This is a genomic window from Streptomyces blastmyceticus (assembly GCF_039521185.1).
GTDB lineage: Bacteria > Actinomycetota > Actinomycetes > Streptomycetales > Streptomycetaceae > Streptomyces > Streptomyces blastmyceticus.
In genome coordinates, this window is sequence record NZ_BAAABW010000002.1 from 33,963 (window position 1) to 90,840 (window position 56,878).

Annotated in this window: 48 protein-coding genes, 1 tRNA gene and 1 pseudogene (1 of these 50 running past the window's edge); 16 read left to right on the plus strand and 34 right to left on the minus strand. The window is 72.4% G+C overall.

The genetic code is table 11. From position 1 onward, the window contains the following. Nucleotides 1–40: 40 nt before the first annotated feature. From ABD269_RS02245 to ABD269_RS02255, 3 genes are all read right to left on the minus strand, one after another. Nucleotides 41–1,264, minus strand: coding sequence for an NADP-dependent isocitrate dehydrogenase (locus ABD269_RS02245; RefSeq protein WP_344115490.1), 1,224 nt, complete (start codon nt 1,262–1,264; stop codon nt 41–43). A gap of 240 nt (nt 1,265–1,504) precedes the next feature. Next, nucleotides 1,505–1,912 (minus strand): DUF3017 domain-containing protein, encoded by a 408-nt coding sequence (locus tag ABD269_RS02250; protein WP_344115492.1) that lies wholly within the window; start codon nt 1,910–1,912, stop codon nt 1,505–1,507. Then, on the minus strand, nt 1,902–2,771 hold the full coding sequence (locus tag ABD269_RS02255) for a bifunctional methylenetetrahydrofolate dehydrogenase/methenyltetrahydrofolate cyclohydrolase (RefSeq protein WP_344115494.1): 870 nt from the start codon (nt 2,769–2,771) through the stop codon (nt 1,902–1,904). The genes ABD269_RS02250 and ABD269_RS02255 overlap by 11 nt, the downstream gene beginning before the upstream one ends. 161 nt (nt 2,772–2,932) lie before the next feature. Here ABD269_RS02255 and ABD269_RS02260 point away from each other — a divergent pair, with 161 nt between their 5' ends. Then, nucleotides 2,933–3,628, plus strand: a complete 696-nt coding sequence (locus ABD269_RS02260; protein WP_344115496.1) for an RDD family protein — start codon at nt 2,933–2,935, stop codon at nt 3,626–3,628. A gap of 76 nt (nt 3,629–3,704) precedes the next feature. Here ABD269_RS02260 and purH read toward each other — a convergent pair whose 3' ends face one another. Next, a complete protein-coding gene (gene purH, locus ABD269_RS02265; protein ID WP_301892962.1) occupies nt 3,705–5,285 on the minus strand; it encodes a bifunctional phosphoribosylaminoimidazolecarboxamide formyltransferase/IMP cyclohydrolase in 1,581 nt (526 codons plus the stop codon). Continuing rightward, nucleotides 5,282–5,914, minus strand: coding sequence for a phosphoribosylglycinamide formyltransferase (gene purN, locus ABD269_RS02270; protein ID WP_301892964.1), 633 nt, complete (start codon nt 5,912–5,914; stop codon nt 5,282–5,284). The genes purH and purN overlap by 4 nt, the downstream gene beginning before the upstream one ends. Nucleotides 5,915–6,305: 391 nt before the next feature. Between purN and ABD269_RS02275 the strand changes: the two genes are divergently transcribed. After that, nucleotides 6,306–7,034, plus strand: a complete 729-nt coding sequence (locus ABD269_RS02275) for a hypothetical protein (RefSeq protein WP_344115499.1) — start codon at nt 6,306–6,308, stop codon at nt 7,032–7,034. Nucleotides 7,035–7,193: 159 nt separating this feature from the next. On the opposite strand, the gene ABD269_RS02280 is transcribed toward ABD269_RS02275, so the two are convergent. From ABD269_RS02280 to ABD269_RS02305, 6 genes and pseudogenes are all read right to left on the minus strand, one after another. Then, nucleotides 7,194–9,437, minus strand: a complete 2,244-nt coding sequence (locus ABD269_RS02280; RefSeq protein WP_344115501.1) for a cell division protein PerM — start codon at nt 9,435–9,437, stop codon at nt 7,194–7,196. Between the two features lie 197 nt (nt 9,438–9,634). Further along, entirely contained in the window at nt 9,635–10,519 is an 885-nt protein-coding gene (gene sucD / locus ABD269_RS02285) for a succinate--CoA ligase subunit alpha (protein ID WP_116213476.1), read from the minus strand. Nucleotides 10,520–10,539: 20 nt separating this feature from the next. Beyond that, nucleotides 10,540–11,715 (minus strand): ADP-forming succinate--CoA ligase subunit beta, encoded by a 1,176-nt coding sequence (gene sucC / locus ABD269_RS02290; protein ID WP_301892969.1) that lies wholly within the window; start codon nt 11,713–11,715, stop codon nt 10,540–10,542. A gap of 252 nt (nt 11,716–11,967) precedes the next feature. Then, the gene (locus ABD269_RS02295; RefSeq protein ID WP_344116017.1) at nt 11,968–12,993 is read right to left on the minus strand and encodes a VWA domain-containing protein; all 1,026 of its coding nucleotides are present in this window, start codon (nt 12,991–12,993) and stop codon (nt 11,968–11,970) included. Between the two features lie 231 nt (nt 12,994–13,224). Next, a pseudogene (locus tag ABD269_RS02300) lies at nt 13,225–15,465 on the minus strand (DUF5682 family protein); the annotation flags it as partial. Further along, on the minus strand, nt 15,462–16,562 hold the full coding sequence (locus ABD269_RS02305) for an ATP-binding protein (RefSeq protein ID WP_344115505.1): 1,101 nt from the start codon (nt 16,560–16,562) through the stop codon (nt 15,462–15,464). The pseudogene ABD269_RS02300 and the gene ABD269_RS02305, both read right to left, overlap by 4 nt. Nucleotides 16,563–16,690: 128 nt before the next feature. On the opposite strand from ABD269_RS02305, the gene ABD269_RS02310 reads away from it, so the two are divergent. Both ABD269_RS02310 and ABD269_RS02315 read left to right on the plus strand, forming a co-directional pair. After that, nucleotides 16,691–18,070, plus strand: a complete 1,380-nt coding sequence (locus ABD269_RS02310; RefSeq protein ID WP_344115507.1) for an SWIM zinc finger family protein — start codon at nt 16,691–16,693, stop codon at nt 18,068–18,070. 53 nt (nt 18,071–18,123) lie between these two features. Next, nucleotides 18,124–19,737: a DUF5691 domain-containing protein gene (locus ABD269_RS02315; RefSeq protein WP_344115509.1), complete on the plus strand. Its 1,614-nt coding sequence runs from the start codon at nt 18,124–18,126 to the stop codon at nt 19,735–19,737. On the opposite strand, the gene icmB is transcribed toward ABD269_RS02315, so the two are convergent. Next, nucleotides 19,727–20,128 (minus strand): coenzyme B12-dependent isobutyryl CoA mutase small subunit, encoded by a 402-nt coding sequence (icmB, locus tag ABD269_RS02320; protein ID WP_301892977.1) that lies wholly within the window; start codon nt 20,126–20,128, stop codon nt 19,727–19,729. The two genes, ABD269_RS02315 and icmB, sit on opposite strands and share 11 nt — an antisense overlap. A gap of 384 nt (nt 20,129–20,512) precedes the next feature. Between icmB and ABD269_RS02325 the strand changes: the two genes are divergently transcribed. Together ABD269_RS02325 and ABD269_RS02330 are read left to right on the plus strand one after the other, a co-directional pair. Beyond that, nucleotides 20,513–21,391: an esterase/lipase family protein gene (locus tag ABD269_RS02325; RefSeq protein WP_301892979.1), complete on the plus strand. Its 879-nt coding sequence runs from the start codon at nt 20,513–20,515 to the stop codon at nt 21,389–21,391. Nucleotides 21,392–21,642: 251 nt separating this feature from the next. Next, nucleotides 21,643–23,151, plus strand: coding sequence for a M23 family metallopeptidase (locus tag ABD269_RS02330; RefSeq protein WP_344115514.1), 1,509 nt, complete (start codon nt 21,643–21,645; stop codon nt 23,149–23,151). Nucleotides 23,152–23,210: 59 nt separating this feature from the next. Here the strand turns inward: ABD269_RS02330 and pcrA are convergent, their stop codons facing one another. Together pcrA and ABD269_RS02340 are read right to left on the minus strand one after the other, a co-directional pair. After that, entirely contained in the window at nt 23,211–25,667 is a 2,457-nt protein-coding gene (gene pcrA / locus ABD269_RS02335; protein WP_344115516.1) for a DNA helicase PcrA, read from the minus strand. A gap of 101 nt (nt 25,668–25,768) precedes the next feature. Continuing rightward, nucleotides 25,769–26,122 carry a hypothetical protein gene (locus ABD269_RS02340; protein WP_344115518.1) on the minus strand — a complete coding sequence of 118 codons (354 nt, stop codon included), beginning with the start codon at nt 26,120–26,122 and terminating at the stop codon, nt 25,769–25,771. 356 nt (nt 26,123–26,478) lie between these two features. Between ABD269_RS02340 and ABD269_RS02345 the strand changes: the two genes are divergently transcribed. Further along, nucleotides 26,479–27,540 (plus strand): C40 family peptidase, encoded by a 1,062-nt coding sequence (locus ABD269_RS02345; protein ID WP_301892984.1) that lies wholly within the window; start codon nt 26,479–26,481, stop codon nt 27,538–27,540. A gap of 241 nt (nt 27,541–27,781) precedes the next feature. On the opposite strand, the gene ABD269_RS02350 is transcribed toward ABD269_RS02345, so the two are convergent. The 4 genes from ABD269_RS02350 to ABD269_RS02365 form a co-directional block, all read right to left on the minus strand. After that, nucleotides 27,782–28,897, minus strand: coding sequence for an alpha/beta hydrolase (locus ABD269_RS02350; RefSeq protein ID WP_344115522.1), 1,116 nt, complete (start codon nt 28,895–28,897; stop codon nt 27,782–27,784). A gap of 147 nt (nt 28,898–29,044) precedes the next feature. Next, nucleotides 29,045–29,728, minus strand: coding sequence for a LuxR C-terminal-related transcriptional regulator (locus ABD269_RS02355; protein ID WP_116213465.1), 684 nt, complete (start codon nt 29,726–29,728; stop codon nt 29,045–29,047). Further along, a complete protein-coding gene (locus ABD269_RS02360) occupies nt 29,725–30,990 on the minus strand; it encodes an ATP-binding protein (RefSeq protein WP_301892988.1) in 1,266 nt (421 codons plus the stop codon). Before ABD269_RS02360 ends, ABD269_RS02355 begins: the two co-directional genes overlap by 4 nt. 68 nt (nt 30,991–31,058) lie before the next feature. Then, a complete protein-coding gene (locus ABD269_RS02365) occupies nt 31,059–32,663 on the minus strand; it encodes a protein kinase domain-containing protein (protein WP_425572818.1) in 1,605 nt (534 codons plus the stop codon). Between the two features lie 238 nt (nt 32,664–32,901). On the opposite strand from ABD269_RS02365, the gene ABD269_RS02370 reads away from it, so the two are divergent. Together ABD269_RS02370 and ABD269_RS02375 are read left to right on the plus strand one after the other, a co-directional pair. Continuing rightward, on the plus strand, nt 32,902–34,230 hold the full coding sequence (locus ABD269_RS02370; RefSeq protein WP_344115527.1) for a PspC domain-containing protein: 1,329 nt from the start codon (nt 32,902–32,904) through the stop codon (nt 34,228–34,230). Further along, a complete protein-coding gene (locus ABD269_RS02375) occupies nt 34,217–34,456 on the plus strand; it encodes a hypothetical protein (protein ID WP_344115529.1) in 240 nt (79 codons plus the stop codon). The genes ABD269_RS02370 and ABD269_RS02375 overlap by 14 nt, the downstream gene beginning before the upstream one ends. Nucleotides 34,457–34,501: 45 nt before the next feature. Here the strand turns inward: ABD269_RS02375 and ABD269_RS02380 are convergent, their stop codons facing one another. The 5 genes from ABD269_RS02380 to guaA all read right to left on the minus strand — a co-directional run bounded on the left by ABD269_RS02380 (nt 34,502) and on the right by guaA (nt 39,611). After that, nucleotides 34,502–35,032, minus strand: a complete 531-nt coding sequence (locus tag ABD269_RS02380; protein ID WP_344115531.1) for a DoxX family protein — start codon at nt 35,030–35,032, stop codon at nt 34,502–34,504. 127 nt (nt 35,033–35,159) lie between these two features. Then, the gene (locus tag ABD269_RS02385; protein ID WP_344115533.1) at nt 35,160–36,185 is read right to left on the minus strand and encodes a L,D-transpeptidase; all 1,026 of its coding nucleotides are present in this window, start codon (nt 36,183–36,185) and stop codon (nt 35,160–35,162) included. A gap of 164 nt (nt 36,186–36,349) precedes the next feature. Further along, entirely contained in the window at nt 36,350–37,138 is a 789-nt protein-coding gene (locus ABD269_RS02390; protein ID WP_344115534.1) for a class II aldolase/adducin family protein, read from the minus strand. A 123-nt stretch (nt 37,139–37,261) separates the two neighbouring features. Continuing rightward, complete coding sequence (locus ABD269_RS02395; RefSeq protein WP_344115535.1) at nt 37,262–37,882, minus strand: Uma2 family endonuclease; 621 nt, start codon at nt 37,880–37,882, stop codon at nt 37,262–37,264. A 124-nt stretch (nt 37,883–38,006) separates the two neighbouring features. Next, nucleotides 38,007–39,611, minus strand: a complete 1,605-nt coding sequence (guaA, locus tag ABD269_RS02400) for a glutamine-hydrolyzing GMP synthase (protein WP_344115537.1) — start codon at nt 39,609–39,611, stop codon at nt 38,007–38,009. Nucleotides 39,612–39,927: 316 nt separating this feature from the next. Here guaA and ABD269_RS02405 point away from each other — a divergent pair, with 316 nt between their 5' ends. Next, the gene (locus ABD269_RS02405) at nt 39,928–40,215 is read left to right on the plus strand and encodes a chorismate mutase (RefSeq protein WP_116213456.1); all 288 of its coding nucleotides are present in this window, start codon (nt 39,928–39,930) and stop codon (nt 40,213–40,215) included. 622 nt (nt 40,216–40,837) lie between these two features. Here ABD269_RS02405 and ABD269_RS02410 read toward each other — a convergent pair. From ABD269_RS02410 to ABD269_RS02430, 6 genes are all read right to left on the minus strand, one after another. After that, nucleotides 40,838–42,607, minus strand: a complete 1,770-nt coding sequence (locus ABD269_RS02410; protein ID WP_344115541.1) for an FAD-dependent oxidoreductase — start codon at nt 42,605–42,607, stop codon at nt 40,838–40,840. A gap of 25 nt (nt 42,608–42,632) precedes the next feature. Continuing rightward, on the minus strand, nt 42,633–44,273 hold the full coding sequence (locus tag ABD269_RS02415) for a succinic semialdehyde dehydrogenase (RefSeq protein ID WP_344115543.1): 1,641 nt from the start codon (nt 44,271–44,273) through the stop codon (nt 42,633–42,635). Nucleotides 44,274–44,428: 155 nt separating this feature from the next. After that, nucleotides 44,429–46,108, minus strand: coding sequence for a serine/threonine-protein kinase (locus ABD269_RS02420; RefSeq protein WP_344115545.1), 1,680 nt, complete (start codon nt 46,106–46,108; stop codon nt 44,429–44,431). Nucleotides 46,109–46,195: 87 nt separating this feature from the next. Further along, nucleotides 46,196–46,498, minus strand: coding sequence for a cupin domain-containing protein (locus ABD269_RS02425; protein WP_301893006.1), 303 nt, complete (start codon nt 46,496–46,498; stop codon nt 46,196–46,198). Nucleotides 46,499–46,508: 10 nt separating this feature from the next. Continuing rightward, entirely contained in the window at nt 46,509–46,748 is a 240-nt protein-coding gene (locus ABD269_RS35290) for a DUF6255 family natural product biosynthesis protein (RefSeq protein WP_425572810.1), read from the minus strand. Next, nucleotides 46,745–47,083: a hypothetical protein gene (locus tag ABD269_RS02430; RefSeq protein ID WP_301893008.1), complete on the minus strand. Its 339-nt coding sequence runs from the start codon at nt 47,081–47,083 to the stop codon at nt 46,745–46,747. The genes ABD269_RS35290 and ABD269_RS02430 overlap by 4 nt, the downstream gene beginning before the upstream one ends. A gap of 133 nt (nt 47,084–47,216) precedes the next feature. Here ABD269_RS02430 and ABD269_RS02435 point away from each other — a divergent pair, with 133 nt between their 5' ends. The 3 genes from ABD269_RS02435 to ABD269_RS02445 all read left to right on the plus strand — a co-directional run bounded on the left by ABD269_RS02435 (nt 47,217) and on the right by ABD269_RS02445 (nt 48,719). Further along, nucleotides 47,217–47,756 (plus strand): GntR family transcriptional regulator, encoded by a 540-nt coding sequence (locus tag ABD269_RS02435; protein WP_344116019.1) that lies wholly within the window; start codon nt 47,217–47,219, stop codon nt 47,754–47,756. Between the two features lie 8 nt (nt 47,757–47,764). Continuing rightward, nucleotides 47,765–48,532, plus strand: coding sequence for a GntR family transcriptional regulator (locus ABD269_RS02440; protein WP_344115548.1), 768 nt, complete (start codon nt 47,765–47,767; stop codon nt 48,530–48,532). 114 nt (nt 48,533–48,646) lie between these two features. Then, a tRNA-Arg gene (locus ABD269_RS02445) sits at nt 48,647–48,719 on the plus strand. Nucleotides 48,720–48,739: 20 nt separating this feature from the next. Here the strand turns inward: ABD269_RS02445 and ABD269_RS02450 are convergent. Together ABD269_RS02450 and ABD269_RS02455 are read right to left on the minus strand one after the other, a co-directional pair. Further along, the gene (locus ABD269_RS02450) at nt 48,740–49,240 is read right to left on the minus strand and encodes a GNAT family N-acetyltransferase (RefSeq protein WP_344115550.1); all 501 of its coding nucleotides are present in this window, start codon (nt 49,238–49,240) and stop codon (nt 48,740–48,742) included. Nucleotides 49,241–49,325: 85 nt separating this feature from the next. Then, complete coding sequence (locus ABD269_RS02455; RefSeq protein ID WP_344115552.1) at nt 49,326–50,036, minus strand: TetR/AcrR family transcriptional regulator; 711 nt, start codon at nt 50,034–50,036, stop codon at nt 49,326–49,328. Nucleotides 50,037–50,138: 102 nt separating this feature from the next. Here ABD269_RS02455 and ABD269_RS02460 point away from each other — a divergent pair, with 102 nt between their 5' ends. Beyond that, nucleotides 50,139–51,650 (plus strand): MFS transporter, encoded by a 1,512-nt coding sequence (locus ABD269_RS02460; protein WP_344115554.1) that lies wholly within the window; start codon nt 50,139–50,141, stop codon nt 51,648–51,650. A gap of 14 nt (nt 51,651–51,664) precedes the next feature. Next, nucleotides 51,665–52,090, plus strand: coding sequence for a VOC family protein (locus tag ABD269_RS02465; RefSeq protein WP_301893015.1), 426 nt, complete (start codon nt 51,665–51,667; stop codon nt 52,088–52,090). Between the two features lie 31 nt (nt 52,091–52,121). Here ABD269_RS02465 and ABD269_RS02470 read toward each other — a convergent pair whose 3' ends face one another. The 3 genes from ABD269_RS02470 to ABD269_RS02480 all read right to left on the minus strand — a co-directional run bounded on the left by ABD269_RS02470 (nt 52,122) and on the right by ABD269_RS02480 (nt 56,237). Continuing rightward, complete coding sequence (locus ABD269_RS02470; protein ID WP_344115557.1) at nt 52,122–53,297, minus strand: winged helix DNA-binding domain-containing protein; 1,176 nt, start codon at nt 53,295–53,297, stop codon at nt 52,122–52,124. 72 nt (nt 53,298–53,369) lie between these two features. Then, nucleotides 53,370–54,662, minus strand: a complete 1,293-nt coding sequence (locus ABD269_RS02475) for a M64 family metallopeptidase (protein WP_344115559.1) — start codon at nt 54,660–54,662, stop codon at nt 53,370–53,372. A 234-nt stretch (nt 54,663–54,896) separates the two neighbouring features. After that, the gene (locus ABD269_RS02480; RefSeq protein WP_344115561.1) at nt 54,897–56,237 is read right to left on the minus strand and encodes an alpha/beta fold hydrolase; all 1,341 of its coding nucleotides are present in this window, start codon (nt 56,235–56,237) and stop codon (nt 54,897–54,899) included. A 146-nt stretch (nt 56,238–56,383) separates the two neighbouring features. Here ABD269_RS02480 and ABD269_RS02485 point away from each other — a divergent pair, with 146 nt between their 5' ends. Continuing rightward, nucleotides 56,384–56,878, plus strand: partial view of a helix-turn-helix domain-containing protein gene (locus tag ABD269_RS02485; RefSeq protein ID WP_344115563.1) — the beginning only. Its footprint extends 891 nt past the window's final position; the window shows 495 of its 1,386 coding nt (coding positions 1–495); its start codon is at nt 56,384–56,386; the stop codon falls past the right edge of the window.

Sequence of the window (56,878 nt, forward strand, 5' to 3'; positions counted from 1 at the left end):
CGGCCAGGGACGGGCGGACCGCCTCCGCTTGCGGCAAGGGTCAGCGGGCGGCGGCCACCCGCTTCTTGAGCTTCTCGTCCAGCGCGTCCAGGAACTGCTCCGTGGTCAGCCACGGGGCGTCCTTGGAGATCAGCAGCGCCAGGTCCTTGGTCATCTGACCGCCCTCGACGGTCTCGACGCACACCCGCTCCAGCGTCTGCGCGAACCCGGTGACCTCGGGCGTGCCGTCCAGCCTCCCCCGGTGGGCGAGGGCCCGGGTCCAGGCGAAGATCGACGCGATCGGGTTGGTCGAGGTCGGCCTGCCCTGCTGGTGGTGGCGGTAGTGGCGGGTGACCGTGCCGTGCGCGGCCTCGGCCTCCAGGGTGCGGCCGTCGGGCGACATCAGGACCGAGGTCATCAGGCCCAGCGAGCCGAAGCCCTGCGCGACGATGTCGGACTGCACGTCGCCGTCGTAGTTCTTGCAGGCCCAGACGTAGCCGCCCGGCCACTTCAGCGCCGAGGCGACCATGTCGTCGATCAGCCGGTGCTCGTAGGCCAGCCCCGCCCGCTCGAAGTCCGCCCGGAACTCGGCGTCGAAGACCTCCTGGAAGAGGTCCTTGAACCGACCGTCGTACTTCTTCAGGATCGTGTTCTTCGTGGAGAGGTAGACGGGGTAGTTCCGGTCCAGGCCGTAGCGGAACGAGGCGCGCGCGAAGTCGCGGATCGAGTCGTCGTGGTTGTACATCCCGAGCGCCACCCCCGGCCCCGGGAACTCGTGCACCTCCAGCTCGGTCGGCTCCGAGCCGTCCTTCGGGGTGAAGGTCATGGTGAGGGTGCCGGGGCCGGGGACCTTGAAGTCGGTCGCGCGGTACTGGTCGCCGAAGGCGTGACGGCCGACGACGATCGGCTCGGTCCAGCCCGGCACCAGCCGCGGCACGTTGGCCATGAGGATCGGCTCGCGGAAGATCACCCCGCCGAGGATGTTGCGGATCGTGCCGTTGGGCGAGCGGTACATCGCCTTCAGGCCGAACTCCTCGACCCGCGCCTCGTCCGGCGTGATCGTCGCGCACTTCACCCCGACGCCGTACTCCTCGATGGCCCTGGCGGCGTCGACCGTCACCTGGTCGCTGGTGGCGTCGCGGTGCTCGATCCCCAGGTCGAAGTACTTCAGCTCGACGTCGAGGTACGGAAGGATCAGCTTGTCCTTGATGAAGGACCAGATGATGCGGGTCATCTCGTCGCCGTCGAGCTCGACGACGGGGTTGGCAACCTTGATCTTGGCCATGGGGAGATCTTCGTCCCGCACGCCCGCCCAGTCACGTCTCCCACGCGCGCGCTTTCCGCTGTGTGCGGCCGTCCCTGCACCGTACGGGCTCGGTGGGGCGGTGGCTTTCGGCCTGTGCGGGGATCGCGGCCGCATCAGCCGCCTCAAGCCCGTCCGGCGATTGAGGACACCGCCGCGCAGCGGTGGTGCGGAACAGTGCGGCCCGCAGACGACGACGCGGCCCGGACACCGACCGCCGACTCACACCGTGAAGTGCAGTACGTCCTCCAGGAGCGGGATCTTCACCCAGGCGTGCGGCTGCGCCATCAGCGTCAGCAGGACGATCGCCAGGCCGAGACCGCCGTACGTGAGCATGTCGGTGAACCGCGAGCGCACGGCCAGCATGCCCACCGACGGCAGCGCCCAGCGCAGCGCAGCGCCGCCGAGCATCGCCAAGCCGACCAGCAGCGTCCCGACCCGGAAGACGTCGAACGCGACGAGCAGCAGGCCCAGGCCCGTCACCCCCAGCACGGCCAGCAGCGGCCACTGGCGCGCGGGCGCCGGGGCGTCACCGGGGGCCGCGCGCCCGCCCCCCTCGGGGCGGGCGGTGTCCCGGGTGAGCTGGAAGCGGCGCGACTTGCCGGGGCCCGGGCCCGTCTCAGCCCGCATTGCCGATCCCGGCGGCGCGCTCCGCGGCCTCCACGACGTTGACCAGCAGCAGCGCGCGGGTCATCGGGCCGACGCCGCCGGGGTTCGGGGAGATCCAGCCGGCCACCTCGGAGACGCCCGGGTCCACATCGCCCATGATCTTGCCCTCGCCGTCCCGGCTGACGCCCACGTCGAGCACCGCGGCGCCCGGCTTGACGTCCTCCGGCTTGATCAGGTGCCCGACGCCCGCCGCGGCGACGATGATGTCCGCCTGGCGCAGCTGGGCCGGCAGGTCACGGGTGCCGGTGTGGCAGAGGGTGACGGTGGCGTTCTCGGAACGGCGGGTCAGCAGCAGCCCGATGGAGCGGCCGACGGTGATGCCGCGGCCGACGACCACGACGTGCGCGCCGTTGATCTCCACCTTGTGGTGGCGGAGCAGCTCGATGATGCCGTTGGGGGTGCAGGGCAGCGGTCCGGGCACGCCCAGGACGAGACGGCCCAGGCTCATCGGGTGCAGGCCGTCCGCGTCCTTGGCCGGGTCCATCAGCTCCAGCACGCGGTTGGTGTCGATGCCCTTGGGGAGCGGGAGTTGGACGATGTAACCCGTGCACTCCGGGTTGTCGTTGAGCTCGCGTACGACCGCCTCGATCTCCTCCTGCGTGGCGGTGTCGGGAAGTTCGCGCTGGATCGACGCGATGCCGACCTGGGCGCAGTCACGGTGCTTGCCGGCCACGTACCACTTGCTGCCGGGGTCGTCGCCGACGAGGAGCGTGCCGAGACCGGGCGTGACGCCCTCGGCCTTCAGCGCTTCCACGCGGGTGATGAGTTCGGACTTGATCGCGGCTGCGGTGGCCTTGCCATCGAGAATCTGGGCGGTCATGCCACCCATACTCCCGGATGGACCGGCGCTCGTTCCAATCAGGTCACGTCCTTACGCGCGCCGTATATCACGCGTTCCCTGTGCCTACGATGATCCGCGCCGTGGCGGATGCCACGGCCGTCCCCAGTTCAGCCCGGCACCGACCGCTCGAAGGACCCCAGGTGACCCACCCGAACCCGCCCGGCCAGTACCCGTCCTACCCCCAGCAGCAGCCGGGCCAGCCGTATGGGCAGGTCCCGCAGCAGCCGCACCCGGGACAGCCGTATCCGGGGCAGCCCTACCCCGGCCAGCCCTACCCGGGGCAGCAGTACCCCGGCGCCGGCTACGGCTACCCCGGCCAGGACCCGTACGCCATGCAGCGCCCGCCGCTCGCCGGCTGGGGTTCGCGCGTGGGCGCCTCCCTGCTCGACGGCCTGATCGGCGGCCTGATCCCGATGGTCCTGTTCGTCGTCGGCCTCGTCATGATGGTCTCGGCCGCGAAGGACACCACCTGCGACAGCTACTCCAGCTCCTCCGCGTACCAGAGAACCTGCACGGTCGACTCGGTCGACACGGGTGCGATGACGACCGGCGTGATCATGTTCCTCATCGGCACCGTCGCCGCGCTCGTGATCGGCCTCGTGATGCTCTACAAGCAGGGCAAGACCGGCCAGACGTGGGGCAAGAAGATCGTGGGCATCAGCGTCCTGCGTGAGCGCGACGGCATGCCGACCGGCTTCGGCATGGCCTTCGTCCGCAACCTCTGCCACATCGCCGACGGCTTCTTCTACCTCGGCTACCTGTGGCCGCTGTGGGACGAGAAGAAGCAGACCTTCGCCGACAAGATCGTCAGCACGGTGGTCGTCCGCACCAAGTGACCGGCCGCTCACGGCAGGACGAGGCCGCGCCCCGGGATTCCGGGGCGCGGCCTCGTCCGTTTTCCGTCAGTTGCCGTCAGTGGAAGAAGTGGCGCGTGCCCGTGAAGTACATCGTCGCGCCCGCCGCCTTCGCGGCCTCCACGACCTGCTCGTCACGGACCGAACCGCCCGGCTGGACCACGGCCTTGACGCCCGCCGCCAGGAGGACCTCCAGGCCGTCCGGGAAGGGGAAGAAGGCGTCGGAGGCCGCGTACGAACCGGCCGCGCGCTCCTCGCCCGCGCGCTGCACCGCGAGCTTCGCCGAGTCGACGCGGTTGACCTGGCCCATGCCGACGCCGACCGTGGCACCGCCCTTGGCCAGCAGGATCGCGTTGGACTTCACGGCGCGGCACGCGCGCCAGGCGAAGGCCAGCTCGGCGAGCTCGTCGGCGGAGAGCGCCTCGCCCGTGGCGAGCGTCCAGTTGGCGGGGTCGTCGCCCTCCGCCTGGAGGCGGTCCTTGGCCTGGACGAGCGCGCCGCCCTCGATCGGGCGGTACTCGCCGACCGCGCCCGGGGCGTCGGGGCAGCTCAGCACGCGGATGTTCTTCTTGCGGGCCAGCACCTCGACCGCGCCGTCCTCGTAACCGGGCGCGACGATGACCTCGGTGAAGATCTCCGCGACCTGCTCGGCCATCGCCACCGACACCGGGCGGTTGACGGCGATGACGCCGCCGAACGCCGACAGCGAGTCGCAGGCGTGCGCCTTGCGGTGCGCCTCGGCGACGTCCGAACCGACCGCGATGCCACAGGGGTTGGCGTGCTTGATGATCGCGACGCAGGGCGCCTCGTGGTCGTACGCCGCCCGGCGCGCGGCCTCGGTGTCGACGTAGTTGTTGTACGACATCTCCTTGCCGTGCAGCTGCTCGGCGACCGCCAGACCGGTGCCCGTGCCGTCGGTGTAGAGCGCGGCGGGCTGGTGCGGGTTCTCGCCGTAGCGCAGGACCTGCTTGCGGCTGAGGACGACACCGGCGAAGTCGGGCCACGGGCCCTCGTCGGCCGCGTAGCCGTCGGCGAACCAGCTGGCCACCGCCACGTCGTACGCGGCCGTGTGCTGGAACGCCTCGGCCGCGAGCCGCTTGCGCGCCGTCAGATCGAACCCGCCGTCCGCGGCGGCCTTGAGCACCTCGGCGTAGCGGCCGGGGTTGACCACGACGGCGACCGAGGGGTGGTTCTTGGCGGCGGCGCGGACCATGGAGGGGCCGCCGATGTCGATCTGCTCCACGCACTCGTCGGGCGAGGCGCCGGAGGCGACCGTCTCCTTGAAGGGGTAGAGGTTGACGATCACGAGATCGAAGGGCTCCACGCCCAGCTCGGCGAGCTGCTCCCGGTGCGAGGCGAGCCGCTGGTCGGCGAGGATTCCCGCGTGGACGCGCGGGTGGAGGGTCTTCACCCGGCCGTCCAGGCACTCGGGGAAGCCCGTCAGCTCCTCGACCTTGGTGACCGGGACGCCCGCGGCGGCGATCCGCCCGGCCGTCGAACCGGTCGAGACGAGCTGGACGCCGGCCGCGTGCAGCCCCTGGGCCAGCTCCTCGAGCCCCGTCTTGTCGTAGACGCTGACCAGCGCGCGGCGGATGGGCCGCTTCGCGCCGTTCGTACCGTTGGTGCCTTCGGCAGTCACGGGATTCTTACCTTTCGTCCCTCTATGCGGTAGCCGTTGTGGGCCAGACGCCCCACGACATCGACGAGCAGCTCTCGCTCGACTTCCTTGATCCGCTCGTGCAGCGCGGATTCGTCGTCCTCGTCCCGGACCTCGACCACGCCCTGCGCGATGATCGGCCCGGTGTCGACGCCGTCGTCGACGAAGTGGACGGTGCACCCGGTCACCTTCGCGCCGTACGCGAGCGCGTCGCGCACGCCGTGGGCGCCGGGGAAGCTGGGCAGCAGGGCGGGGTGCGTATTGATGATCCGCCCCCCGAAGCGGGCCAGGAACTCCTTGCCCACGATCTTCATGAACCCGGCGGAGACCACGAGGTCCGGCGCGTACGCCGCCGTCGCCCCGGTCAGCGCCCGGTCCCAGGCGTCGCGCGTCGGGTGGTCCTTCACCCGGCAGACGAAGGTGGGCAGGCCGGCGCGCTCGGCGCGCTCCAGCCCGGCGATGCCGTCCCGGTCGGCGCCCACCGCCACGATCCGCGCGCCGTAGCCGTCCGGGTCGGCGGCGATCGCGTCGAGCAGGGCCTGGAGATTGGTGCCCGAGCCGGAGACCAGCACGACGAGCCGGGCGGGGAGCGCGGGAGGCGGGGAGGCCACGGTGGGGCCCTTTCTCGCGGGTGGTGCGGTTTGTATGGTCGTACAAGCCGGAGGGGTCCCCGAATACGGGGGACTCTACGAAGCCGCCGACCGCCAGCAACGATACCGGCACGCGGAACGGCCCCCACGGGACGGGGGCACGCACGGGAGGTAGCGTCTGGAAGCAGCGCACGGAAAGCGCGGGCCACGCGCATGGAATCCGAGCGCGACGCCGTACGTTCGGTGTGCAGTACGTCATGGCGTGCGGGGCACGCCTGCGACGTACAGGACGACGACACAAGGGGAAGACACACTCCACATGCCGGACCGACGCCTCCACGCGGCTCACCGCTTCCCGCTGCCCTCCGAGGCCCTCCGGGGGGCGGCTGTTCATCCAGGGAGGACCGCCCGCATGTCCCACGACCACCCCTCCCTGGACAAGCAGCCGCCCTCGGACGAGCACCAGGACAATCCCTTCGCACCGCCGCCGGAGGGCCGGGCCGACCAGCCCTGGCAGCCGCGCGAGCACCCCGAGGGGCGCGGCGGCGAGAACGGCGACGACACCGGGGAGGGCTCCGGCCGGGAGGGCGGGCAGCCGCCCGCCTGGGGCAGCCAGTGGAGCAGCAGGCAGCCCGGCCGCCACGACGGCGGCTTCGGCGGCGGCCCGGGCGGCCAGCGCCCGCAGCCCGGCGGCCCGGGCGGCCAGGGCGGCGGCCTGCGCTGGGACCCGACGGACCCGGCACAGCGCCGGGCGCGCTACGCGCTGCTCGCGGGCCTGTGGGGATTCTTCTTCGCCCTCTTCAGCATTCCGCAGGTCGCACTGCTCCTGGGCGCCCTGTCCGTGTACTGGGCCATCAGCTCCCTGCGCGCGAAGCCGCAGGCGGAACGCCGCCCGGACCCCGACACCCCGCCCCCGCCGCCCCCCGCCCCCGGCACGGCCCGCCCCCAGACCACGGCGGCCGTGAGCGGCCTGGTCATGGGCGCCCTGTCCCTCGCGATCGTGGCGTCGACGTTCGCCTTCCAGATCGTCTACAGCGACTACTACACCTGCGTGGACGACGCCTTGACCCAAACCTCCCGCCAGTCCTGCGAATCCCACTTGCCGAAGCAACTGCGCCCATTGCTGGGGGCTCAGGACTGAGGGGGCTTCTCAAACGCCGGACGGGCTGGAAAATCCAGCCCGTCCGGCGTTTGAGGACAGCGCGCGAAGCGTGCTTCGGGGGTCTGGGGGCTTGCCCCCAGTTTCGGGAAGGGGCGGGGCTGGGGAACAAGCCCGCCGCAGGCGGAAACGGACCCGCGCTCACGCCCCGTCCGACGGCCGGCTCAGATCGCGCGGCTCGAACTCCGGCACGAGCCCGCCCCCGGAATCCCGCAGCGCAGCCCACCGCACCTGCCGCGCCCCCGTCTCGTGCCAGGCCGCCACCCCCGCGTCGTACGCCGCCCCCACGACCACCCCCTCCACCGGCACCCGCACCGCTTCGGCGGCCGCCGCGTGCCGCCCCCGCCCCTTCTTCGCCGCGGGCCGCCACCAGCCACGCGCCCACGGCCACTTCGGCTCGCGCTCGGCCTCAAGGACCGCGGCCCCGGCCCGCTGCCGGACGGCGGGCCCGGGCAGGACCAGGGAGGCGGGCGACGGCGCGGGCCGCACCGGCAGCTCCTCCACGGCCTGGGCCCCCTCGGGCTCGCGCACCTCAGGCTCAAGCACCTCAGGCTCGAGCACCTCGGGCTCAAGCACCTCGGGCTCACGCTCTCCGGACTGACGCGCCCGGACCTCACGGATCCGACGCTCACGCCGCGTCGTCTCCCGCCTCGCGCCCGCGCGCCTCGACGGCTCACGAGCCGCCGCCTCACGCCTCGCCGCCTCGGGGGCCGGAGCCTCACGGACCAGCGCGGCCTCGGCGGCCGGACGCTCCGACGGCTCCGGCTCCGCGCTCTCCACCGGCGGCTCCGCCTCCTCCGGAGGGGCGGAGCTCGCGCAGAACCCCAGCCACGCCCCGGCCGCCCGCACGGCCGCGCCACCCGGCCACCGGCGCGGCCGCGCGGCCGGTTCGGGCCCCGCCTCCGCCGGGTCCTCCGTCGCGCACGGCGCCTCGCCGGACCCCGGCGGGACCATCCCCAGGGCCGCCACGGCCCCCTTGCACCACGCGGGCACCGGCTCCGGCTGCCGTGCCCGGTGGCGCGGCGCGCGGACCGGGGCCGGGGCCGCGGCCGGCTTCCGCCGGGCGTGCCGCCGTACCCAGCGCAGGATCAGCGCGCCGGGCACGCCGAGTGCCGTCGTCCAGACCAGCGCCGCGGCGCCCACGAGCCACCAGGGCGGGCCGAAGTCCTCGAGCGTGGCGCGGCCGAGCGGGCCGGACGCCGCGAAGGACAGGACGGCCATCAGCACCGCGCAGAGCACCGCGCCCAGCGCGGCGGTCGCGGCCGTGCGGCCGGCCTTCGAGCGGCGCAGCGCCTTCGGCTCCCGCGGTACGGTCGCGAAGGCGATCGCGACCCCCGCGCCGGCCGACAGCGCCGACGCCAGCGCCAGGGCCACCGGCCCGGACGCGCCGGGCGGCGGCAGGGCCGCGAAGAGCGGGAAGCGCGGCATCAGCGGATAGCCGGCCACCCCCAGTGGGCCGACGGCGCCGTCCACGCCGACCGTGAACCCGGGCCCCAGCCCGTACGCCGCCGCCCACACGACCGCGTTCGGCAGCAGCGCCAGGCACAGCAAGAGGACGGCGACGCGGCCGGACCACGCGACGGTCATCTGGAGCAGCGACTGCTGGGCCACGGCCGCGTGCAGGACGAGCGAGCCCGCCAGCAGCAGCGCGCCGCCGCCGAGCAGGGCGCCGGTGCCGACGGCCCCGGTCCGTACGACCTCCGCCAGCCGGGGGCGCGTGAACCAGCGCCGTACGCCCCTGGGGAGCCCCTCCAGCGCACGGCGCGCGAACGGCGGGGACGTCATGCCGGGGAAGCCCGCCGCGGCCCACGCCCCGGCGCCCACGGTCACGCCCGCGAAGAGCGGCAGGTGCAGCAGGGCGCTCAGCGGCGCCACCGGGAGGGGGCCGGAGAAGGCGTAGAGCGCGGCGGCCGCGGCCACCAGGAAGTAGCCGCCGAGCAGGACCGCGATCGCCTTGCGCGGGGTCAGCCCGGCGTGGCCGTCCGGGCCGGGCCCGGGGAGGCCGTCGGGCGCGTCGTCCGGCGGCGGGTCCTCCACCGGGTCGAGCGCGTGCCGGGTGGCCCGGTAGAGCAGCCAGCCCGGGAGCACCGTGAACAGCAGGGGCGTCAGGCCGATCGGCGCGGGCGTGCCGGAGAGCGTCTCGGTGCGTACGAGGTGCGCGCCGTGCGCGAGCAGCCACAGTGCGGCGGCGACGCGCAGGGCCGTCGCGGGGCCGCTGTCGGGGTACGGGGAGGAGATCCACAGCGCCAGGACGACCACGGCGAGCGTGCCGAGCCCGAGGCCCGCGGCGACCATCCCGCCGAGGAACACCGCGCCCGCCGGTGGCCCCGCGGCGGTGGACCTGCTCCGCGAAGGCAACGGGCTGTGATCGGCAAAAGGGGTCACGGGGCCATGCTGCCAACAAGATGGCTTTCGTACGGGTAGCAGGCAAATAGCCGTCGTGTCGCCCGGATTCGTTTATGCACCTTTTAACCCTGGCGGGCGCGCGAGTTCACCCGGGCGGCCCCGCGGAACGGCCGTGGGCCCGCACCCCTGACGGGATGCGGGCCCACGGCCTGGAACCGTACGGTTCAGACGAACACTCAGGCGGAGAGCGCCTCGCGCGCCAGCAGAGCGGTCTCGGACGGCGTCTTGCCGACCTTCACGCCCGCGGCCTCGAGGGCCTCCTTCTTCGCCTGGGCGGTGCCGGACGAACCGGACACGATCGCACCGGCGTGGCCCATCGTCTTGCCCTCGGGCGCGGTGAAACCGGCCACGTAGCCGACGACCGGCTTGGTGACGTTGGCCTTGATGAAGTCCGCGGCCCGCTCCTCCGCGTCGCCGCCGATCTCACCGATCATGACGATCAGGTCGGTCTCGGGGTCGGCCTCGAACGCGGCGAGCGCGTCGATGTGCGTGGTGCCGATGACCGGGTCGCCACCGATGCCGACGGCCGAGGAGAAGCCGATGTCACGGAGCTCGTACATCATCTGGTAGGTCAGCGTGCCCGACTTGGACACCAGACCGATGCGGCCGGGCTTGGTGATGTCGCCCGGGATGATGCCGGCGTTGGACTGGCCCGGGGTGATGAGACCGGGGCAGTTCGGGCCGATGATGCGGGTCTTGTTGCCCTTCGAGCCCGCGTACGCCCAGAAGGCGGCGGAGTCGTGGACGGCGATGCCCTCGGTGATCACGACGGCCAGCGGGATCTCGGCGTCGATCGCCTCGACCACGGCGGCCTTGGCGAACGCCGGCGGCACGAAGACGACGGTGACGTTCGCACCGGTCTTCTCCATCGCCTCGGCGACGGAGCCGAAGACCGGCACCTCGGTGCCGTCGAAGTCGACGCTCGTGCCCGCCTTGCGCGGGTTCACGCCACCGACGATGTTGGTGCCGTCGGCCAGCATGAGCTTGGTGTGCTTCATGCCCGTGGCGCCGGTCATCCCCTGGACGATGACCTTGCTGTCCTTGGTGAGGAAGATAGCCATGGTTGTGGAGTCCTCGTCCCTTACTTCGCAGCCAGCTCGGCGGCCTTGTCGGCCGCGCCGTCCATGGTGTCCACGCGCTGCACCAGCGGGTGGTTGGCGTCGGACAGGATCTTGCGACCCAGCTCCGCGTTGTTGCCGTCGAGGCGGACGACGAGCGGCTTGCTGACGTCCTCGCCCTTGGCCTTGAGCAGCTCCAGGGCCTGGACGATGCCCTTGGCGACCTCGTCGCACGCGGTGATGCCACCGAAGACGTTGACGAAGACGGACTTGACGTCCGGGTCGCCCAGGATGATCTCAAGACCGTTGGCCATGACCTCGGCGGAGGCACCGCCACCGATGTCGAGGAAGTTGGCCGGCTTGACATTGCCGTGCTTCTCACCGGCGTACGCGACGACGTCCAGGGTGCTCATGACGAGACCCGCGCCGTTGCCGATGATGCCGACCTCGCCGTCGAGCTTGACGTAGTTGAGGCCCTTGGCCTTGGCGGCGGCCTCGAGGGGGTTGGCCGCGGCCTTGTCCTCGAGCGCCTCGTGCTCCGGCTGGCGGAAGTCGGCGTTCTCGTCGAGCGAGACCTTGCCGTCGAGGGCCAGGACGTCGCCGCCCGCGACCTTGGCCAGCGGGTTGACCTCGACGAGGAGCGCGTCCTCGGCGACGAAGGTCTTCCACAGGGTCACCATGACCTCGGCGACCTTCTCGGCGACCTCGGCCGGGAACTTCGCCTGGGCGACGATCTCGCGGGCCTTCTCGATGGTCACACCCTCGTTGGAGTCGACCGGGACCTTCGCGAGGGCCTCGGGGGTCTTCTCCGCGACCTCCTCGATGTCCATGCCGCCCTGCACCGAGGCCATGGCCAGGAAGGTGCGGTTGGTGCGGTCGAGGAGGTACGAGACGTAGTACTCCTCGACGATCTCGGGAGCGGTCTCGGCGATCATCACCTTGTGGACCGTGTGGCCCTTGATGTCCATGCCGAGGATGTCCGTCGCGCGGGCGACGGCCTCGTCAGGGGTGGCGGCCAGCTTCACGCCGCCGGCCTTGCCGCGGCCGCCGACCTTCACCTGCGCCTTGACGACCGACTTGCCGCCCAGCCGCTCAGTGGCCTTGCGCGCCGCCTCAGGCGTGTCAATGACTTCACCGGCCAGCACCGGTACACCGTGCTTGGCGAAGAGGTCCCTCGCCTGGTACTCGAACAGGTCCACGCGCGTCCGTCCCTTTTCCATGGATATCGCGGTTCGTTGTCTGCGCGGGCGTGCCGCAGGCCAGCGTGACGACGCGATCTTTTACGAGGGCGGCACACGTTCACCGTTGACGCGGCATGTCCGTCTCGCAGGTTATCCCCGAGGGACGGAGGTCCCTAAATCGCAGGTCACACTCCGGCCGTGATTACGCTCACAGATCGCACACGGCACGCTCACGGATCGCACGCGGATCGCACGCGGAGCCGCCTCCCGTCAGGGCTCCGGGACGGGCAGCGGACGCTTCTCCAGCGCGGCGGCCATCACCTCCGGGAAGTGGTCGGGAGTGCAGGCGAAGGCAGGCGTGCCCAGGGCGGCGAGGGCCGCCGCGTGCTCCCGGTCGTAGGCAGGGGCGCCCTCATCGGACAGCGCGAGCAGCGTCACGAAGGACACACCGGACGCCTTCATCGCGGCGACCCGCCCGATCATCTCGTGGCGTATCCCGCCCTCGTAGAGATCACTGATGAGGACGACAACGGTCTCCGCCGGGCGGGTGATCCGTGACTGACAGTAGGCGAGCGCCCGGTTGATGTCGGTGCCGCCGCCGAGCCGGGTGCCGAAGAGCACCTCGACCGGGTCGGCCAGCTGGTCGGTGAGGTCGACCACGGCCGTGTCGAACACGACGAGCCGCGTGTCGAGGGACCGCATCGAGGCGAGGACCGCGCCGAAGACGGCGGAGTGCACGACCGAGGCCGCCATCGAACCGGACTGGTCGATACAGAGGATCACCTCCTTGCGCACCGACCGCGCCGCCCGCCCGTGGCCGACGAGCCGCTCCGGGACGACCGTGCGGTGAGCGGGCAGGTAGTTCTTGAGGTTGGCCCGGATGGTGCGGTCCCAGTCGATGTCCCGGTGCCGGGGCCGGGCGACGCGGGCCGACCGGTCGAGGGCGCCGCCGACCACCGCCCGGGTGCGCTGCGTCAGGCGCTTCTCCAGCTCCTGGACGACCTTGCGGACGACGGCCCGCGCGCTCTCCCTCGTGGTCTCCGGCATCACCTTGCCGAGCGACAGCAGGGTGCCGACGAGATGCACGTCGGCCTCCACGGCCTCCAGCATCTCCGGCTCAAGCAGCAGGGTGGACAGCCCGAGCCGGTCGATGGCGTCACGCTGCATCACCTGAACGACGGACACCGGGAAATACGAGCGGATGTCCCCCAGCCAGCGGGCCACGTACGGCGCGGACCCCCCGAGCCCCGCGCCCCCGCGCGCGTCCCCGTAGAGCGCGTCGAGGGTCCGGTCCATATGAACGTCATCCCCCCGAAGCGCCGGACTGCCGCCACCCGCGTCACCCCCGAGCACAAGCCGCCACCGCCGCAGCCGCTCGGCTTGAGAGCCTGAGGGCGACCAGGGCTCACATCCCGGGTCCGCGAACTCAGCCCGTCCGGCGTTTGAGGACCGGGGTCCGGGGCGGAGCCCCGGTTCGGGAAGGGGCGGGGTGGGGAAAAGACCCGCGTCAGCGCCCCCCGCGCCCGCGCCCAACAGCACGCGCAGCACAGGCACCACCGCCACCGCCCGCGCTTCATCCACCCCCGCTCCAAATCCGGACGCACCCCGCGAAACCACCGCCCCGCCCCGACGAACGAGCTCACCCAGAGCCCGCCGCACCCCCACCCCGTACGCGGAAAACGTGCGCCGCAAGAGCGGCAACACCCCGGTGAAGGAGATCGGCGGCACGGACACCAGCCACGCATCCACCAGCCCGCGCAACCGCTCGTCGTGGACGAGCAGCATCCCGCCGGAGTCCCCCTCGCCCAGGAACCCCTCGATCCACGCGGCCGCCTCCACCGGTGCGACCGCGCCCGAGAGAGCGAGCCCCATGAGCAGGGCGGCGCGGTCCTGCGTCAGCCCGCCGTCGTCCAGCAGCAGCCGCGTGGCCCGTCCCCGGATCCCGCCGGGCAGCCTGTCCCGCCCGGCGAGGAGCCGCAGCACTCCGGCCCAGCGCTCCCGTATGCCGGGGGCCACCGCGGGCTCCGGTCCGGCGAGCAGGCCCACCGCGTGGTGCACCGCGTCCAGATGGGCGCGCATGTCCGCCGCCGCGTCCGCGTCCAGGCCGGCGCAGGCGGCGGGGAGGCCGACGAAGACGCGCTCGGCGAGGCCCGCGGCCACCTCGCCGAGGGCGGCGGTGTCCGTACGGCGCACGTCGCCGTACCGCACGGAGCGGACCAGCGGGGGCAGGGCCGAGGCCAGGTGCGCGACGTCCGTGTCGAGCGCCGCGCGGTCGGCGAGGGCGCGCATCACCGTGGGGAGGGCGTCGGGGAGCCCGGCGAGCAGGCACCGTTCGGCGAGGGCCGTGAGACCGGCGAGCGCCGGTGTGCGGGCCGCCTCGGCCTCGGCCTTCGCCGTCGCGGCGGCCTCGACGGTCGTCCCCCACGCGCCCGCCTCGGCGACCCGTACGGACAACTCTGGCTCCCAGCACAGCCGCCAGGTCTCCCGGAAGGTGCCCGTGCCGCCTCGGGGGCGCACCGGTTCGCCCCAGTCGACGCCGAGGAGCCGGAGCCGGTGCAGCAGCCGGCTGCGGGTGGCGTCGGTGTCCTTGCGCAGGTCGAGCTCGCGGTCCCGGGCGGCGGCCTCCGGCTTGAGCCGCAGCGTGCGCTGGAGGCGGGTCAGGTCCCGCCGCAAGGGGGTGGCGGGCGCGGAGTCGGGCACTTCGCCGAGGTCGTCGCCGATGACGAGGCGCTCCGTCACCAGGGCGAGGGGCGCGTCGGAGCCGTCGCACATCACGGACCGGACGGCGTCGAGGGTCTCGGTGAGCCCGGCGAGCGGGCGGCCGCGCAGGGCGGCGAGGGTGTCGGCGAGCCGTACGGCCTCGATGACGTGTGCCGGGGAGACGGGGTGGTCCTCGGCGCGCAGCAGCCGGGCGACCTCGGTCATCCAGCGCTCGACGGGCCGGTCGGGGGCGTGGAAGAGATGGCCGTACCAGCCGGGGGACTCGATCCCCGCGCCGTAACCGCTGTGACGGGCGAGGCGCCTGTGGGTCCAGGGCACCCAGCTGAGCTCGGTCCTGGCCTTGGGCAGCCCCTTGAGCTCGGCCCGGTCGGCGGCGACGGTCCGCTTCCCGGTGAGCGCCGGGACGTGCCAGGCGCCGCAGACCACGGCCACCGCGTCGCCGAACTCCCGCCGCGCCTCCCGCAGTTTCAGCCGCATGTGCGCCTCGCGCGCGGCGTCCCGGCCGCCGTCGTCACCGTGCGCCGACCGCAGCTCGGCCATGGCCTCGGCGAGGGCCCGGAACGGCGCGAGCGCGTCGCCCGCGCGCGGGGTGCCCCGGTGCTCGACGGCATCCTCCCACCAGCGCTCGGGATCGTCGTGGCCCGCGGCCTCCGCGAGCGCGGCCAGCGGATCGGCCCTCTCCTTCCGGCTTGTGTCGCCGGGCAGTTGCTCCTGGTCGCGCAGTGCGAGTGTGTGGGCCGCCGGCAGGTCGATGAAGCGTACGGGCACGCCGTGGGCGAGGGCCCAGCGGATCGCGGTCCACTCCGGGGAGAACGCGGCGAGCGGCCAGAACACGGACCGCCCGGGGTCGTCGACGGCGTGGGCGAGGAGGGCGACGGGCGGCCGCATGCCCTCGTCGGCGGCGAGGTGGACGATCGCGTCGGCCTCGGGCGGGCCCTCGACGAGCACGGCCCGCGGCGCGCACAGGTCGAGTGCCGCCCGGACGGCCCGCGCCGACCCGGGGCCGTGGTGGCGGACGCCCAGCAGGGCCGGGCCGGTCCCGCTCATGCGGCGGCCTCCCGGCACGCGCGGTAGAAGTCCTTCCAGCCGTCCCGTTCGCGGACGACCGCCTCCAGATACTCCTGCCACACGAGGCGGTCCGCCGCCGGGTCGCGGATCACGGCGCCCTGTATCCCGGCGGCCATGTCGCCCGCGCGCAGGACGCCGTCGCCGAAGTGGGCGGCCAGCGCGAGTCCGCCGGTGACGACGGAGATCGCCTCGGCCGTCGAGAGCGTCCCCGAAGGGGATTTGAGCTTGGTTCGGCCGTCGGCGGTGACCCCGTCGCGCAGCTCGCGGAAGACGGTGACGACGCGCCGGATCTCGGCGGCGCCGTCGGGGACGGCGGGCAGGCCGAGGGAGCGCCCGATCTGGTCGACGCGCCGGGCGACGATGTCGACCTCGGCCTCCGCGGTGGCGGGCAGGGGCAGGACGACGGTGTTGAAGCGGCGGCGCAGGGCGCTGGAGAGCTCGTTGACCCCGCGGTCGCGGTCGTTGGCGGTGGCGATCAGGTTGAATCCGCGCACCGCCTGCACCTCCTCCCCCAACTCGGGGATGGGCAGGGTCTTTTCGGACAGCGCGGTGATGAGCGTGTCCTGCACGTCGGCGGGGATGCGGGTGAGCTCCTCGACGCGGACGGTCGTGCCCGCGGCCATGGCGCGCATGACGGGGCTGGGCACGAGCGCCGCGCGGCTCGGGCCTTCGGCGAGGAGGCGGGCGTAGTTCCAGCCGTAGCGCATGGCCTCCTCCGGGGTGCCGGCCGTGCCCTGCACCAGCAGGGTGGAGTCGCCGCTGACGGCGGCGGCCAGGTGCTCGGAGACCCAGGTCTTGGCGGTGCCGGGCACGCCGAGCAGGAGGAGGGCACGGTCGGTGGCGAGGGTGGCCACGGCCACCTCGACGGTGCGGCGCGGGCCCACGTACTTGGGGGTGATCACCGTGCCGTCGGGCAGGGTGCCGCCGAGCAGATAGGTGGCGACGGCCCACGGTGACAGCCGCCAGCGCTCGGGGCGGGGCCGGTCGTCGGCCGCCGCGAGGGCCTTGAGCTCCCCCGCGAAGGCGTCCTCCGCGTGCGGGCGCAGAGCTTCGGTCTCGATTCCGGGCACGGTCACAAGTCCCCCTCGTTCGTGCGGTTCCGGGTCACGTGAACAACCCTGCACCACACCACTGACAATCGGCCCCGGCGCCGGGAAGCCGCAGGTCAGGGCGATTGTCAGTGGGGAGTCGTAGCGTTTGGGACATGAATCCGCAGGGGGAACGCTGGACGGAGGATCGGGTGCTGGCACTGGCGCCTGACGAACCATCACGCAAGGCGGGCGGCAGGCTCGCGGCGCCGGGCCCGTGGTCGGGCGCGGGGGCTCGCACGGGCGGGGGCGCGGGCGCGGTGTGGGGGGAGTGCGCGGGCAGCGGCGGCGAACCGTACCGGACGGCCGTGGATCTCGACGGCGCCGACGGCCCCGGCTTCCACTGCTCCTGCCCGAGCCGCAAGTTCCCGTGCAAGCACGCCCTCGGCCTGTTGCTGCTGTGGTCGGCGGACGAGGAATCGGTTCCGGTCACGGACGGGCCGCCGCCGGACTGGGCCGGGCAGTGGCTGGACCGGAGACGGCAGCGGGCGGAGTCGGCGGCGCCGCCCTCCGGACCCACGGACGCCGACGCGGCGCGGCGCCGCGCGGAGCTCCGGGTGCGGCGCATCGCCTCGGGGGCGAGGGAGTTGGAGCAGCGGCTCGGCGATCTGCTGCGCGGCGGTCTCGCGGCCGCGGACGGTTCGGAGCACGGGCCGTGGGACGAGACGGCCGCCCGCATGGTCGACGCGCAGGCTCCCGGACTGGCCGCGCGGGTGCGGGAGTTGGCGTCCGTGCGCGGCTCCGGCGGCGACTGGGCCTCGCGGCTGCTGGCCGAGTGCGCCCTGCTGCACACGCTCAACCAGGGCTTCCTGCGCCTGGACGGGCTCCCCGAGCCCTTGGCCGCCACGGTGCGGACGCGGGTCGGCATCACCTCCGACTCCGCGGCGCTGCTCGCCTCCGCCACGCCCGTCCGCGATCACTGGCTGGTCCTGGCGCAGTCCGACGGCGACGACGGCCGCCTGATCACCCGCCGGATCTGGCTCCGCGGCCGGCGTACGGGCCGCATGGCGCTGCTCCTGTCCTACGGAGCAGCGGGCCGGGCACCGGAGTTGTCGTTGCCCACGGGCCTGTCCCTGGACGCGGACCTCGCCTATTACCCGTCGGCCCGCCCCCTGCGCGCCGCCCTGGGCACCCGCCACTCCGACCCCGGGCCCAGCCCCGGGCCGCCGCCAGGCGGCGATGTCGGCCAAGCACTGGCGGCGTACGGCGAGGCGCTGCGCGACGACCCGTGGCTGGACGCCTGGCCGGTGCTCCTCGCCTCCGTCGTCCCGATACCGGACGCGGAGGGCGGCTGGCAACTTGCCGACGCCCAGGGCGATTCGGCGCTCCCCGTCGACCCCCGCCACCGGGACCGTACGAGCCTGTGGCAGCTCGCCGCGATATCCGGCGGCCGCCCCGTCACGGTCTTCGGCGAATGCGGCCACCGCGGCTTCGCCCCGCTGTCCACGTGGGCCCCGGAACCGATCCCACTGTCACCCGGACCGTCCGGCCCCTGAGGGGCAGGAGGTCCGGGACCGGCGCCCGTACGACCACACGAAAGGGCAAGCGCATGAACACCACTTGGGACGAGCTGGTATCCGCCGCCCTGCTCGGCACCGAGCGGCGCACCCCGCCCGCGCTGCCGCGGGATGGCCGGGACGCCACCGCGGCCCTGCTGGACGCCGCGGCCCTGCACACCGTCCGGCGGCGTGCCGGGCTCGTGCCCGCCACCGCCCGCGCCCGGCCGGAGCCCGCGCCCGCGGACCCCCGGCCCGCGCTGCCGCCCGCGGCGCGGCGGCGGCTGGCGCTGCTGCTCGCCGACCGCTCCGGGTCCGGGAGCGGCGGAGGGCGGCGGGTCGGCGCGCCCGATCTCACGGAGCTGCTGCCGCAGTGGCTGTCGACCGCCAACGCGCACGGCTATCAGGCGCCCGCCGAGCTGCTGCCCGCGCTGCTGGAAGCGGCCCGCGCCCGTACGGATCTGCGTCCCGCGGCGCTCGCGCTCGGCGGCCCCCGGGCGCGGTGGCTGGCCGGGCTCAACCCGCAGTGGAAGTACGCGCTCCGCGCCGGGCCGGCCACGGTGTCCGGCCACGCGGCGGCAGCGGGCCGGGCCGGCGCCGACGAGGCACGCCAAGTGTGGGAGGAGGGGCTGTTCGCCGAGCGGGTGGCCCTCCTCGTCTCGGTGCGGCGCCGCGATCCGGCGGCCGCGCGGGAGCTGCTCACGAGCACCTGGCAGACGGAGCGGGCCGAGGACCGGCTGATGTTCCTGGACTCGCTGCGCGAGGGTCTCTCCCCCGGCGACGAGCCGTTCCTGGAGCGGGCCCTGGCCGACCGGAGCCGCAACGTCCGGAGCACGGCGGCCGAGCTGCTGGCGGCCCTCCCCCGTTCCGCCCTCGCGCGGCGGATGGCCGAGCGGGCGCGTACGTGCGTGGCCCTGGAGCGGACGGGCGGTGCCGCCCGGATAGTGGTCGAGGCACCGCACGAGTGCGACAGGGGCATGCAGCGGGACGGCGTCGTCGCCACTCCGCCGTCCGGCCGCGGCGAGCGGTCGTGGTGGCTGGGCCAGGTGGTGGAGGCGGCACCGCTGGCCCTGTGGCGGGAGCGGTTCGGGGGCCGCGGCGCCGAGGCGGTCGTGGCCCTGCCGGTCGCCGACGGCTGGCAGCCGGAGCTGCACGCGGCCTGGTGCCGGGCCGCCGTGCGTCAGCGGGACGCGGAGTGGTCACGGGCCCTGCTCGGCCCGGCCACGGCGCCCCAGGAAGGGTCGTCGTGGCGGGATCCGGCCAAGCTCCTGTCGGCGCTGCCGCCGGGGGAACGGGCGGAGTGGGTGGCCGAGTTCATCGCGGCGCACGAGCTGTCGGAGGCATTCCGGCTGCTGGGCGTGTGCGAGGTGCCGTGGGCGGAGCCGCTGGGCACGGCCCTGGTCGACGCGCTCGACATCGCCCGGGACGCGGGCGGCTACCCCTGGAGCTTCAGCGGGGTGATGGGCCTGGCCGAGCGCTGTCTGGACCCGGCGCAGGCGGACCGGCTGGAGGTGCTCACGGCGCTCTCCGACGAGCCGCCCTCCGCGTCACCCGGCGCGGTCGCCTATTGGGCGGAGGCGTTCGGCCGGCTCGTCGGTACGTTGCGCCTGCGTGCGGTGATGGCCGCGGAGTTGACGGGCCGAGGCCGTGCGCCCCTCACGCCCTGACGTGCTCGTTGACCCACTCCACGATCGACGCCGTCGTCGCGCCCGGGGTGAAGATCGCGGCCACGCCCTGCTCCTTGAGCGGGGCGATGTCCGCCTCGGGGATGATGCCGCCGCCGAAGACCTTGATGTCCGCCGCGTCGCGCTCCCGCAGCAGCTCGATCACCTTGGCGAAGAGCGTGTTGTGCGCGCCGGAGAGGATGGACAGGCCGATCGCGTCGGCGTCCTCCTGGATCGCGGTGTCCACGATCTGCTCCGGTGTCTGGTGCAGGCCGGTGTAGATGACCTCCATGCCGGCGTCGCGCAACGCACGGGCGATGACCTTGGCCCCGCGGTCGTGACCGTCGAGCCCCGGCTTGGCCACCACTACGCGGATCGGACCGGTCACTCCCATCACTGCCTCCAAGTACGACAAGTACGACGCCGGCGACCGGCCGAGAGGATTCCCCCCACCCTGGGGGGCGGGGATGTGAACGAACGTTATCCCCAGCATCCCGCACGCGGCCGTTTCGCGGTGGAGAGGGAGGGGGAAATCACACGTGGGACAACACGTTCGCTACGCACCGCCCTCGCGCTTCCGTATCTCACGGGCCATGGAGCCTCTCGTGTCACCGGAGCGGCGGGACAGCGGGCGGTCGCGAGGGGAGCCGCGGCGAGCTCGCCGCACCACTGTGCCGACAGCCGCACGGCACAGCGGTGCGGCCGGCGGCGCACAGCTGCCCGTGAATGCGCACGGGGGGAGCAAGCCGCCTTCTGTGTGCCGTTCAGGAGGTCGGCCATGGTGGCCCTTCGCTTGCTCACCATCCTCTCCGCCCTGCTGCGCCCCTCGGCGCTGCTCGTCCGGTCCACGCTGCTGGAGCTGGCGATCCTCACCGGCCACGCGCTGCTCTACCCCACCGGCCTGGCCCAGGAGCGCCGCCCGCCGCCTCCGCCCCCACCACCCACAGGGCGCAACGACACGCCCGACGCCGAATCCGAATCGGGAACAAAAGGAAAAACAGAACAGGAAACAGAACAGGGGTCCCACCCGCCCGTGCTCCTCCTGCACGGTTTCATCGACAACCGTTCGGTTTTCGTCCTCCTCCGCCGCTCCCTCCGCAGGCACGGCTGGCAGCAGGTCGAGTCCCTGAACTACTCCCCGCTGACCTGCGACGCCCGGGCCGCGGCCGAGCTGCTGGCCCGGTACGTGGAGGAGCTCTGCGCGCGGACGGGCCGGGCGGAGGTCGACGTGGTGGGACACAGCCTGGGCGGGCTGATCGCGCGCTATTACGTCCAACGCCTGGGCGGCGACGCCCGGGTGAGGACCCTGGTCACCCTCGGCACGCCGCACGGCGGCACCCGCGTCGCGCCGTTGATGTCCGCGCATCCCCTTGTCCGGCAGATGCGCCCGGGGTCGGATGTCATAGCCGAACTCGCCGCCCCCGCCCCCGATTGCCGAACGCATTTCATCAGCTTCTGGAGCGACTTGGACCAAATAATGGTGCCGGTCGAGACGGCGCGCATCGACCACCCGGATCTGATCACCCGCAATGTCCGCGTGACCGGAGTCGGCCATCTCGCGCTGCCGGTGCACGGAGCGGTGGCGGCGGGCATCCGCCAGGCCCTGACCACGGAGGAAACCGCAGCTGACGCGTCCGGTGCGGCGTCGGTCGCCTGATCCCCGGCCACTCCCGTACGGCGCACGCATCCCCGTTCGTTCACCCTTGGGGGGCACAAACTCGAATCCGCCCGACAGAAAACCGAACAAGTATCGAACGTCAAATCGGTTTCCCGGGATTCAGTCCACCGAAAGGCGGCCAAATGCCCGCCCCAGGACCACCTGAAACGTGACGAAGATTGTCGCCATCCCGAACCGACGGGTACAGTCGCCGCTAATTCTCCTGCTCCCGAGGCGAAAGAGAAGTGGTGGTGAACGACCGTCACCCGTCGGCGGGCTCGAGCCCGGCCGGTCCCGCTCAGGACATCTCCTACGGGCACTACACGTCGTACGAGCAGCAGGCCACCCCGCACGGCTACCCCGGCTACGAGGGCCAGGACTCCGGCCAGTGGGACACCTCCGCCTGGGGCCACTCCCCCGACGCCTCCTGGGGCGGCAACACCTCCGGCTGGAGCCAGTTCGCCGACGGCGGCTGGGACCAGGGCGCCACCGGGCAGACCCAGACCTGGGAGTTCACCGGCTACGACACCGGGCAGACCGGCCAGTGGGACACCTCCGCGTGGGGCCACCAGGGCGGCGCCCCGGTCCCGGACACGGGCTCCTGGAACACGGCCGGCGCGTACGACACCTCCGGCTCCGGCTGGGGACACCTCGCCGACGGCGGCTGGGCCGACGGCACCTCCGTCCACGCCCAGAGCTGGGACACCACCGGACAGCACGCGACCGGGGCGGCCCCCGGCTGGGGACAGCAGCAGGCCGCCGCAGGCTGGGGCGATGTCAGCGAGCAGCAGACGCAGACCTGGGACGCCGGCGCGTACGCGGCCGTGGAAGAGCCCGAAGCGCAGCGCACCCCCACCCTCATGGTCGACCTCTCCGGCGCCGACCTGGGTCCCGTGCCCGGCGCCCCGTCCGTCGCCGACGCCGAGACCCGGACCATGCCGGTGATCGAGCCGCCGGAGCCCGGGGACGAGCAGGACGCGCCGCTGGGACCGGGCATCCCGGCGCAGAGCCGCAGCCGTCGCAAGGGCGCCCCCTCCCGGACCAACTACCGGCCGCGCCGCAAGGCCCTGTTGACGGTCGCCGTGCCGTCGGTCGCGGTCATGGGCGTCGCGGGCATCGCCGCCGCCTCCGTCTCCGGCGGCAAGAGCGACTCCAAACAGACCCAGGCGGCCGCCGCTCCGGACGCCGCGGCCGTGCCCTCGATCGCCAACAGCAAGCTGGACACCCAGCTCGCCGGGCTCAGCCGGGGCGCCGACGACTTCGCCACCCGCGCCACCCGAACCCAGGAACGCCTCGACCTCAAGGCGCGCCAGGAGGAGGAGAAGAAGCGCAAGGCGGAGGAGGCGGCGCGCAAGGAGGCCGAGCGCCCCAAGTTCGCGCTCCCCGTCAACCAGCACGGGCTGAGCGCGTACTTCGGACAGGCCGGCGTCAACTGGATGTCCGTGCACACCGGCATCGACTTCCCCGTCAGCTACGGCACGCCGGTCATGGCCGCGACCGACGGCACGGTCCGTACGCAGTACAACGTCGCCTACGGCAACATGGCCATAGTGACGTCGCCCGACGGCACCGAGACCTGGTACTGCCACCTCAGCAGCACCAAGCTCCGATCCGGCCAGGTCAAGGCCGGTGACGTCATCGCCTACTCCGGCAACTCCGGCAACTCCACCGGCCCGCACCTCCACTTCGAGGTCCGCCCGGGCGGCTCGGCGGTCGACCCCCTGCCGTGGCTGCGGGCGCACGACCTGGATCCGACCTAGGCGTACGCACCGTGCTTGTTCCGGCTGAGCTCAGCCGGAACAAGCGCGCCTCGTCAGGGCTAGAGCTTTTCCACCGGCGCGTACCGCAGCAGCAACCGCTTCGGCTTCTCCGCGCCGAAGTCGACCGTCGCCTCCGCGTTGTCACCGCTGCCCTTGACGCCGACGACCGTGCCCAGGCCGAACGAGTCGTGCGTGACCCGGTCGCCGATGGCGAGCGCCACCACCTGCCGGTCCTTCGCACGCCGCGTGGCGAAGCCGCTCGGGCCCGCCTTCTTGCCGCCGCCGGTGCGCGACGACGAGAAGCCGGACGTGAGCCCCGAGACCGCGCCCATCGACGCGGACGGCGTCGCGGGACCGGTGCGGCGCCACTGGAGATACTGCTCGGGGATCTCCTCGAGGAACCGCGACGGCGGGTTGTACGCGGGCTGACCCCAGGCGCTGCGCATGCTCGCCCGGGTCAGATACAGCCGCTCGCGCGCCCGGGTGATGCCCACATAGGCGAGCCGCCGCTCCTCCTCCAGCTCCTTCGTCTGGCCGAGGGCGCGCATGTGCGGGAACACGCCGTCCTCCATGCCGGTGAGGAAGACGACGGGGAACTCCAGGCCCTTCGCGGTGTGCAGGGTCATCAGCGTGATGACGCCGGTGCCTTCAGTGTCTTCGTCCGGGATCTGGTCGGAGTCCGCGACGAGCGCGACCTTCTCCAGGAACTCCGCGAGCGTGCCCTGGTCCTCGCCCTCCCGCTCCTGCTCGAACTCCAGGGCGACGGCCGCCAGTTCCTGGAGGTTCTCGATGCGGGTCTCGTCCTGCGGGTCGGTGGACGCCTGGAGCTCGGCGAGATAGCCCGTGCGCTCCAGCACCGCTTCCAGGACGGTCGCGGGCCCCGCCCCCGACTCGACGACGGTGCGCAGCTCCTCCATCAGGACGTTGAAGCGGTTGACCGCGTTGGCCGAGCGCGCGGCCATGCCGTACGCCTCGTCCACGCGCCGCAGCGCCTGCGCGAAGCTGATCTTCTCGCGCAGCGACAGCGCGTCGATCATCGCCTCCGCGCGCTCGCCGATGCCGCGCTTGGGGACGTTGAGGATGCGCCGCAGCGGCACGGTGTCCTCGGGGTTGGCGAGCACGCGCAGATACGCGAGCACGTCGCGGACCTCCTTGCGCTCGTAGAAGCGCACTCCGCCGACGACCTTGTAGGGCAGGCCGACGCGGATGAAGATCTCTTCGAAGACACGCGACTGGGCGTTGGTGCGGTAGAAGATCGCGACGTCGCCGGCCTTGGCGTCGCCCGCGTCGGTCAGCCGGTCGATCTCGTCGGCGACGAACTGGGCCTCGTCGTGCTCGGTGTCGGCCACATAGCCGGTGATGGATGCGCCCGCCCCGGCCTCGGTCCACAGGTTCTTCGGGCGGCGGTTCTGGTTCCGCTCGATCACGGCGTTGGCGGCGCTGAGGATCGTCTGGGTGGAGCGGTAGTTCTGCTCCAGCAGGATCGTGGTGGCGTCCGGGTAGTCCTCCTCGAACTGGAGGATGTTCCGGATCGTCGCGCCGCGGAAGGCGTAGATCGACTGGTCGGCGTCACCGACGACGCAGAGCTCGGCGACGCCGTCCTCGGGGGCGTTGTCGGGGGTGCCGACGAGCTCGCGCACGAGGGTGTACTGCGCGTGGTTGGTGTCCTGGTACTCGTCGACCAGCACATGCCGGAAGCGGCGGCGGTAGTGGTCGGCCACATCCGGGAAGGCCTGGAGCAGGTGGACCGTGGTCATGATGATGTCGTCGAAGTCGAGCGCGTTGGCCTCGCGCAGCCGCGACTGGTACATCACGTACGCCTGGGCCAGCGTCTTCTCGAAACCGTCGGCCGCCTGCGCCGCGAAGTCCTCCTCGTCGATCAGCTCGTTCTTGAGGTTGGAGATCTTCGCGCTGAACGACTTCGGCGGGAACTTCTTCGGGTCGAGGTCGAGGTCCCGGCAGACGAGCGCCATCAGCCGCTTGGAGTCGGCGGCGTCGTAGATCGAGAAGGAGGACGTGAAGCCCAGCTTCTTGCTCTCGCGGCGCAGGATGCGCACGCACGCGCTGTGGAAGGTCATCACCCACATCGCGTTGGCGCGCGGGCCGACGAGCTCCTCGACGCGCTCCTTCATCTCGCCCGCGGCCTTGTTGGTGAAGGTGATCGCGAGGATCTGGCCGGGGTGGACGTGGCGGGCGCCCAGCAGGTGCGCGATGCGGTGGGTGAGCACCCGCGTCTTGCCGGACCCGGCGCCCGCGACGATCAGCAGCGGCGAGCCCGTGTGCACCACGGCGGCGCGCTGCTGGTCGTTCATCCCCTCCAGCAGGGCGGCGGGGTCGACGGCGGGCCGCGCCGCGCCGTCGCGGTAATACGCCTCCCGGGGCACGGGTGCGTCGAAAGCGCCCCCGAAGAGGTCGTGCGGCACCGGCTCCGGGGCCGCGTCCTCCGGGGGCGGCGGGGGCTCCTCGCCGCTGGGGCCGAGATCCGCCAGGAAGCTGTCGTCAAAGAGGCTGCTCATCGCCTCCCGAGTCTAGGCCGCCCCACTGACAGCCGGTCCCACTTCCCCGGGCACCCGCGGAATCGGCCATGATCCGCGCCGGGCCCGGGGACCGCCGGGACCTACGTCCAGAGCAGCGCGATGAAGATGTTGGCCACGGTCAGCGCGCCGACGGTGCCGAAGGCGGCCGCCTCGACCTTCTCGTCGTCCCGCTTCACATAGACCAGCCCGAGGATCACGATCAGGAACGCCAGCTTCACGCCGATCTTGAAGGTGTCCAGGGTGTAGCCCTGGGCCTGGTTCAGGCCGACCAGCGCCATGCCGGTGACCAGCATCGTCAGGGCCCCGTACAGCATCGCCGGGACCATGCGCGCCTCGCCCTTGCCCATGGCCTTCATCTGGGTCATGAAGCCGCCGAGCAGGGCGGCGATGCCGATGATGTGGAGGCCGACGACGGCGTGAATGAGTACGTCCATGAGGACCGACCCTAGCCGGGGCCATAGCACCCCTCGACGGCGAGGTAGGGCTCAATCGTCACTTCGATCACGCACGGCATATATCCATCCGTACCGACGCGTTCCGCTCGATCAACGGCAGTCGCACCATGGCCGATTCCAGCCAGTAGCGGTCATGTGCGTTCTCGGGCGTGACCCCTCGGTTTAGCGTCCTGCCCCAGACGGCGGCGGTCCGCGCTCTCCCCCCTCCTGGCGGGCCGCCGCCGTCTGGGCCGCACGGCCGCGACAAGCCGTACGGCAGGACAGGGACAAGTCAGCACCACCAGCGCGAACCGCACCACGGGCACCAGCCGGTGTGGAAGGAAGTGACGGCCGACGTGGCATCGCACCGAAAGCCCAAGCAGCATCCGCTCGCCAGCAACACCGTGCGGACCGCGGCCACACTGGCCCTGGCGGGCGCCGCCACCGCCACCCTGCTCGACGGCACCGGCCATGCCGCCCCCCGCCTGACCACCGCCCAGCTGCGGGACCGGGTCGACCTGTTCTACCAGCAGGCCGAGGTCGCCACCGAGCGCTACAACGGCGCGAAGGAGAAGGCGACCGCCGCGGAGACCGCCCTCGACGGCCTGCAGGACGAGGCGGCGCGCAAGACCCAGCGGCTCAACGCCGCCCGGGACGCGCTGGGCTCCGTGGCCACCGCGCAGTACCGCGACGGCAGCGTCCCGACGAGCATGCGGCTCCTGCTGTCGTCCACACCGGGCCAGTACCTGGACCGGGCGTCCCTGGCCGACCAGGCGGGCAGCCGCGAGGCCGTCGCGGTCGACCGCTTCCGGCACGAGCTGCGGGACGTCCAGCAGGTGCGGACCACCGCCGACACCCGGCTCGCCGAGCTCAGGCGCCAGCAGTCCTCGATCGCGCGCGACAAGCACACCATCGAGGCGAAGCTCAACGAGGCCCGGCAGCTGCTGGACCGGATGCCCGCCCCGGCCCGTACGGCCGTCGAGCAGGGCGACATCACCTCAGCCCCCGCGCACGCCGTCGCCGCCGTCGTCCCCACCGCGGCACAGGCCGTCCACACCGCTTCCGCCACGGGGCGCGCCGCCAAGGCCGTGGCCTTCGCCTACGCGGCGCTCGGCAAGCCGTACGTCTGGGGGGCCACCGGGCCGTCGGCGTTCGACTGCTCCGGGCTGACGCAGGCCGCGTGGCAGGCGGCGGGGGTGTCACTGCCGCGCACGACCTACACCCAGATCAACTCCGGCCGGCGGATCGCCCGGGGCCAGTTGGCCCCCGGGGACCTGGTGTTCTTCTACTCCGGCGTCAGCCACGTCGGCATCTACGTGGGCAACGGCCAGATGATCCACGCCCCGCACCCGGGCGCTCCGGTGCGGCTGGCTCCGGTCGACGAAATGCCGTTCGCCGGGGCGGCGCGGCCGGCTTGAGGGTGAGCGTTTGCTGCCGGGTGCGGGTTCGTTGCCGCCTGCGGCGGGAGCTCCCTGCGGGAGCGCCCTCAAGCGCCGGACGGGCTGGATGTGCTGGCTACGGTCCGTGAAATTCAGCCCGTCCGGCGCTTGAGGACAAGCGGCGCAGCCGCTTCGGGGGTCCGGGGGTATCCCCCGGTTTCGGGAAGGGGCGGGGTGGGGAAAAAGCCCGCCGCAGGCGCAAGCAACCCGCACCCACCGCCTAGTGCTTGACCTGCTTCGTCAGCCACCTGAAGACGTCCGGGACCTGGTGTTCCCAGACCACCGTGCCGTGGCCGCCCGCGCCCGCCGGGACCTTCACCACGTCCACCGTCGTCGGCGCCTTCGCAGCCTGCTTGATCGCGATCCCGCCCTGGTAGCCGTCGCCCTCCGCGCCGGAGATGAACAGGGCCACCCGCGGCGGCGTCTTGGCCCGCTGGAGCATCTTCCAGGGGTTGTTCTCGTCACGCAGCTCGGGCGTCTTGGCAGTCAGGGAAGCCGGCTCGCCCGAGGGGTCGTTGTAGCCGGACAGGCTGACACCGGCGCGGTAGCGGTCGGGGTGGGCGATGGCCAGCTTCGCGGCGCAGTGCGCGCCCGCCGAGTAGCCCGCGACGGCCCAGCCGTCCGGCTTGTCCTCCGCGCGGAAGTTGTCGACGACCATCTTGCGGACGTCGACGCTCAGCCAGGTGTCGGCGTTGACCTTGCCGGGGATGTTGGCGCAGCCGGTGTCCACGTCGCCGAGGAGGGTGGTGCGGGGCGCCACGATGATGAAGGGCGCGACCTCGCCCTTCTCCATCATCGGCTTGAGCTGCGTATTGACCTCAAGGGACCCGAACCACGCCTTCGCCGACCCGGGGAAGCCCGGCAGCACCTCCACGACGGGGAACTTCTTGTCCTGGTACGCGGGGTCGTCGTACTGCGGCGGCAGCCAGACGTAGACCTCACCCTCCACGCCCGATATGTGGCCCTTCAGCTGGGTCTCCTGGACCCCGGCGCCCATGCGCTTGTCCGACGCGGGCGTGAACTTCTGGAGCACCTTCGGCTCGTCCTTCACCGACTTGCCGCCGGTGCCGTCGGGGCCGAGGTCGGCCGCGACCCGGACGTGGTTGCCGGTGCCGAGGAGGTCGGCCCAGTTGTCGAAGAGCCCGTTGGCGTTGTTGACGATCGCAAACACCAGGGTGATCGCGGTCGCCTGCGCGAACAGCAGCATGAAGAACCGGGTGACGTGCCGTACGGCCTTGGGGCCGCCGACCTTGCCCCACAGGGTCAGCGGCAGGGCGAGGGCCACCACGACCAGCACGATCGTGGTGAGGAGGAAGGGCGTCCCCGTCAGGCTCATCGGGCTCTCGTTTCGGATCGAAGGGCCCGTCCGGGGCCTCGGCCCTGCGGGAGTGAGAGCCTCTCGTCCGTTCTAGATGGCCTGGGGGCCGCGCAGGTTCCCGTCGGGTCCGGCCGCCGGACGGAGCGGCCGGGCCCGAAGGACACCTCAGACCAGCCGGCGGGCGGTCGCCCAGCGGGTCAGCTCGTGGCGGTTGGACAGCTGGAGCTTGCGCAGCACCGCCGACACATGGGACTCCACCGTCTTCACCGAGATGAAGAGCTGCTTGGCGATCTCCTTGTACGCGTAGCCGCGCGCGATCAAGCGCAGCACCTCGCGCTCGCGCTGGGTGAGGCGGTCGAGGTCCTCGTCGACCGGCGGGGCGTCGGTGGAGGCGAAGGCGTCGAGGACGAAGCCCGCGAGCCGCGGGGAGAACACGGCGTCGCCGTCCTTGACCCGGAAGACGGCGTCGACCAGGTCGGTGCCGGTGATGGTCTTGGTGACATAGCCGCGCGCGCCGCCGCGGATGACCCCGATGACGTCCTCGGCGGCGTCCGAGACGGACAGCGCGAGGAAGCGCACCGGGTTCTCCGGGTCGGCCATCAGGGGAGCGCTGCGGCGCAGCACCTCGACGCCGCCGCCACCGGGGAGGTGGACGTCCAGGAGGACGACCTCGGGGCGGGTCGCGGTGATGACCGTGATCGCCTGGTCGACGTCCGCGGCCTCCCCGACGACCTCGACGCCCGTGCGGTCGGTTGCCCCGATCTCCGCCTGCACCCCGGTCCGGAACATCCGGTGGTCGTCCACCAGGACCACCCGCACGTGGCGCTCCGCCGTCTCTTCGGTCGTCATGACGCCCTCTCCATTTCCAGCTCCACTTCGGTTCCCCCACCGGGCACGGAGCGCAGTCTCGCCGTGCCGCCGTTGCGCTGCATCCTGCCGATGATGGATTCGCGGACGCCCATCCGGTCGTCCGGCACCGCGTCCACGTCGAAGCCCGGGCCGCGGTCGCGCACGGAGACAAAGACCGTACGCCCCTCGACCTCGGCGTAGACCTGGACGGCGCCGCCCTCGCCACCGTACTTGGCGGCGTTGACCATGGCTTCACGGGCGGCCTGCATCTGCGCGGCCAGCCGCTCGTCCAGGGGGCAGTCGCCGACCACGACGACCTCGATGGGCACGCCGTGGTGGTCCTCGACCTCGGCGGCGGCGGCCTTGACCGCGTCGGCGAGGGTGGTGGGCTCCTCGGCCTCGTCCTTGCCGCGGCCCTCCGGCCTGTAGAGCCAGGCGCGCAGCTCGCGCTCCTGCGCCCGGGCGAGGCGGGCGACCTCACGGGGGTCCTCGGCGTTCCGCTGGATCAGGGTGAGGGTGTGCAGGACGGAGTCGTGGACGTGGGCGGCGACCTCGGCCCGCTCCTGCGCCCGAATGCGCATGGTGCGCTCGGCGGAGAGGTCCTGGGTCATGCGGACGACCGAGGGGCCCGCCAGCAGCGCTATGCCGACGAGGACGGCCAGCGACGCCTGGAGGACCGTGCCCAGGTGCTCGGCCGAGCCCTGGAGGACGACGATGCCGGTGACGCCGACGCCGGCAAGCACGACGCCCGCCGCGCCGCGCGCCAGCGGCAGGACGCGCTTGCGGCGGCTGACCTCCATCCAGTGCGCGCGCCGGGCGTTGTCGGCCTGCCGCCATACGAGGGCGACGCCCGCGCCGACCAGCAGCAGCGGCCAGATGTAGGCGTTGGCGCGGCCGAGGTGAAGGTTGTCGACGAAGATGGCGGCGCCGATGACGAGCGCGATCAGCGCGAAGACCTGTCCCCGGTCGGGCTTGCGGGCGAAAAGGCGCCGCCGCCCGTCGGGGTAGGTCTCCACGGGCGCCGGGCGGGGCGCGTCGACGCCGCCGACACCGAGCGGCACGACGAACCAGAAGACGGCATAGAGCACCGCGCCCATGCCCTGGGCGAGCAGCAGCGCCAGGAACACTATGCGCACCCACGACACGGGCACCCCCAGGTGCCCGGCGAGGCCGCGCGCCACGCCGCCGAGCATCCGCCCCTCGGCGCTGCGGTAGAGCTTGCGCAGGGGTCGGTCGTCGGTGTGGGGGGTGGCGGTGGTCATGGTCCGATCGTCACACGCGGGGGCGGCAGGGGGCATCAGGGTCGACCCTGACAAGACCCGGGGTCGGACTACCGCCTGGGTCTGAAGCCCTCGCTCACCGCGTCGAAGACCGGCAGGTGGCGGTCCCATTCGGCCGCCGGGGCCGAGAGGTAGATGGCGTACTCCTTGCCGCCCTCCCGCCCGAATCCGAGGTCGATCGCGCGGTAGTCGCGCGCCCGGCCCTTGAACGTGAACTCCCAGACCGCCGCTGGCTCGTCGCGGAAGAGCGTGCGCTGCATGCGCTTGAGCCTGTAGCCGCTGAGCTCCGTCTTGAGCTGGCCCTCGACGTCCTTCCAGTGCTGGAGGTGGTCGGGTCCCGCGAAGTCGAGCACGTTGACCTTGAGGTCGACCCGGCCAGTGGGGTCGATGTAGTCGACCTCCACCGCCGACTTCTCCTGCCGGGTCCAGCCGTTGGGGACGGGGAAGGACACGCCGAGCTTCTTCTCCTCCACCAGGCGGTAGCCGGGTGGCACGGGAGCCGGTGAGAAGGGCGCGGAGGGGCTCGGGGGCGCCGACGGCCGGGGCCCGCCGGACGCGGCCTCCTTGCCGGGCTCCTTCTGGGCGACGGTCTCCTCGGAGGACCCGCCACCGTCCTGGAGCGCGAAGTACAGGCCGCCCGCGATCCCCGCGGCCGCGACCACGGCCACCGCGCTCCACAGGAGCGCGCGCCCCTTGCGGGCCCCGCTGCCGCCGTCCGTGGGCGGGGCGACGGGGGCGGGCTCCGTCCTGACCTCCGTCGCCGCCTCGCTCGCGGCGCGTCGGCCGCCGTGCGCGGCACCGGCGCCGTCGGTGCGCACCTGCGTGTCCGTACGGGTCCCGGGCGTCCGCTCCTCCTCGCGGGCGGGCGAAGCCGCCTCCGACACCGTCGGGTGCGCCGCCGTCTCCGACTCGGCGGCGGGCTCGCGCAGGATCTGCTCGGCCAGCTCGGCCGGGGGCCGGATCGCCGGGTCCTTGGCCAGCAGCGCCTCGATCAGCCTGGTGAGCGGTCCCGCGTGGCGCGGCGGCGGCAGCGGGTCCATGGCGATGGCGTAGGCCGTCTCGACGGCGGTGTCCTTGCGGAACGGCGGGCGGCCCTCCAGCGCCTGGTACAGCGTGGCGCCCAGCGCCCACAGGTCTGAGGCCGGACCGGGCTTGGCGCCCTTGACCCGCTCGGGCGCGATGTAGTCGATCGAACCGACCATCTCGCCGGTCTTGGTGAGCGTCGAGGTGCCGGTGGAGTGCGCGATGCCGAAGTCGGTCAGCACGACCCGCCCGTCGTCGCCGAGCAGGACGTTGCCGGGCTTGACGTCGCGGTGCAGCACCCCGGCCGCGTGGGCCGCGCGCAGGGCGGCGATCATGCCGCGGCCGATCCGGGCGGCCTCGTCCGGGGTGATCGTGCCGTCCTTGAGGACGTCGCCGAGCGTCGTCGACGGCACGTACTCCATGACGATGCAGGGCAGGCCCCGGTCCTCGACCACGTCGTGGACGACGACCACATTGGGGTGGTTGATCCGGGCGGCGCTGCGGGCCTCGCGCCGGGTGCGCTCGTAGAGCGTGGCGAGCTCGTCCTCGTCCAGATAGGGCGAGACGTGCAGCTGTTTGAGGGCGACCTGACGGTCCAGCAGCGAGTCCTCGGCGCGCCAGACGGTGCCCATGCCGCCCCGGCCTATCCGCTCGAGCAGCCGGTAGCGGCCGGCGACCAGCCGGCCGCGGTCCGACCCCGGCCCCGCCGCCGCGGGCTCGGACACTGACTCAGACACCGTGCACCCCTCCGGTTCCCCCGTAAGTGTTCGATGCGCCACGATATCGGGCACCGTCTCAGGGGTGATCTCAGGGAACGGCCAGGGTTGTGAGGTGTGCCGAAAGCGCGTTCCGGTTGACACCATGTTCTGTATGACCGACACACCCACCACCGAGGACGCGCAGCAGGCGGGCGCGGTTCACGGCTTCTCGCCGGATGTCCGGCCACCGCTGCGGCGCAGCCGTGAGCACAAGGTGGTCGCGGGCGTGTGCGGCGGTCTCGGCCGCTGCTTCGACCTCGACCCCGTCATCTTCCGGGTGGTGCTGGGCGTGCTCGCGGCCACGGGCGGCCTGGGCCTGATCGTCTACGGCTTCGCCTGGCTGCTGATCCCTCTGGAGGGCGACGAGGAGAACGAGGGCAAGCGGCTGCTGTCCGGGCGGGTCGAGGGCCCGGCCCTGACCGCCGTGCTGTGCGCGCTGGTGGGCTGCGGCCTGTTCCTCTCCATGCTCAACAACAGCGCGGTGATGTCGTTCTCGCTGATGCTGACGCTCGCCATGGCCGGGGCGGCCTACTGGTCGATCCACCGCCACCGGCCGGAGGCCGCCGAGGAGACGGCCGCCACCGACCAGAAACCGCATCAGAAGGCCCAGAAGCCGCAGAAGACCGTGGAGGCCCCTCCGGAGACCAAGGCGCCGCCCGCCCCGGGCACCCCGTCGTGGTGGCGCGACCCGATCGTCAAGGACGGCACCACCGGCCCCATGGGCGCGGAGACCGGCTATCTGTGGGGCCCGGACGACGGTCCGTACGACAAGGAGACCGCCAAGCGCACCCGGTCCCGCCCGGTCCGCCGCCCCCGCCCGCTCGGCGGCTGGACGTTCCTGCTTGCCTGCCTCCTCTTCGCGCTCGGCACCGGCCTGTCCTGGCACCACCAGCCGCTGGGCACCAGCCTGGAGATCGGCCTGGCCTGCGCTCTGGGGGTCTACGGCCTCGGCATCGCGATCAGCTCGCTGTACGGGCGCACGGGCGGCGGCACGGTCGTCATGGCCGTACTGACGGCGGCGCTGCTGGCGGGCGCGGCCGCGCTGCCCAAGTCGGTCACCACCGAATGGAGGCGGTCGACCTGGCACCCGGCGAGCGCGAGCGCCGTGCAGGGCACCTACAAGGTGGGCAGTGGCGTGGGCGTGCTCGATCTGACGGGACTTCAGTGGCCGAAGGACACCCCGGTCCGTACGGCCGCCGAGGTCGGCGCGGGGCAGCTCAGGCTGGTGGTCCCGGAGGACGTGACGACGAAGCTGACCGTCGACGTGGGCGTCGGTGACATCCGGATGCCCGGCGAGGGCCGCGACGACGTCGACATCAGGCCGGGCCAGAAGCAGCATCTGACATTGGAGCCACGCGTCGGGCAGTCCTCGCGCGGCACCTTGGAGATCCGGTTGAAGGTCGGCATCGGCCAGGTGGAGGTGGACCGTGCGGCGGCATGAATTCGAGCCGGGCAAGCTCGTCGTCGGACTGGTGCTGCTGGGCGGCTGCTTCGCCTATCTCGCCATGGCCCACGGCACCTGGCGCTTCCCCTCCTACGCCGTGCTGCCCGCCCTGGGCATCGGCTTCTGCGTGGCCGGGCTGGTCTCCTCCCTCGCCTTCGCGGTGCGCCGGCACCGGACCCGCGGCGGCGACGCGGCCGAGCCCGTGGACCGGGCCCTGCGCTGAGGCCGCCGGGGCGACAGAGCCTGCGGCCTCCCGCGCGGTGGTGGGTCAGCCGAAGAGCCTGCCCCGCCGCGCATGGCCCCGGCGGCCGCGGGACCATATCGCGTCCAGCGACAGATACGGCGCGCCCGCGAGTATCAGGGGCAGCCAGGCCATCAGATAGGCGAGGTCGTTGCCGTAGTAGTAGGGCGTGGAGGACCAGCTCACCGTCAGCCACAGGCTCAGCGAGATCAGGGCACCGCCCGCCGCCGCGACGCGGGCGAGCACGCCGAAGAGGGTGCCTATGCCCACCGCCAGCTCCCCCAGGGCTATGGCGTAGCCGAAGCCGACCGGGCTCTTGAGCGCGAGGTCGACCAGGGCCGGGACCGCGCTGGTGTCCCGCACCGAGCGCAGCAGCTCGCCGAGGGAGCCGGGCCCGCCGCTCGCGAGGAAGGCGGAGTCGGTGAGCTTGTCGAGCCCGGCGTAGATGAAGGTGACGCCGAGGAAGATCCTCAGCGGCAGCAGGGCGTACCGGGACAGGGCGGGCCGCCGGCCGCCCGCGCCGCCGCCCACCGCCTCCCCGCGACCCAGGAGTGTCATACCGTCCGCCGCCTCTCCGTCTCTGTCGTCATCCGACCATACGTACGGGAGGCGGTGCGTGTTCAGCCCTGTGGACAACCCGCCTGTGGACAACCCATCGGCTTCACTCACAAGGCTGGCGGATTTCTCAGCCCGTGCGGACGCCCAGCGCGCTGCCGTCCAGCCACTCCTGCCAGCTGAGGTTCCAGTCGCCGTAGCCGTTGCCGAAGTTGTCCATCGGCTTCGGCTTCGAACTGCCGGTGACCTGGACGACGTCGCCCTTGAGGCTCAGCCCGTACAGCCACTTGGCGTCGTCGGTGGACATGCCGATGCAGCCGTGGCTGACGTTCTCCTTGCCGAAGGACTCGGCGTTGTCGGGGGCCGCGTGCACGTACTCGCCGCTGATCGTCTCGCGCATGCTGAAGTCGTACGAGCCGTAGAACCCGTCCGGGTGGTTGCGCGGGATGCCGATGGACAGCGAGTCCATGACGACCCGGCCCTCCTTGGCGAGGATGGTCTTGACGCCGTCGCGGGTCTGGAAGTTCTTCGACTCGTCGCCGCCGCTGATGGGGATGGAGCGCAGCGTCTTACCGTTGCGCACGACGGTCATCCTGTGGGCCTTGAGGTCCACGGTGTTGATCATCGAGTCGCCGACGGTGAAGGAGACCGTGCGGTCACCGCCGCCCGCGGCCGTGCCGTCGGCGAGCTGGACGCCCGCGAGGCGCGCGTCGAGCGTGACCTTGGTCCCGGCGGGCCAGTACTTCTCGGGGCGGAAGTGGACGCGGGTGTCGCCCTTCGTCTCGTTCCAGTGCCAGGCACCGGGGACGTTCGGCGAGGTGGAGACCTTCAGCCGGCCCTCGATGCCCGCGCGCAGCTCCTTCGGGACCTTCTGCTGCTTGAAGACCAGGGCGATGGGCTGGCCGACGCCGACCTTCTCGCCGTTGGCAGGGGCTATCTCGGGCCGTACGACCTTGGCCGCGTTGGTCAGCGTCCGGGCGGGCGGAGCGGGCTTCTCCGTGACGGGCGTGGCGGAAGGGGCCGGCGAGGACGGTGCCGCCGAGGAGGACTTCGCGGCGGGCCGCTCCTCGGCCTCTGCGCCACCACCGCAGCCGGTGACGGCCAGGCCCGCCAGGGCCAGGGCGGCGGACAGCCCGACGGAACGGGAGAGGCGCATGGTTCTCCAACCGGTTCATTGCTTCCAGGCATGGCGGAGCCGAGGCGGCTGCGCCCCGGCTCCCGACCATCGTAAGCAGGGCGAATACCCCGAAAAGGCGCCCGGAAGAACGAGCGACCCCCGCCTGTCGGAGGGGGTCAGGCCGCCGGCCGCCGGCGCCGCCCTCAGCCCAGCAGCTCCGGCTCGCTCCGTGTGATCTGCTGGTAGAGCGGCTGGTAGTTGATCCACGCCGCCAGGTCGCTGCCCAGCCTCTCCCGCGTCTCCTCGGCGTGCGCGGCATCGATGTGCACCGGCTTCCCCGCGGCCTTGGCCAGGAGCTGCACCTGGCACGAGCGCTCCATGGTGATGAACCACCAGGCCGCCGCGTCCACGGAGTCCCCGACCGTGAGCAGCCCGTGGTTGCGCAGGATGACGGCCTTGTGCGGCCCCAGGGCGGTCGCGATGCGGCGCCCTTCCTCCAGGTCCACGACGACTCCCGTGTAGTCGTCGAAGAGGGCGTGGTCCTGGTAGAAGGGGCAGACGTCCTGCGTGATCGGCTCCAGCAGCTCCCTGAGGGCGGACAGCGCGCGCCCGTACGTGGAGTGGCTGTGCGCCGCGGCCACGACGTCGGGGCGGGCCCGGTGGATCTGCGAATGGATCGCGAACGCCGCCTCGTTGACGTGGTGACGCCCCTCCACGACCTGCCCGTCGTGGTTGACCATGATCAGGTCGCTGACGGTGATGTGCTTGAAGGACATCCCGAAGGGGTTCACCCAGAAGCAGTCCGTGAACTCCGGGTCCCGCGCCGTGATATGCCCCGCGACACCCTCCTCGAAGCCGAACCGCCCGAAGAGCCGCAGCGCCGCGGCCAGCCGCTCCTTGCGGTGCCGCCGCTCGTCCTCGACGTTCTCGTGCTGGGGCGGCAGCGCGAACCGGAGCTGATCCGCGGGTACGGGCTCGGGCCTTGGCGACATGAGCTTCTCCTTACGATGCGCACGCGGTTCCGTACGCCACGGAAGCTACCTCCGGGTACGCGAGGAGAACAGGGTCCTGGCGCCTCGGGATCACACCCGCCGTGTGCGCCAGGCCGCCGTCGGCTACAGCTGATCGATCTCCGACAGGTCGATATCGATGTCGAAGGGAACGGTGAGCTTGAGGTGGTCGTGGTAAATGCCGGTGGCGATATAGGACTTCGTCGCCGGATCGAGCTCGTACACGTAGACCACGGGCCGGTCCTCCTCGCCCACCATCTCGACACGCCAAAAATGCCGGATGCCGGCTTGGGCGTACTTGCGCGGCTTGGTATCCCGGTCACGGGCCTCCGAATCCGGGGAGACCACCTCTACAGCCAGCACGACATCCTTCACGTCGTAGCGGGTCTGGCGGCGACCGGTGACAGCCTCTGCCCGCACGACGGACAGATCGGGCTCGGGAGCATTATGGCTATTGATCACCACAGCCATCTCCCGCTTGACCCGTAGGCTGTCGGGCACCGTCTGGCGCACCCCCCTCTCCAGCAAGAAGAGTGTCAGCGCATGGAAATCCCGCTGAGGACTCACGAAGACCAGACTCCCGTCGATCAGCTCAGTGTGCGGCGGGAGGTCGGGCAGGCTGAACAGATGGTCCACGGTCCAGCCACCGGGCGGCGGAATCGGCCACCGCGGTTTGGTCGGCTGCGCAGGCCCGGGCAGCGATTCGGGCAGCGGTTCAGCGGTCATGAGTCCTCCCATAAACGGGATTCTGGGCCGTACGGTCAGCGTACCCACCCCAAATGACAATGCCGCCGCCCAAACGAATGAGCGACGGCACTGGCGTTTGACCTCAAGAGGTCTCAGGGGAGGACTACTCCCACTCGATGGTCCCCGGCGGCTTGCTGGTGATGTCGAGGACGACGCGGTTGACGTCGTCGACCTCGTTGGTGATGCGGGTGGAGATCTTGCCCAGGACGTCGTACGGCAGGCGCGACCAGTCGGCCGTCATGGCGTCCTCGGAGGAGACCGGGCGCAGCACGATCGGGTGGCCGTAGGTGCGGCCGTCGCCCTGGACGCCGACGCTGCGGACGTCCGCGAGCAGGACGACCGGGCACTGCCAGATCTCGCGGTCGAGACCGGCGGCGGTCAGCTCCTCGCGGGCGATGGCGTCGGCCTCGCGGAGCAGGTCCAGGCGCTCCTTGGTGACCTCGCCGACGATGCGGATGCCGAGGCCCGGGCCGGGGAAGGGCTGGCGCTGGACGATCTCGTCCGGCAGGCCGAGCTCGGAGCCGACCATGCGGACCTCGTCCTTGAAGAGCTGGCGGAGCGGCTCGACGAGCTCGAACTCCAGGTCCTCGGGGAGGCCGCCCACGTTGTGGTGGGACTTGATGTTGGCGGTGCCGGTGCCGCCACCGGACTCGACCACGTCGGGGTAGAGCGTGCCCTGGACGAGGAACGCGACGTCCTCGCCCTCGGCGCCCGCCTCGGCCACGATCTCGGCCTGGGCCTGCTCGAAGACGCGGATGAACTCCCGGCCGATGATCTTGCGCTTGGCCTCCGGCTCGGAGACGCCGGCGAGGGCGGTCAGGAAGCGCTCCTGCGCGTCGACGACCTTCAGCTGGACGCCGGTCGCGGCGACGAAGTCCTTCTCGACCTGCTCGGTCTCGCCCTTGCGCATCAGGCCGTGGTCGACGTAGACGCAGGTGAGCTGGTCGCCGATGGCCTTCTGGACGAGGGCGGCGGCGACGGCGGAGTCCACGCCGCCGGACAGGCCGCAGATGGCGCGCTTGGTGCCGACCTGGGCGCGGATCGCGGCGACCTGCTCCTCGATGACGTTGCCGGTGGTCCAGCTGGGCTCGATCCCGGCGCCGCGGTAGAGGAAGTGCTCCAGCACCTGCTGGCCGTGCGTGGAGTGCATGACCTCGGGGTGGTACTGGACGCCGTAGAGCTTCTTCTCGTCGTTCTCGAAGGCGGCGACGGGCACGACGTCCGTGGACGCGGTGACCGTGAAGCCCTCGGGGGCGGCCGAGCAGGCGTCGCCGTGCGACATCCACACCGACTGCTCGACCGGGGTGCCCTCGAAGAGCGTCGAGCCCGGCTTGGTCACGGTCAGGGGCGTACGGCCGTACTCACGCGCGCCGGAGTTGTCGACCGTGCCGCCGAGGGTGGTGGCCATCAGCTGGAAGCCGTAGCACATGCCGAAGACCGGGACGCCGGCCTCGAAGAGGCCGCGGGCGTCGTCGAGGCGGGGGGCGCCCTCCTCGTAGACGGACGACGGGCCGCCGGAGAGGATGATCGCCTTCGGGTTCTTCGCGAGCATCTCCGCCACCGGCATGGTGGACGGGACGATCTCGCTGTAGACCCGCGCCTCGCGGACTCGACGGGCGATGAGCTGGGCATACTGCGCACCGAAGTCGACAACGAGCACCGGTTCCGCGGTGTTGTCGTGGGCGGCGGCGGGGGGTGCTGCTGACACGGGAGCGGCCTTCCGGCGGTCGGTGAGGGGGTCTCTATTTGTCGATTCTACCGGGGCGCGGATGCTTGCTTTTGTCTCACCATCCGAATCCGCGTTGGCCCCGGGGCCTCTCCCGGGCCATACTGTCCGCCATGCGCAAGCACCTGACCTACGTCTTTACCTATGGCAACCGGCCCGTCCGGCTGCCATGGTCGTGCTGCTTGAGCCACTGACAAGCGACTTCGACAGGCGCCCCGGGCCGACAAGGCCCGGGGCGCCTGTCGTTTTCCCGGACCTTGTCGCTCCGGGGGGCCGCGCCCCTTTTGGAGGAACACACATGAGCACCCAGACCGTCGCGGAGACCGGAGCCCGTACCGACGAGGCCGCGGGCGTCATCACCGACGCGCGCGGGCGGATCGACGACCTGGACGGCCGGATCATCGGGCTCGTGCAGGAGCGGATGGCCGTCTCGGCGGTGATCCAGCGCGAGCGCATCGCCTCCGGCGGACGGCGCGTGAACCTGGCGCGCGAGATGGAGATCCTCACCCACTACAGCGATCAGCTGGGCAAGCCGGGCACGACGCTGGCCATGACGCTGCTGGAGCTGTGCAGGGGGCGCGTCTGAGCCGGTGGTCCGCTCCCGCACCACCCCCTCGTCACTCGTACGACGCGTGACCGCGCCCTGATGCCTTCGTTGGACCCGGTGTCGCGCCAGCCAGGAGCGGCCCACCAGATCCACATGTGGCTTCCGTCCCTGTTCACCTGGGCGCCCGGCAACGACAGGGCGGATCCACCGGAATGCGAGACGTACGCGTACGTACGTCGTGGGACCGCCTTCCGGTGGCACGGCGACCGGTCAGCAGGGGACAGCAGCCCGGCCGCCACTCGAAGGACGGTCGGTTCCGGGGACGCCTGGAACCGACCGTATCCGGTCGAAACGGTTGCGCTCGGCCCGGCGCATCCCGCACGATGCCAAGGGACACCAAAGCCCCGGTTCCGTACCGCCATTGGTTCGACCACTGCTTCGACCACCGCGGCGCACGGACCGCCGCCGAGGCGCACTCAGGACCCGCAGCAAGCGACGCACCACCCCGAAGCCCGCGGCGCTCCCCCCGGCGCCGCTCCGCGGCACCGACCGCCCTGCCCCTCGGTGCCGGCAGTCAAGGGCCCCGTGGCCGCCCGCACGCCCCCGCGGAGGCGGCCCGGGGCCCTTCGCCGTGCGCGCGCGGCCGCTGACCCGCTCCCGGCTAAGGCAGCCGCAGCGCCGCGAACGCCCCCTCCGGGACCGCCGGGTGCCGTGGGCGCACCACCGGCACGCGCGCGTACGCGGTGCCCTGCGCGGGGCGCGTGTCGGGGTCGCCCTTGTTGGGCCAGAAGGACATCGCGCGTTCCGCCTGGGCCGTGATCGTCAGGGACGGGTTGACGCCGAGGTTCGCCGAGACCGCTGCGCCGTCGACGACCGAGATCCCCGGGTGTCCGTACAGCCGGTGGTACGGGTCGATGACGCCCTGCGAGGCGTCCGCGCCGATCGGGCAGCCGCCCAGGAAGTGCGCGGTGAGCGGGGTGCCCATCAGCTCGCCGACGTTGCTGCCGGCGAAGCCGTTGATCTCCCGCGCGATCAGCGTCGCGGCCTGCGCCGCCTCGGGGATCTGCGTCGGGTTGGGCGCGCCGTGCCCCTGCCGCGCGGTGAGCAGTCCCTTGCCGAGGCCCTTCTCCTTCCGGTACGTCGTCAGGGAGTTGTCCAGCGACTGCATGACGAGCCCGATGATCGTGCGCTCGGACCAGCGGTGGTTGGACAGCGACCGCAGCAGCTGCACCGGGTGCCGCGCGCAGTGCGCCGCGAAGGCGACGGCCCGCGGCGCGCGCGTGCCCACCGGCACCTGGAGGATCGAAAGCGCGCCCATCGCGTTGGAGCCCTTGCCGTAACGGACTGGCTCGATATGCGTGTTGGCGTTCGGGTGGATCGACGACGTGATCGCGACGCCCCGGGTGAAGTCGACCTCCGGCACGCCGTGGGCCGCGCGGTAGCGGCGGTCGTCGGTCTGGGCGCCGACCAGCGCCTCGGAGTTCGTACGGGTCAGCCGCCCGAGCCCGTCCGGGATGCGGGGCAGCAGCCCCTTGTCCTTCATGGTGTGCAGCAGCGTCTGCGTGCCGTACGTGCCCGCCGCGATCACCACCCGTTCCGCGCGCAGCGCCCGGGGGCGGGCCTTGCGGCGCTTGTCGGTGGGGAGGGTGACGACGCGGTAGCCGCCGTCCCGGTGTTCCGTGACGGCGACGACCGTCGTCATCGGGTGGATGACCGCCCCGGCCCGTTCGGCGAGGTGGAGGTAGTTCTCGTTGAGGGTGTTCTTCGCGCCGCGCCGGCAGCCGGTCATGCACTCGCCGCACTCGACACACGCCTTGCGCGCCGGTCCCGCGCCCCCGAAGTACGGGTCGGCGGCCTCCTCGCCGGGCCGCGCCCGGGCCGCGCCGTCGGCGTCCTGCCCGTCCCCGAAGAACACGCCCACCGGCGCGCGGTGGAAGGTGTCCCCCACGCCCATCTTCTCGGCCGCCGCCCGCAGATGGACGTCCGAGGGGGTCATGGTCGGGTTGAGCCGTACGCCCAGCATGCGCTGCGCCTGTGCGTAGTACGGCTTCAGCTCCTCCTGCCAGTCGGTGATGCCGGCCCACTGCGGGTCGTCGAAGAACGCCTTCGGCGGGACGTACAGCGTGTTGGCGTAGTTGAGCGATCCGCCGCCGACGCCTGCGCCCGCCAGGACCATCACATGGCCGAGCAGATGGATGCGCTGGATGCCGTAGAGCCCGAGGGCGGGCGCCCACAGGTAGTTGCGCAGGTCCCAGGAGTTCCTGGGCAGGGTGTCGCGCGTGAAGCGGCGGCCCGCCTCCAGCACGCCCACCCGGTAGCCCTTCTCGGTCAGGCGCAGGGCGGACACCGCGCCGCCGAAGCCCGAGCCGACGACGATCACGTCGTAGTCGTAGCCGCCCTCGCGGTCCTTTTCGTGAGCAGACGCCGGCACCAAATACCTCCGTGAGAGCTTCCGGTCAGCGCAGGCGCAGTGCCTTCAGCGCGCGCAGGCTGCGGGTCATGAACTCCGCGTACTTCTCGTCCGTCATCCCGAAGGACGGTGCGAGCGGCATGATCCGCTGCTGGGCGACGGTCTGGGACTCGGTGTACTTCAGGATGCCCTCGGAGCCGTGCCTGCGGCCGAGCCCCGAGTCGCCCATGCCGCCCATGGGCGACTGCGCGCTGCCGTACGCCGCCGCGTACGCCTCGTTGACGTTGACGGTGCCCGCCCGCAGCCGGGCGGCGAGCGCGCGGCCGCGCCGCCCGTCCCTGGTCCAGACGGAGGCGTTCAGCCCGTACGGGGTGGCGTTGGCCAGTGCGACCGCCTCGTCCTCGTCACGGAAGCGGTATACGGAGACGACCGGGCCGAACGTCTCCTCCGCGCAGACCGCCATCGGCGCCTCGACGCCTTCGAGGACGGTCGGTTCGTAGAACAGCGGGCCGATGTCGGGCCGGGGGCGGCCGCCCGCGAGGACGGTGGCGCCCTTGGCCACGGCTTCCTCGACGTGCCGGGTCACGGTCTCCAGCTGCCTGCCGGAGACGAGCGACCCCATGTCGGCGCCGTACGCGAGGCCCGTACCGAGCCGCATCGCGCGCGCGCGGGCCACGAAGCGCTCCACGAAGGCGTCGGCGACCGACTCGTGGACGTACAGCCGCTCGATGGAGATGCACAGCTGGCCCGCGGACGAGAAGCAGCCGCGGACCGCGCCCGCCGCAGCCTTCTCGACGTCGGCGTCGTGCAGGACCAGCATGGCGTTCTTGCCGCCGAGTTCGAGCGAGCAGCCGACCAGCCGGGCGGCGGCGCCCTCGGCGACCTCGCGGCCGGTGCGGGTGGAGCCGGTGAACGAGACGTAATCGGCGTGCGCCACGACGGCGGGCCCGACGACCGGCCCCTCCCCCAGCACGATCTGCCAGACGGGCGCGGGCAGCCCCGCCTCGATCAGCAGCTCACGGGCCCACAGGGCGGTCAGCGCGGTCTCGGTGTCGGGCTTGGTGACCACGGTGTTGCCCGCGACCAGCGCGGGCAGCGCGTCGCCGACGGACAGCTCGAAGGGGTAGTTCCACGGCGAGATCTGGCCGACGACGCCGCGCGGCTGGCGCAGTTCGGTGACCTTGGTGAGCGTCGGCACGACGCCGGTGTGCCCCTTGGGCCGCAGATACGCGGGTGCCTTGCGCCCGTAGTGCCGGGCGGCGACGGCCACCGCCTGCACCTCCTCGTGCGCGTGCAGGCGGGCCTTGCCGGTCTCCACCTGGATCAGGTCCAGCACCTCCGACTGGCGGGCCAGCACGAGGTCGTGGAAGCGCAGCAGGACGGCGGCGCGCTCGCGTACGGGCACGGCCGCCCACGCCCGCTGCGCCTCGCGCGCCCGCCCGAACGCGGCCGCCACGTCCTCGGGCCCCGACTCCGGCAGGTCCGCCAGCTTCCGCCCGGTGAACGGCGTGTGGCTGACGGTCGTACCGGATCCGGTCAGCCCCCGGGTCAGCCGGGCGACGAGCTCGGGCGTGACGACGTCCGCGGCGGTACGGGCTCCGGGCGGGGCGACCGGGTTGCCGCCCTCCACGGGTATCGCCGCTTGTGCCGTTCCCTCTGCTGCTGCGCCATGCCGCGAGTCGGTCATGAGGGCGAGCGTAGGCGGGCTCGCACACTTTGGGTACCCGGCAGTAACCACTTTCCGCCGGACCGGGACGGGCGGCTGCGTCGCTTCCGTGACGACCGTCGACGGCCGTCACAAAATTCCCGACGGCTGTCGCGGACGACGTCCCGTGACGGCCGTCAGGGAACCGATACGGGCCTGACGCGTACGAAGGTGTCGAGCGCCGTCTGCGCGTAGCGGCGCCCCTCGTCGGCCTGGTCGGCGGGCGACGCCACCCACACGTCGTACCTCCTGTCGCCTTCGTCCCAACAGACGTCGTACATATGCCGAGCGCTCCCGTCGTCGTCCGGATCCTCGTTCCAGGTGAACTCCCAGCGGGCGGCGAAGCCGTCCTTGTGCCCGGTCGGCGCGACCGTGGCGTCGCGGTATCCCGGATAGCGGTCGGGGGCCTCCTCGGCGGCGGTGCGCAGGGCGCCCATGGGGCCGTCCTCCTGCCGGTCCTGGATCGTGACGCCGATGACGAACTTCCCGCCGGGCGAGCGGAAGAGGACGCGCGGCGGCTCGAAGGAGCGGGTGAAGCCGTCCGGGACGGCGAGGGCGAACCCCGCGGGGTCCTGGACCGCCCGGTAGCCGGCCGGGGCGTCGACGACTGCGGTGGCGGGCGGCTCGGAGGGCGAGCGGGGCGAGGGTGTCAGCGGGCCGCTTGTGACGTGGGTGGGTTTGTCGTCCATCCCTGTGGTGTGCGAGTCCGTCAGCAGGGTGGCGAGCCCGGCGCCCATTCCGGCCAGGGTCATCACGGCGACCCCGGTCATCAGGGCGAGCCGGGCGCGGCCTTGGGGCGGGGGCTCGAAGGGCGGAGGCTCGCACGGCGAAGGCAGGAGCGAGGCCGCGGCGGCGGGCGGTGGGTTCGCGGGGGTGTCGTGTGCGCGTCTCCGGGCGCGCAGCCTCCCCCGGCGGCGGGGCCGCCCGGCCGTACGGTCGCCGGCCCCGGAGGGGGTGGCCGCCTCCGGCATGCGCCCCGAAGCGAGATAGGTCAGCAGCAGCCACTCCGCCTCGTCCACGCCCATCCGGCGCTCGGGGTCGCGCTCAAGCAGCCCCCGTACGACCGGCAGCAGCGGTTCGGCCGCGGCCGGTGGCCGGATCTCGTCCTGGACGACGGCCTGCAGGATGCCGCCCAACGAGTCGCGGCGGAAGGGGGATTCACCGCTGAGCACCACGCAGAGCAGCACTCCCAGTGACCACAGGTCCGACGCCGGTCCGGTGCTGCGGCCCGCGATCCGCTCCGGCGCGGTGTATTCGGGCGAGCCGACGAATGCGCCGGACTCCGTGATCGTCGTGGCTCCGGAGACCCGGGCGATGCCGAAGTCCGTCAGCACGACGCGCCCCGTACCGGCCTCCAGCAGGACGTTCGGCGGCTTGATGTCACGGTGCAGGACGCCCCGGGCGTGCGCGGCCCGCAGCGCGCCCAGCAGCGCGGCCCCGATGCGGGCCGCCTCCCGCGCCCCCACCGGCCCGTCCACCGCCAGGACATCGGACAGCGCGCGCCCCTCGATCAGCTCCATCACGATCCACGGGCGCCCCTCCTGGATCACTATGTCGTGCAGGGCGACCACATTCGGATGGTTGATCAGCGCGGCCGCACGGGCTTCTCTCAGGGTGCGGTCGACGCCGGTCGCGGGAAGGGTGGCGGCTCCGGACAGCGGACGACCGTCGTCCATGTGCAGCTCTTTGACCGCGACTTCGCGGGCGAGCAGCTCATCGGTGGCACGCCAGACGGTGCCCATGCCACCGCGCCCGATCTTCTCCCTCAGGCGGTAGCGGCCGACGATCAGACCATCGTGCGCGGCGAAGGTCCCCATGAACACATCTTGCCCCTCCTCCCACCACCTCACCGCGTGCGTACCGGCCGGTTGTGCGCATACGGATGACACGCCCCCGGAACCGCCCTACCGGGAGCCCTCCACGATCAGCAGCACGCCCTCGCTGCCGGGCCGTACGGCGTGCGGGGTGTGCGCCGGCACGACGCAGAGCTCACCGGCCCCCACGGTCAGATGCGTGCCCCGTATGTCGAGCTCCAGCCGCCCGTCGACCACGAACAGGACCTCGGCGCAGTCGTGCGCTTCCTCTTCGAGCGGCAACCCGTCCATCCGCAGCGCTTTGACGGCCACCCCGTCCACGTCACCGAGCACCCGCGAGCGCCACGCACCGGGGAGGACGGCGGCCAGATCTCTCACCTTGATCGCTTCCATGAGGTGGACGCTAGTGGCGTGGAGCGGGGCGTTGGCTGGCCGTTGGGCAAAGGTTCCGGGTTCGCGGGCGAAGCTGTCGCGCGGCCGCGCGGTCGGCACGGTGGGCGCTCCCCCGTGAGACGGTCACCGCCTGCGGCAGGCCGGGTGGGCGCAGCGCGCCGTAGTCCGTGAACCGCACGACACCGCAGCCCTCGCACCGCGCCGCGCCGCGCGTCCGCGCCCATCCCGTGCGGTGCAGGCACGCGTTCATCGCGCCTCCCCTGCGAGCATGTGCGCGTTCGTCCAGTGCATGCGCTGCGCGACGAGGGCGTTGTCCATGTCGGCCCTGTCCCCTCTGGCCTGGGCCTCCCTCAGCGCCACTTTCGACTCTTCGCACTCCGCGCAACGCGCTGGTGACCCCTCGGGCCACAGCCCCACCGCGCCCCGCTCCTCCCGGGTCGCCAACCGCAGCGCGCCGAACGGCACTTCCCACTCGCCCCCGCCGCCGGGCTCCCGCACGTTCACTCGTTGCCCGCGGCCGCCGATCACCTGCGCGATGCGGCCGTCCCTGGTGTCCACGACAAACGCGCCGTTCCTGTAGGTCATCCCTCACACCTCCTGGATCGACCGTACTGCTATTCGCGAAAGGCAGCCATGCCACGAAAGGGTGGCATTCTCCGAGGGGTCGCATACCGTGTGGGACAACACGGTGGAGGTCAGCGGCCAGTGGGAGGACATCGTGAGCAACAGCCGGTGGGTCAGCAGCTCGATGCCGTATCTGACGCCGGACGCCGCCCGACCGGACGCCTGGGGCGCCGAAGCCGCTGCTCAGGGGCGCAAGGGGACCCAGCGCATCATCCGCGCCGAGGAAGTTCCCGCACCGCCCGACATCGCACTTCAGCTCGGACTGCGCGAGGGAGGTGCCGTGGTCGTACGCCGCCGGATCATGTATCTGGACGACCAGCCCAATGAGTTGACGGACACTTACTACCCAGCCGACATCGCCCGCGGCACGCGTCTTGCCGGGACGGCCAAGATCCCCGGTGGTGCGATCCGACTGCTCGCCGAGCTCGGGTACGTGGGCGCGAGGGTCCGCGAGGACGTGGTCGCGCGGATGCCGAATCCGGAAGAGCGTGCGCTGCTTCGGACCGCGCAGGACGAGCCGGTCCTGCGTCTGACCCGAGTCACCGTCGACAGCCAGGACCGGCCGTTCCAGGTCGACATGATGACCATGCCCGCGCACCGCCAGCACCTGCGGTACGAGCTCACGATCGGATGAACCCGCCCATGACCGAACCCGGCACCTCCGACCGCCGATGCCTGCACGAGCGGATCGCCGCCGATCTGCGTGACGAAATCATGAGCGGCGACCTGGCCCCGGGGGCCGACCTGCCCTCCACCATGCAGCTCAAGGCCAGGTTCGACGCCTCCAACGCGACAGTGCAGAAAGCACTGCAACTACTCAAGGACGAGCGCCTGATCATCGGTCGGCCCGGCACCGCGGTCACCGTGCGCGAGCGTCGGCAGCGGACCATGCGACCGGCCGCGTACATGGCGCCGTCGGCGGCGGGCGAACCGTACCGCTGGCTGACCGAGGCGGCCGGTCACGGCCGGCGGGCCCGGAGCAGACTCCTCGGCGTCTCGGAAGCCGCACCTCCCGCAGACGTCTCCGCGGCCTTGGGGCTGCCCGGGAACGGCACCGCGCTGCTCCGCCGCCAGGTGCTGCTGATCGATGACGAGCCGGTGGAGCTCGTGAAGTGCTACTACCCACTGGACATCGCCCAGGGCACGCCCATCATGGAGCGCCGCAGGATCAGGGGCGGGACGCCGACCCTCCTCGCCGGCCTCGGATTCCCGCCCCGGCTCAGCGTGGACAAGGTCTCCGCGCGGGTGCCCACCCAGGAGCAGTACAACGCGCTCCGGCTGCCCACCAGCCTCCCGGTGCTCCGGACCCTCCGGGTCGTGTACAGCGACGACGAGCGACCCGTCGAGGCCGCCGTGATGGTCAAGGCCGGGCACCTGTACGAGCTGCAGTACGAATTCACACCGGAGTGACCTGCCGGACGCGGCGCCCCGCCGACCGGACGGGAAGGATCACGGAAATGTTCGGGTAATATTGCTCCCGCAACGCCGACCCGGCAGCCTCTCGAAGGCCACCGGAAGCGCCGAGCACTCGTAGCTCAACGGATAGAGCACTTGACTACGGATCAAGAGGTTGCAGGTTCGAATCCTGCCGAGTGCACACTCACCGCCCCGGACGGATCATCGTCCGGGGCGGTTTTGCGTTGCCGCGCCCCGCCCGTCCCAGACGTAGCGGATGTCCGGCTCCCCCTCCTCGTTCGCGCTGCCGTCCGTCCGCTCCGCCTCCGTGAAGCCGTGGCGTTCGTAGAAGCGGTGGGCGGGGGTGTTGACCTGGAAGGTCCAGAGGTCGAGGCCGGTGGGGTGGCGTCGCTTCGCCAGGGCCACGAAGCGGTCGCCGAGGCCCTGGCCACGCCGGTCCGGCGCCAGGTAGAGCTGGTCGATGCGGCCCTCCTGGAGGACCAGCACGCCGACGACCGGCCCGCCCGGCTCCTCCACCACCCAGGTCTCGCGCTCCGGGATCACCACCGCCCGGAAGTAGTCACGGACCTCGTCGTCGGAGTGCGCCCGCCGGACCGTGGGCAGCGCCGCGTCGTACGAACGGAGCCAGACCTCGGCCACCTGCGCCGCGTCCAGCGCTCCGGCCCGCCGAATGATCGCCTCGTGGGCGGTGTTGTCATCCATGCGGCGCACGGTCTCAGCAGCGCCGCGTCACCGCACGCGAATTACTGCCGCGCCGTATGCCCCGCAGATGCCGGCGGCTCCGCCCTCAAGCCCCCGCGTCCAGCACGTCCGAGTCCGCGTACGCGCGGCCGAGGCGGTCGGCGGCGCGGTCGAGTGTCCCGCGGACCGCCGCGCGGACGCGGGCGGGCGGCTCGTCCGCCGCGAGCGTCACGTGCAGCACGTCGAACACCAACTGCCGGGCGGCGACGGCGAAGGACGCGAAGAGCTCCAGCTCCGCGCGGAGTCCGGGCTCGGCCCGCATGCGGGGGCCCGCGCGCTCGACGAGCATCTCCAGGAGCCGTTCCTGGCGGCGCTGCATGAAGGGCAGATAGCTGCGGCCGAGGGTGGAACTGCCGAGCAGCACCCGGGAGAAGACACGCCCCTGGGCGATGGAGTCCTCGTCGCTGAGCGCCAGTTCACAGGCGGCCGCGCACGCGTCGATCAGGCCGTCGAGGAGCTCCGCACCGGTCGAACCGGGCCGCACCGCTTCCCACAGCCGTGCGTCGAACTCCTCGCGGCGGCCGAAGAAGATGTCCTCCTTCGAGGCGAAGTGGGTGAAGACCGTGGCCGGTGCCACGTCCGCCTCGGCAGCGATCCGGGTGAGGGTGACGGCGTCGAACCCCTCCTCCGCGAAGAGCCGGAAGGCCGCCTCGGAGATCGCGCGGCGAGTGCGCTCCCGCTTGCGGCCGCGCAGCCCGGTCGCGGGCGCGCAGGCGGGCGCTGCGGCGGAGGCGTCGGCGGTGACGTGCGTGGTCATGGGATCAAGGATACGTCCCCGCGAAACCAAAATTAGAGGTGCTACATTTTTAGAGCACCTCTAATTCTGAGATGTGGACAACCTTTGCGAGGACGGCTTCCCATGCCCGACCCATCAGCACCGACGACCAGGACCCCGGCCCGGCCGGACGCGCTCCACCCGGCCGAGGCCCCCACGGGCCCCGCGTCCGGCGCGCCCGCCCGAGGCCCCCGGTCCACCGCCGCGATCCTGTTCATCGCCTGCGCGGCCCAGTTCATGGTCATCCTCGATGTGTCGATCGTGAACGTGGCCCTCCCCTCCATCCGCGCCGAACTGCACCTCAGCGGCGCCGGCCAGCAGTGGATCGTGAACGCCTACACGCTCGGCTTCGCCGGGCTCCTGCTGCTCGGCGGCCGCGCGGCCGACCTCGTCGGCACCAAGCGCGCCTTCCTCACCGGCCTCGCCGCCTTCACCCTGGCCTCCCTCGCGGGCGGCCTCGCGACCGACGGCGCGCTGCTGATCGCCGCCCGCGCCGTGCAGGGCATAGGCGGCGCGGTGCTCGCCCCGGCCACGCTCACCCTGATCATGACGACGTTCACCGAACCGGCGGCCCGTACGCGGGCGATGGGCGCCTGGAGCGCCGTCATGGCGGCCGGCGGCGCGGCGGGTGCGGTCATCGGCGGAGTGCTCACCGAGTACGCGGGCTGGCGCTGGGTACTGTTCGTCAACGTGCCCATCGGCGTCGCACTGCTGGCCGCGGCCCTGGTGTACGTCCCGGCCACCGCCTCCGGGCGCGGCGGCGGACTGCGCCGGCTCGACCTTCCGGGCGCCGTGTCCGTGACCGCGGGTCTGACCGCGCTCGTCTACGGGATCATCTCCACCGAGACCCACGGCTGGGGCTCCCCCACGGTGTGGGCGCCGCTCGCCGCCGGGGTGCTGCTGCTCCTGGCCTTCCTCGCCATCGAGTCGAAGGTGGCCCATCCGCTCGTACCGCTCGCCATCCTGCGCCGCCGCAGCCTGGCCACCGCCAACCTCGTCGTGATCTGGATGGGCGCGGCCACCTTCGCGATGTGGTTCCTGCTGTCGCTCTACTTCCAGCAGATCCTCGGCTACAGCGCGGTCAAGGCGGGCCTGTGCTTCCTGCCCGGCTCGCTCGCCATCATCGCGGGCGCGCAGCTCGCCACCCGGATCATCGCCCGCACGGGGCCGCGCCCACTGCTCGTCATCGGCATGGCGCTCAGCACCGTGGGCTTCATATGGCTCTCCCGGATCCGGGCCGACGGGAATTATGCAACTGATGTGGTGGCACCGTTCGTTCTCGCCACCTTCGGTGCGGGACTCGCGATGATGCCCGCCACCGTCGCCGCGACCAGCGGCACCGACCGCGCCGAGGCGGGGCTCGCCTCGGGCCTCGTCAACACCTCCCGCCAGGTCGGCGGCGCGCTCGGCCTCGCCCTCCTGGCAACCGTCGCGACGCACATCACGGCCGGCCGACTGGCCGCCCACCCCCATGACATCCAGCAGGCACTGACCGCTGGATACGGCAGGGCCCTGCTGATCGCCGCCGCGTTCACGGCGTGCGCGGCCCTCGGAGCGCTCGCCGTGCCCGCCAGGGCGCGCAGGGTCACCTCATGAAGGAAGGATCCATCATGGCCAACGAGTTGAACCACATCATCGTCCACGTCAAGGACCGCCGGCGGAGCGCCGCGTTCGTCGCGGAGCTGATGGACACCGAAGCTCCGCTCGACTGGGGCCCGTTCACGCAGATCACCAGCTCCAACGGCGTGGGCATCGACTTCGCGGACGACCACGTGGCGCCGGACGCCATCAACGGCAGCCACCTCGCGTACCTCGTGACGGACGAGGAGTTCGACGCCATCTTCGGGCGGATCGAGAAGGGGGGCGTGCGGTACTGGGCGGACCCCGCGATGTCCCGCGAGGGCGAGATCAACCGCCACTACGGCGGGCGGGGCGTCTACGTCCTGGACCCGGGCGGCACGTGTGTGGTCGAGTTCATCACCAAGCCGTACGGTGAGACGCCGTCGCCCGAGGTCAAGCACCCCGGGCGTATGTGACCCCGCCCGGGGCTCCGGCCCCGGCCCCCCACTAACCCACCAACTCCCGTTCCAGCGGTGTGCGGAAGCGTGGAGTGACCCTCACGTCGCCGAGCCATGAGGACAGGCGCGCGGCCTCCGTCTCGATCGCGGAGGTCGCGTCGGGACCCGCGTCCGCCAGCAGGCGCCAGGCGATCTCGCCGTCCGGGCGCTGGGCCCAGCCGCCGACGATGCGACCGTTCCACCACACGGTGGGGCCGATGTTGCCCGCGCGGTCGAAGAGGGCGGGCACGTGGTCCGGGGAGAGGTACCAGTCGCGGTCGCGCCAGCCCATGGCCGTGGGGTCGAGGCCCGGGAGGAGCGCCGCCCACGGCTCCGCGGGGGCGACGTCCTCCAGGTCGTCCGGGAGGACGAAGCCGGGGCCGTGCGCCAGTTGCACGTCCCGGGCGCCCACGTCGGCCAGTGCCCGGCGCGTGTCGCCGAGCGTCCAGCCCGTCCACCACTTCAGGTCCGCTTCGGTCGCCGGTCCGAAGGATGCGAGCCACCGCCGCGCGACCTCCGCCTTGGATTCCCGCACGGGGAGTTCGGGCAGTTGGTCCACGGGCGCCCATGCATACATGCTGCTGGTCCACGATCCGCGCGGGCGGCTGCGGCGTACGTGACCGTCCGAGGCCAGCAGCCGCAGCAGCCGACTGCCGACGCTCTGCCGCGCCGCGTACGGCTTGCCCGCCGAGACCAGGATCGTCTCCCGCAGGGCGGGCACGTCCTTGGCGAGTTCGGCCGTCGTCGCCTCACCGCGGGCGGCGAGGGCGGCCAGCACCTCCCGTTCGGTCCGCACGAGCCGCTGTTCGTCCCAACTGCCCTCGGTGCCCTGCTGCAGGAACTTCAGGAACGCCGCCCGCTCCCGCGCCGCGATCGCCCGGGCGGTGGAGGCGTCGACGTACGGGGCGAGCCCGGAGCTCACGGCGAAGATGGTGCGCCGCATGGACAGCAGCTTCACCAGCGTCACGTCGTCGTACAGCCCGCGCTCCACCTCCGCCGTCGACGGCTCCACCAGCCGCGCGCACGCGGAGAGATACACGGTCGCCGCGTCGGTGGCGTGCAGCCCCACGAGGGCGTCCGCCACGTCTTCCACGGCGGTGACGCGGTGCGCGGGCGAGAGGAGGTGCCGACGGCCGAGGCGGGCGCGGCGCTGTTCATCGGTGATGCGGGGGCGGAGGCTGCTCATGGGGTGAGGGTAGGAGGGATATAGGACGGATCCTGTCCTACGGCGCGCGGGAGCCCGGGCGGCGCACCGGGTTCAGCGCGCCGTCTCCCACGTCAGCGAGCTCCGCATCCGCTCGCGCAGCCGCGGGTCCCGTACGGCGTCCGTGCCGTCCACAGCCCTCGCCGACATCGCGTGCGCCCGGCCGTCCGCGGGGACTCCGAGGGAGCGGGGGGTCACCGAGACCCGTCCGCGCGCGTCGGCGACCTCGCGCCCGTCGACGTACCAGCGCAGCACCGCGCTGCTCGCGGACAGCCGCACCGTGATGCGCTCGCCCCGGCCGATCCTGCTGTCCGCGCGGCGGTCGCTCGTCAGCACGCTCGCGTGCCGGTAGAACCCGGCGATCATCGCCTCGCGTCCGGGCAGGTTGAACTCGCGCCCCAGGGTGCGCATGATCGAGTTGTCGGTGGGCCGGAAGAGGCCCTTGGGGTAGTAGCCGCCGCCTTCGTACGCGCCGACCGTGCCGCCGTCCGGCGAGGTCCGGCCGATCCAGCGGTACCACTTCTGCCGCTGCGCGGTCATCTCGCCGGCGCTCAGCTTGGTGATGTTCGCTTCGGCCGGTTCGGCGCCGGTGTAGGTGCCGTACTCGTCGTACTGGTACTCGTCCGCGAGCTTCCCCAGCGAGTGGCCGGTCTCGTGGACGGCGATCTGGTCGGACTTGGGATGGTCCGAGGAGGCGGTGGCGATGCCGTCGTAGCCCACCTTGGAGACGACGTCGTTGTAGCCCGCCCCGCCGTATTTGGTGGAGTTGGACAGGACCACCACGAGGTCGGCGGCGGGCGCCTTGGCGGCGTACGACTCGACCCTGCCGGTGTCGACGCACAGCAGCCGCTCGACGCCGTCGCAGAAGAAGGCGGAGCGCAGCGCGGTGTCCTTGACGACGCCCTTGCCCGAGTCGCCGGAGACGCCGGACTCCCGGGAGACGGCGTCCACGGCCCACACGTTGAAGAGGTTCTTGTACGAGGCGTACGGCTCGACGGCCGACATCTTCGCCCACTTGGCGCGTACGGCGGTGTGGAAGTCGCCCTGCTGCCCTGCTGTGTAGCCGTCACCGACGAAGACGACGTCGAGCTTGCTGCCGACCGGGCCGTTCTCGACGATCGATGTGACGTCGCCGTCGCCGCGGACCGACGGCCGCAGGGACTTGGGCGGTGCGGGGGACGCGGGGACGGTGGTGTGGCGGGGGTGGCCGTCGGGGCCGGTGAAGTATTCGACGTGCTGGGTGCGTTCGGGTCCCGGTGTGGCGCCGGAGGCCACCGGTGCGGCCGTGGCGGCCAGTGCCGCCGTCAGGGCGGCCGCGCCGACCGCGAGGGATATTCGTCTATGCATGGGGGGTTCCTCCCGAATCCCCGCCGCGGTGTAAGCGGCGGGTCAAGTCGAGTTAAGGCGCCGCTCAACGTAGGGGCTCGGGAGGAACTGGGCAATGGTCGTGGCGCAAGTGGCGACTCGGAAAGGGGCGGGAACTTCCGGTGCGTCACGGGGAGTTATCACTCCGGTACGGCCACCCGCCGGTCCGTGCCGGCCAGGAGCACCACGGTCACCACCACCCGCCCCGAGCCACGGTCACCCGTCGTCCCGTACGAGCGTCAGCAGCCGGTCCAGCACCACGCGACCGCTCGCCCGTACGCCGTCGTGCTCGTATTCGTCGGTGACCCAGGTGCGCAGGCCGCCGATGGCGCGGGCGGTGCGCAGGGAGTGTTCGGTGTCGACGTAGAGGTCGTCGTGGTAGATCGCGGCGGCCACGGGGACGGTGTTGCGGGCGAGGCGGTCGGGGTCGTAGAGGGGCGTCCAGCCCTTGCGCTCGGCGAGGAGTTCCGCGGTGTGGCGCAGGGGGCGCAGGGCGGGGTGGGTGCGCAGCATCCAGGGGTGGACGGTCTCACCGGTGAACAGGAAGCGCGCGCCGGGCTCGAAGTGGCGGTCGAACTGCGGGAATTCGGCCCGTACGCGCTCGGCGGACCAGTGCGTCGCACGCCCGTCCTGGGCATAAATTGCCTCATGGAGAATCGCGTAGAGCGGGCAGTGGGCGCGGGAGAGCACCGCGGCGACCGCTTCGGCGAACGCGTCGGACAGCCGCGGCCCCGCGACCGTGTCCACGAAGGCGTCCTCCAGGAGGTAGTGCAGCCGGTGCGAGCCGTCGCCGGTGCCGAGCAGGATGCCGAGCTGCTGGAACGCCTCGACGGTGAGCAGGGTGCCGTCGGGCAGCACCTCCTCGCGCCCGGCGAGGTGGGCGGCGATGCGCCGGGCGGCCGCCTCGTCGCCGGGGTAACGCGCGTAGTGCGCGAGGTTCTTGCGCTCCATGCGCGGATAGGCGGCGCGGTAGACGGCGTCCGGGTCGGCGTCGAGCGAGGGCAGACCGCCGGTGATGATCACCTGCGCGAGCCCCTCGGGGGCGTACGAGAGGTAGGTGACCGCGCAGAAGCCGCCGAAGCTCTGGCCGAGCACGGTCCAGGGCCGCCCGCCGGTCAGCCGGGGGCGGATCAGCTCGCAGTCGCGGACGATGGAGTCGGCCCGGAAGTGGGCGAGGTAGTCGGCCTGTTCGGCGGGCGCGCCGCGGAGCGGGAGCGTCTGGCGGTCGGCGGGCGTGGAGCGGCCGGTCCCGCGCTGGTCGAGGAGGAGGACGCGGTAGTCCTCAAGGGCGCGGTCGAGCCAGTGCTCCCTGCCGACCGGGCGGCCGGCGGCGAAGCCGGGCCCGCCCTGGAGGTAGACGAGCCAGGGCAGGTCGTCGTGCTCGCGGCGGGTGGCGACGACCTCGCGGGCGTAGAGCCGGATCGTCGCGCCGCCGGGGTCGGCGTGGTCGAGCGGCACGTCGAAGTGGTGGTCGGTGAGGACGAGTCCGGGCTGCCGGAAGGTGGCCGTCCCGGCGGCTCTCGTCGTGGCGGCCGCCTCGCGAACGGTCTCCGGCATGGTTCTCCACCCTCATGTGAACGGGCCCGTCGGATGTCGGCCGGACATCGGACAGGCATCAGTAAGACATCGGACAGCCGTGAGCGGTCCCGGACGGGTTTGACTCACCGCGTGCATCGCACGGCGTAACCTACCGAGGGGCACCAGTGGCGGAGAACAGCACCCACGGCATACGGGCGGACGAGCCCGCCGACATCGGGCGGCGCGTGCTGCGGCTGCGCACGGAGAAGGGCCTCACCCAGCGCCAGCTGGCCGAGCCCGCCTATACGGCCGCGTACGTCTCCACCCTGGAGGCCGGGCGGGTGCGCCCCTCGGAGAACGCCCTGCGCCACCTCGCCGAGCGCCTGGGCACCACGGTGGAGGAACTCGCCACCGGCCGGCCGCCGCACCTGGCGACCGGGCTTCGGATGCGCCTGACGGACGCCCGGCGGACGCTGGCCACGGGTGCGGCGCAGGACGCGGCGGAGCAGTTCCGCGCGCTGCACGACGAGGCCGCCGGGCTGGCGCTCGGCACGGAGCGGAGCGCCGCGCTCCGCGGGCTCGGGGACTGCGCCCTGGAGACCGGCGACCTGGTCGAGGCCCGCGACCACTTCGCCGCCGCCGAACAGCTCCTGGCGGACGAGCCGTTGCCGCGCCGCGTC

Excerpts from the sequence above, each read along its gene's own strand:
- ABD269_RS02385 (WP_344115533.1), bottom strand. The coding sequence starts at position 36,185 with ATGCGCCTCTCCCGTTCCGTCGGGCTGTCCGCCGCCCTGGCCCTGGCG.
- ABD269_RS02365 (WP_425572818.1), bottom strand. The coding sequence starts at position 32,663 with ATGGGCACCGTCTGGCGCGCCGAGGACTCGCTGCTGGACCGTCAGGTC.
- ABD269_RS02465 (WP_301893015.1), top strand. The coding sequence starts at position 51,665 with ATGGCCAACGAGTTGAACCACATCATCGTCCACGTCAAGGACCGCCGG.
- ABD269_RS02395 (WP_344115535.1), bottom strand. The coding sequence starts at position 37,882 with ATGACCGCTGAACCGCTGCCCGAATCGCTGCCCGGGCCTGCGCAGCCG.
- sucD (WP_116213476.1), bottom strand. The coding sequence starts at position 10,519 with ATGGCTATCTTCCTCACCAAGGACAGCAAGGTCATCGTCCAGGGGATG.
- ABD269_RS02350 (WP_344115522.1), bottom strand. The coding sequence starts at position 28,897 with ATGAGCCTGACGGGGACGCCCTTCCTCCTCACCACGATCGTGCTGGTC.
- ABD269_RS35290 (WP_425572810.1), bottom strand. The coding sequence starts at position 46,748 with ATGAACGCGTGCCTGCACCGCACGGGATGGGCGCGGACGCGCGGCGCG.
- ABD269_RS02380 (WP_344115531.1), bottom strand. The coding sequence starts at position 35,032 with ATGACACTCCTGGGTCGCGGGGAGGCGGTGGGCGGCGGCGCGGGCGGC.
- ABD269_RS02310 (WP_344115507.1), top strand. The coding sequence starts at position 16,691 with ATGAATCCGCAGGGGGAACGCTGGACGGAGGATCGGGTGCTGGCACTG.
- ABD269_RS02355 (WP_116213465.1), bottom strand. The coding sequence starts at position 29,728 with ATGACGACCGAAGAGACGGCGGAGCGCCACGTGCGGGTGGTCCTGGTG.
- ABD269_RS02295 (WP_344116017.1), bottom strand. The coding sequence starts at position 12,993 with ATGGACCGGACCCTCGACGCGCTCTACGGGGACGCGCGCGGGGGCGCG.
- ABD269_RS02460 (WP_344115554.1), top strand. The coding sequence starts at position 50,139 with ATGCCCGACCCATCAGCACCGACGACCAGGACCCCGGCCCGGCCGGAC.
- ABD269_RS02425 (WP_301893006.1), bottom strand. The coding sequence starts at position 46,498 with ATGGAAGCGATCAAGGTGAGAGATCTGGCCGCCGTCCTCCCCGGTGCG.
- pcrA (WP_344115516.1), bottom strand. The coding sequence starts at position 25,667 with ATGAGCAGCCTCTTTGACGACAGCTTCCTGGCGGATCTCGGCCCCAGC.
- ABD269_RS02450 (WP_344115550.1), bottom strand. The coding sequence starts at position 49,240 with ATGGATGACAACACCGCCCACGAGGCGATCATTCGGCGGGCCGGAGCG.
- ABD269_RS02245 (WP_344115490.1), bottom strand. The coding sequence starts at position 1,264 with ATGGCCAAGATCAAGGTTGCCAACCCCGTCGTCGAGCTCGACGGCGAC.
- icmB (WP_301892977.1), bottom strand. The coding sequence starts at position 20,128 with ATGGGAGTGACCGGTCCGATCCGCGTAGTGGTGGCCAAGCCGGGGCTC.
- ABD269_RS02415 (WP_344115543.1), bottom strand. The coding sequence starts at position 44,273 with ATGACCGACTCGCGGCATGGCGCAGCAGCAGAGGGAACGGCACAAGCG.
- ABD269_RS02390 (WP_344115534.1), bottom strand. The coding sequence starts at position 37,138 with ATGTCGCCAAGGCCCGAGCCCGTACCCGCGGATCAGCTCCGGTTCGCG.
- ABD269_RS02255 (WP_344115494.1), bottom strand. The coding sequence starts at position 2,771 with ATGACCGCCCAGATTCTCGATGGCAAGGCCACCGCAGCCGCGATCAAG.
- ABD269_RS02455 (WP_344115552.1), bottom strand. The coding sequence starts at position 50,036 with ATGACCACGCACGTCACCGCCGACGCCTCCGCCGCAGCGCCCGCCTGC.
- ABD269_RS02470 (WP_344115557.1), bottom strand. The coding sequence starts at position 53,297 with ATGAGCAGCCTCCGCCCCCGCATCACCGATGAACAGCGCCGCGCCCGC.
- ABD269_RS02480 (WP_344115561.1), bottom strand. The coding sequence starts at position 56,237 with ATGCCGGAGACCGTTCGCGAGGCGGCCGCCACGACGAGAGCCGCCGGG.
- ABD269_RS02430 (WP_301893008.1), bottom strand. The coding sequence starts at position 47,083 with ATGACCTACAGGAACGGCGCGTTTGTCGTGGACACCAGGGACGGCCGC.
- ABD269_RS02340 (WP_344115518.1), bottom strand. The coding sequence starts at position 26,122 with ATGGACGTACTCATTCACGCCGTCGTCGGCCTCCACATCATCGGCATC.
- ABD269_RS02250 (WP_344115492.1), bottom strand. The coding sequence starts at position 1,912 with ATGCGGGCTGAGACGGGCCCGGGCCCCGGCAAGTCGCGCCGCTTCCAG.
- ABD269_RS02405 (WP_116213456.1), top strand. The coding sequence starts at position 39,928 with ATGAGCACCCAGACCGTCGCGGAGACCGGAGCCCGTACCGACGAGGCC.
- ABD269_RS02440 (WP_344115548.1), top strand. The coding sequence starts at position 47,765 with ATGACCGAACCCGGCACCTCCGACCGCCGATGCCTGCACGAGCGGATC.
- ABD269_RS02360 (WP_301892988.1), bottom strand. The coding sequence starts at position 30,990 with ATGACCACCGCCACCCCCCACACCGACGACCGACCCCTGCGCAAGCTC.
- ABD269_RS02420 (WP_344115545.1), bottom strand. The coding sequence starts at position 46,108 with ATGGGGACCTTCGCCGCGCACGATGGTCTGATCGTCGGCCGCTACCGC.
- ABD269_RS02370 (WP_344115527.1), top strand. The coding sequence starts at position 32,902 with ATGACCGACACACCCACCACCGAGGACGCGCAGCAGGCGGGCGCGGTT.
- ABD269_RS02475 (WP_344115559.1), bottom strand. The coding sequence starts at position 54,662 with ATGCATAGACGAATATCCCTCGCGGTCGGCGCGGCCGCCCTGACGGCG.
- ABD269_RS02315 (WP_344115509.1), top strand. The coding sequence starts at position 18,124 with ATGAACACCACTTGGGACGAGCTGGTATCCGCCGCCCTGCTCGGCACC.
- ABD269_RS02325 (WP_301892979.1), top strand. The coding sequence starts at position 20,513 with ATGGTGGCCCTTCGCTTGCTCACCATCCTCTCCGCCCTGCTGCGCCCC.
- ABD269_RS02275 (WP_344115499.1), top strand. The coding sequence starts at position 6,306 with ATGTCCCACGACCACCCCTCCCTGGACAAGCAGCCGCCCTCGGACGAG.